Genomic DNA, 54888 nt, shown 5'->3' on the forward strand with positions numbered 1-54888 from the left:
CCGCGAGGCGGAATCGTTCGCCGCGATCGGTGAACTCGGTGTCTTCTATCGGCGCGGAGTGGCCACCTCGCTCACCCAGATCGGTGATGTCAGGCAATTGGATTTCATCCGCGCATTCGACCAGGTGATCGAGGAAACGGCGCAGGATCCGGCGGCCGATCTTCTTCTTCCCAAGGCCGTCCGTACCTATTGCGCGGTGATTTCCCATCACATCGGTTCGATCGAGCGATTCGAACCCGAGGTGGCGCGCCGGCTGAAGGCGATGAGCGCGGGCGCGCTGCGGCGGATGCCCCAGGGAGTCCTCGACGAGGCCCTGGGGGCGATGGGCGGGGACCGCGCGACGATGCTGCGCAAGCTGCGGCGCCGCCGCCCGGCACCACCGCCGGGACCGGGCACGGGCTCAGGTCCGGGCTCCGGCGGCTCGGGTACGGGCTCCCGCGACTCGGGTACGGGCTCCCGCCCGGGCACCGGCGCCACCTCCGCGACCGCCTCCGCCCCCGCCTCCTCGGAGGTGGCCGCGTGAGCCCCCGCCGCACCACCCAGATCTTCTGCGCCTCCACCCTCTACGGGGCCGTGACGCTCGCCGCCGCCCTGGACAGCGGCGCCTTCGGTCCCGCCGACCGCCGGATCCTGCTCGTCACCAACAACGCCGCCGTCCCGGAGACGACCCCCGCCCTGGACGAGGCCGAGGGCTTCGACCGGCTGCGCGGCCGCTTCGACTCCGTGCTGTCCTGGAACGAGACGATCTCCCCGCTCCACCCGGGCGGCTGGACCCCCCGGCCGAGCGACCTGCCGCTGCTCCAGCGTCATCTCCGCAAGCTGTGGAACCTCGGCGACGACCGCGTCGAACTCGCCCTGGAGTCGCTCCAGGTGACGCCCGCCCTCGCCATCGCCCAGCTGCTGCCCGACGCTCCGATCACCGCGTACGCGGACGGGCTCATGAGCTACGGGCCGACCCGGAACAAGATCGACCCCCTGATCGGCGGACGCGTCGCCCGGCTGCTCCACCTGGACCTCGTCCCCGGACTCGCGCCGCTGCTGCTCGCCGAGTTCGGGGCGGTGCCCGAGGCCGTACCGACCGAGGCGTTCACCCGGTGCGTCGAAGAACTGGCCGGGCCCGACGCGCCGGCGGGCGCGGAGGACGGGCCCGCGCTGCTCCTCGGCCAGTACCTGGCCGCGCTCGACCTGCTGACCGCGGCCGAGGAGGAGGAGCTGCACCTGCGGATGGTCCGGGGCGCGGTCGCCCACGGCCACCGGCGGCTCGTCTTCAAACCGCACCCGACGGCCCCCGACTCCTGGTCGAAGGCGCTGGCGCGCGAGGCGGAGGCCCTCGGTGCCGAACTGACCGTCGAGGACCGGCCCGTACTCGCCGAGGTGCTCTACCGCGAGCTGCGGCCCGCCCTGGTCGTCGGCTGCTTCTCGACGGCGCTGCTCACCGCCCGGACCTTCTACGGTCTGCCGATCGCCCGGGTCGGGACGCGCACCCTGCTGGAACGGCTCACCCCGTTCCAGAACAGCAACCGCATCCCGCTCACGGTCGTGGACGCGGTCGTCCCGCCCCTGGAGGACAGCGGGGAGGACGGCGGGCAGCACAGCGGCACGGTCGGTACGGCGGAGCTGAACGACCTCGTCGCGGCCGTCGGCTTCGCGATGCAGCCGAAGATCCGGCCGGAACTCCGCGAGCCGGCGGTACGGCACCTGTCGGGGCCGCTCGCCGAGCACACCCGGCACCACTTCACCCGCCGCCGCCTCACCGTCCTGAACCTGCCCGGCGGCATCCCGCTCCCCCGCCACCCGAGGGTCCGCCGCCTGGCGCGGCGCGCGCTGCGGCTGCGCAAGGCGCTGAAGAGGTAGCCGGAGGGGCGGTGGCGGTGGTGGCCGAAGAGGTGGCGGCCACCGAGAAACGGCGGGCCCGGACCCCGTGCGGGGGATCCGGGCCCGCGGCCGGCTCTCGCCACCTCGGCCGTCGGTCCTCAGGCCTCAGGCGGCCTCAGCCCTCAGCCCTCAGGCGCGGACGATGGCCTCCTGGATCTCCGTCACCCACCGCGAGCGGTCCTCGGGGCACTCCAGGTACAGCTCGCGCGCGAAGCTCCGCGACCGGTAGCCGTTGGCCTCGATCCAGAGGGCCAGGGTCTGCGCGGTCGGCAGGATGGTGTCCATCGAGCCCCGGTGGACGACGGTCGCCGCCTCCTCGATGCCGGGCAGCACGAGCACCTCGACGCCCTCCACGACCGTCCCCTCGGGCACCGTCATGGCGGCGTGCACGACGACCGAGCCGTCGCCCTTCTCCGCGTCCTCGTAGTACGCGATCCCCGGGCCGAAGCCGGTGACCCCGGCGGCTTCAAGCCGGCCGCACAGCTCGTCGTACAGGGGCCCGATGACCGGGCCGATGTCGTGCGGACCGAAGCTCGCGGCGGTCGCGCTCAGCTCGGCGACACGGACGGCGGGGATCTTCTTGACGACGACGTCCTGGGTGGACATACGTCCCTCGCTCTCGATGGCTCGGAGCCGCGCGCCGACCTGGGCGAGCCGGGCCCGCGCCTCCGCCAGGGCCGCTTCCAGCTCGGCCCGGCGCAGACGCAGCATGCCCCGCAGCTCGTCCGCGTCGAACTTCTCGTCGAGGATCGCCCCCACCTGTTCGAGCGTGAAGCCGAGGTCCTTGAGCGCGATGACACGGTTGAGCAGCGCGAGCTGGTCCGCCGCGTAGTAGCGGTAGCCCGTGTGCGGGTCGACCCGGGCCGGGCGCAGCAGTCCGATGGCGTCGTAGTGGCGCAGCATCCGGACCGACACCCGCCCGTGCCGGGCGAAGTCTCCGATGGTGAACATGACGACTCCTACGACACGGCCTCACACGGTGTGAGGGTCAAGCGGCGCTGCTGAGGGAGAGCTTCGCGGCGAAGCCGAGGAAGAGGGCGCCGGCGGCGGAGGTCGCGCCGGCCGAGAGGCGCCTGCGGCGGCGGAAGGCGGCGGCGAGGCGGGTGCCGCCGAAGATGAGCATGGTCAGGTAGAGGAAGCTGCTGATCTGGAGCAGTGTGCCGAGGACGAGGAAGGACAGCGCCGGGTAGGCGTAGCCCGGGTCCACGAACTGCACGAAGAAGGAGATCAGGAAGAGGATCGCCTTCGGGTTGAAGAGGCTGATGATCAGCGCCCGGCGGTAGGGGTGCTCCCCCGGTGCCGTCGGGGTCGCCGCGGTCTCCTCGGCGCGTTCCTCGCTCCGGTCGCGCCACATCGACCAGGCCGCCCGCAGCATCCCGTACGCCATCCAGGCCAGGTAGCCCGCGCCCGCGTACTTCACGACGGTGAAGAGCAGGGGGGTGGTCTGGAGGAGCGAGGCGGCGCCGAGCGCGGCCAGCGTCATCAGGACGGCGTCGCCGGTGAAGACGCCGGCGGCGGCCTTGTACCCGGTCCGGGTGCCCTTGCGGGCGGCGACGGACAGCACGTACAGCGAGTTCGGCCCCGGCAGGAGGATGATGAGGACGAGACCCACGAGATAGGTCGGAAGATCGGTGACACCCAGCATGAAGCGGAGTGTCGCACGTGGGTACGGACTTTCGCCCGGGTGTTTCGTATCGCGGAAGATCGGGAGGCCCGGGCGGGTCAGAACGCGTCGGTCGGGACGTAGGTGCCCCAGACCTCCCGCAGCGCGCCGCACACCTCGCCGACCGTGGCCCGGGCCCTGAGGGCGGCCTTCATCGGGTACAGGACGTTCGCCGTGCCCGCCGCCGCGGTCCTCAGCGCGGCGAGCGCCGCGTCGACGGCCGGCTGATCGCGTTCGGCCCGGAGCCTCGCGAGGCGGGCCGCCTGCCGGGCCTCGATCGCCGGGTCGACGCGGAGCGGCTCGTACGGTTCCTCGACGTCGATCGTGTAGCGGTTGACGCCGACGACGACCCGCTCGCCGCTGTCGGTCTCCTGCGCGATCCGGTAGGCGGAGCGCTCGATCTCGCCCTTCTGGAAGCCGCGCTCGATGGCCCCGACCGCCCCGCCCATGTCCTCGACCCGGGTCATCAGGGCCAGGGCGGCGGCCTCGACGTCGTCGGTCATGCTCTCGACGACGTACGAGCCGGCGAAGGGGTCGACGGTGGCGGTGACGTCCGTCTCGTACGCGAGGACCTGCTGGGTGCGCAGGGCGAGGCGGGCGGACGTGGCCGTCGGCAGGGCGATGGCCTCGTCGAAGGAGTTGGTGTGCAGCGACTGGGTGCCGCCGAGGACGGCGGCGAGGCCCTGCACGGCGACGCGCACCAGGTTGACCTCGGGCTGCTGGGCGGTGAGCTGGACGCCCGCGGTCTGGGTGTGGAAGCGGAGCATCAGCGACCTGGGGTTCCGCGCGCCGAACTCCTCCCTCATGACCCGGGCCCAGATCCGGCGGGCCGCCCGGAACTTGGCGACCTCCTCCAGGATCGTCGTACGGGCCACGAAGAAGAAGGAGAGGCGGGGCGCGAAGTCGTCGACGTCCATGCCGGCGGCGACGGCGGTCCGCACGTACTCGATGCCGTCGGCGAGGGTGAACGCGATCTCCTGCGCGGGCGAGGCACCGGCCTCGGCCATGTGGTAGCCGGAGATCGAGATGGTGTTCCACTTCGGGATCTCGGCCCCGCAGTACTTGAAGGTGTCCGCGATCAGCCGCAGCGAGGGCTTCGGCGGGAAGATGTACGTGCCGCGGGCGATGTACTCCTTCAGCACGTCGTTCTGGATCGTGCCGGTCAGCCGGTCGGCGGGGACGCCCTGCTCCTCGCCGACGAGCTGGTAGAGCAGCAGCAGGAGCGCGGCGGGGGCGTTGATGGTCATCGACGTGGAGACCTCGTCCAGCGGGATGCCGTCGAACAGGATCCGCATGTCGTCGATCGAGTCGACGGCGACGCCGACCTTGCCGACCTCGCCGGAGGCGATCGGCGCGTCCGAGTCGTGGCCCATCTGTGTCGGCAGGTCGAAGGCGACGGAGAGCCCGGTCGTGCCGTTGGCGATGAGCTGCTTGTAGCGGGCGTTGGACTCGACGGCGGTGCCGAAGCCCGCGTACTGCCGCATGGTCCAGGGCCGGCCGGTGTACATCGACGGGTACACGCCGCGGGTGAAGGGGTACGCGCCGGGCTCTCCCAGCTTCTCCCCGGGGTCCCACCCGTCCAGGGCGTCCGGTCCGTAGACCGGCTCGATGGGCAGTCCCGACTCAGACTCGCGTGCCATGCGTTGCGCCTCCCGGACGGCTCGTCACCCAGCGGTACGGCTCCTCGCGGCGGACGGTGTCGGCGGCATGTCCGGGCGGTGGGGCAGGCGCGCTGGGACCTTGCTCACAGCATGCGCGGTTCGCGTCCCACCTGCGCAACCACACACGCGCCAGAAGCATCCCTACGTACACACGACACGTCCCGGGGGGCAACGATGAAGCGGACTTCTTCCGTCATACGCAGAGCGGTACTGGCAGCGGCGGCGGTGGCACTCGCCGCCGGTTGTACGGCCCAGGCCGCCGACGGCGGAAACGGTTCTGCCGGTCCGACGGCAGCGCCGACGACGTCCGCTCCGGAGCCGAGCGGGCCCGCGACCGACGCTCCGACCGACGCTCCGACCGAGGCGCCGACCGAGGACACCGGGTCCCCGTCGCCCACCGCTCCGACGGAGACGCCCTCCGACGACGCCACCGGGAGCACGGGGCCCGAGGCCCTGATGGGCGACGGGGACGAGAGCGAGCAGGTCCGCGAGCTCCAGGCGCGGCTGCGGCAGCTGGATCACTTCGACCGGGCGCCCACCGGCTTCTACGGGACGATGACGGCCGGTTCGGTCACGGCCTTCCAGAAGAAGCAGGGCCTGCCGGGGACGGGTTCGGTCGACACGGCGACCTGGGAGCGGCTGCTCGGTGCGAGCCGCAAGCCGACCGCCGACGAGCTGAAGCCGTCGACCACCAACGAGCTGGACACGCCCGACGCGCGGTGCCTGACCGGCCGGGTGCTGTGCATCAGCAAGGAGAGCCGGACCCTCGCCTGGATGATCGACGGCAAGGTGGTCTCGTCGATGGACGTCCGCTTCGGCTCGGAGAACACCCCGACCCGTGAGGGCACGTTCACCGTCGAGCGCAAGGTCCGTCAGGACTGGTCGCGGCTCTACCACACGCCGATGCCGCTCTCGATGTACTTCAGCCGGGGCCAGGCGGTGCACTACTCGTCGGACTTCGCGGCCCGCGGCTACAACGGCGGCTCGCACGGCTGCGTCAACGTCCGGGACCGGGCCAAGCTCACGACCCTCTTCGACCAGGTGAAGGTCGGGGACAAGGTCGTCGTCCACTGGTGACCCGGCAGGCGGGGAGAGAGGGCGCGGGTGGGACCGGGGGAACGTGTCCCACCCGCGCCGGGTGCGCGGAGCCGTAGGTACGGGGGGAACCCCGGCTCACTGCGCGGCCGATGACCAGTCGGCTCACTCAGTACTGCGCCGACGGGTCGAGAAGTGTTACACCGGCAGCGGTACGCGGGCGGTGACGGCGATCACGGGCGGAGCGGCGGCGGCGAGCAGAACGGATTCTCCCGGCTCGGCGACGGACCGGGCCGCGCCGCGGCGGTCGTCGGTACGGCGGTCCTCGGCGTGGCGGTCGTCGGCGTGGCGGAGGCTCTCGCGGCGATCGCTCCCGCGGCGGTCCCCGGCTCCGGTGACACCCCGCCCGTCGCCGGGACGGCCGGCCCCGACCCGGCTGTTCCCGGTGCCGTCGCGCCGGTCGTCCCGGCTGTCGCCGGGCGCGTTCCCGTACCGGCCGTCGCTCCTGCCGTCGGAGTCGTCCTTCGCGCCGCCCGTGCCGTCGTCCTCGCCGTCGCCCTCGGACGGGCCCGTACCGCCGTCGAGGAGCCGGTCGCAGTAGCGGCGCAGCGTCTCGCCGTCGCGCAGGGTGCCCGTGAGCCGCTTGCGGCCGGTGGCGTCGAGCTTCCCCGACCGGTACTCCCGGCAGGCCTTGACGGCCATCTCCCGGAGCGTCATGGTGCCCGGCTTCCCCGTGGCGCCGGAGTCCTCCCCCGAACCGCCCGCCCCACCCGTGCCGCTGGGGCCCGGGCCCGTGGGCGTGCCCTCCGTGCTCCGGCCCGGCTCGGAGGTGCCCTGTCCCGGGGTGGCCGTGCCGGGTCCGTCGGTGCCTCCGGTGGCCGGTGCCGTGGTGCCGGTGCCGGCCGACGGGGACACGCCGGGCGCGGGGTCACCGCTGCCGCCCGGTTCCGCCGGCGGCGCCTCGGGGTCCTCGCGTATCCCGGGGTCCACCGAGACGAGCGGGTCGGCGGTCCCGCCCGCCGTGACGGAGCTGGCGGGGGCGGGGCCCACCATCGGCAGCACACCTGTTCCGGCGGCGACGGCGACCCCTCCGACGGTGACGGCGGCGACCGCGGCGGCGAGGCCGTACCGGACGGAGCGTCCCCAGCGGCGGCGGGGGGCCGCGACGGGGGCGAGCCGCACCCGGCCGAGGTCGGCGTGCGTGGTGTGTCCGGGGGCCGGCGCGGCCGTCACGTCGACGCGCGCGGCGGTGGCCTGCCGGAAGGCGGCGAGCGCGGCGGCCTCACCGGGCAGTTCGGTGCGCGCGGCCGGGGGGACGGCCGGGGTGCGGGCGGCGTCGAGGGCTTCGGCGAGTCGCTGGGCCCCGGAGCGCGCGCGGTCGTCGACGGCGTCGACGGGCTCGCCGCGGAGCAGCCGCTCCGCGGCCTCCTGGTCGAGCCACTGGTACCGCTCGTCGGCCATCACATGTCCTTCTGCGTACGCGGACGTGATTGCGTCACACCGCCGGGGGCCACGGACCCCGGCCCGCGCCCGCGTTGCGGAGGCACACCGTCCAGCGGGACGACGGCCTCTGCGGCCCCGTCCGGCCCGATGGTCTCGCCGTCGACGCCGAGGAGTTCGGCGAGCCTCTTGAGGCCGCGGTGGGCGGCGGTCCGTACGGCTCCGGGGCGTTTGCCCAGGGTGTCGGCGGCGCTCTTGGCGTCCAGGCCGACGACGACGCGCAGGACGACGGCCTCGGCCTGGTCCTGCGGAAGCTGGGCGATGAGCTGCATGGTGTGGCCGGTGGCCAGCGCCTCCAGGGCCTCGCCCGCCGTGTCGGAGGCGGCGGGCTTGTCGGTCAGTTCGGTCTCGTCGGCGCCGACGGCGGGCCGCCTGCCGCGCATCCGTATGTGGTCGAGGGCGCGGTTGCGGGCGATGCGGGCGGCCCAGCCGCGGAAGCGGTCCGCGTCGCCGTCGAAGCGGTCGAGGTCGCGGGCGATCTGGAGCCAGGCCTCCGAGGCGACGTCCTCGGCCTCGATGTCCCCGACCAGCGTGCGTATGTAGCCGAGCAACCGTGGATGCACGGCGCGATACACAGTACGGAAGGCGCTCTCGTCCCCGTCCTGCGCAGCGAGCACCGCGGCCGTCAGCTCCGCGTCGTCCCCCAGCACTCCCCAAACCCTGTTCGTCGGTCGCGTCGTCGCTTCGTCGCGGCTGGTCACCACCGCGACACTGCCTCGCGCACCTGCACGCTACGTCGTGTCGCGGCCGCGCGTCCACGCGGTCCGGGGTCTTTGTACAACTTGCAACCTTCGGGCGGCGGGGAGCGGCGCCCGGCCCGGGGGCCCTCCGGCTCGGCGCGGTGTGACAGAAAGCGCACCCTCGGCGCTGATAGGAGTACGGAGCCGTGCTGCGGCTCCGTGGACGGCGACCGGGGCCTCTCCTGTGGGGGGTGGCGGCCCCGGTCGTCTCCCTTTCCCCCTCCTCTTCCGCGCCTTCCTCTTCCTTCCGCGCGCCCTCTTTCTTCCGTGTTCCGCCTCGGCCAGGGGCGCGGTGCACCCTCACACTGTCAACTGACGGTTGACAGTGCAGGGGTGTCAACCTAGGGTTGCCTCATGACGAATCCAGCCGGTCCGAACGTCCCCGTCCGTCTCGACGAGCTCATCGAAGCGATCAAGAAGGTCCACACCGACGCCCTGGAGCAGCTCTCCGGTGCCGTCATCGCGGCGGACCACCTCGGCGATGTCGCCGACCACCTCATCGGCCACTTCGTGGACCAGGCCCGGCGCTCCGGCGCCTCCTGGACCGACATCGGCCGCAGCATGGGCGTCACCCGCCAGGCGGCCCAGAAGCGGTTCGTGCCCAAGGACCCGGACGCGGAGAAGATGGACCCGAGCGCGGGGTTCAACCGCTTCACCCCCCGGGCGCGGAACGTGGTGGTCGCCTCCCAGAACGAGGCCAAGGCCGCCGGGCACGACGAGATCCTCCCCGCCCACCTGGCGCTCGGGCTGCTCGCCGAGCCCGAGGGGCTCGCGGTGTTCTGGATGGGCACCCGGGGCGTGACCCCGGAGCGGATCCGCGAGGCCGTCACGGCGACCCTGCCGCCGGCCGCCGCCGAGGTGCCGGCGCTCGTCCCGTACGACGCGGCGGCGAAGAAGGTCCTGGAGCTGACGTTCCGCGAGGCCCTGCGCCTCGGCCACAACTACGTCGGCACCGAGCACATCCTGCTCGCCCTCCTGGAGCACGAGGACGGTACGGGCGTGCTGACCGGACTCGGCCTCGACAAGGCCGCGGCGGAGCGGGAGATCTCCGAGACGATCGCCTCGGTGGCGATCTCGGAGCCCGCCCCGGAGGAGCGGGCCTGAGGCCTCAGGCGGTGCGGGCCCGGCGCGAGACGACCGCGCGCAGCACCCGGCCGCCCTCGACGGAGAGTTCGCGGGCCCGGCGCAGACCGGTCGGGCCGTGGGCGGCCGATTCGAGGACGGCCTGCTGACGGCGGAGTTCCCCGGCGAGCAGCGGGCCCGCGCCCTCACCGTCCCCGGCCCGGCAGCACTCGACGAGACCGTCGGGCACCTCGGCCGCGTCGTACCGCCCGTGCAGGGCGAGGGCGGTGACGGAGCACGCGCCCGCCCAGGCGCGCAGGGCCCCGGCCGTCCAGACGGCCGGGGCCCCGGCCAGCATGCCGCGCACGGCCTCGGCGTCCGGCGAACCGCCGAGGTCGCTCCCGGCGTCCACGTCCAGTTCGACCCGGGCCTTGGCCACGGCCTCGCCCCAGGCCTGTCCGTCGCCGCGCGCGACGGCCGCCCAGACGGGCCGCAGGGCGTCGCCCCGGTCACCGGCGAGCAGCGGGAGACAGCGGTCGAGGCAGGCGAGGCCGGCCGCGGCCAGACCTCGCTCGTCGGCCCCGTCGATCAGTTCCAGCAGGCTCCGGCCCGTCACCGACGTCATGGACGCCTCCTCGCCACCCGATACGGACGCAGTACTTCCACTACTGCGCCGAGGGGCGCGATTTCGTCACTGCGCGGCCGGAATCATGCCATTGGCCCCGCGTCCTGCATAGGGTCCGCGCTCGGACCGGCGGAGCGCCTCGGCCGCACGGCACTCCGCCCGGCGGACGTGCTCACCGCACCCGCTGTGCCAGCGCCCGGAACTGGTCCCAGGTCGCCGTGGGCTTCCGTTCGTCCCACAGCTTCTGGGCCGTCGCCGTCAGCGGCATCCGGATCCCGTCGGCCACCTGCGCCGCGGTCTGCGACCGGGACAGGTCGCACCAGACGGCGAACCGGCCGCCCAGGATCTGGGAGTCGTACCGGGCCGGGACCGGGGTCGTGCCCCGGAGCACCAGCGGGGTCCACTGCTCGTAGATGCGGCGGCCGGTGGGGTACGTGAAGTCGTTCGGCTCGCCGAGCACGTAGTAGAGGAACTCGTCGTTGAGGTTCACGACCTTGCGGCCCTCGGCCAGGTACTCGGCCGGCGGCCGGGCCCCGATCTCCTTGCCGGTCCAGTACTCGACCTCGATGCCCTGGTCGGCCTGGACGACACCGCCCCGGAAGAAGCCGTCGTTCCAGGCCTTCGGCACCTTGCCGGTGCCGCGCACCACCGCGGCGCGGTCGTTCAGCCACCCCTCCGCCAGGTCCTGGACGCGCGCCTGCGCGCCGTACTTCTGGCGGGCCGCGGCGGCCAGCTGCGGGTAGGAGGCCTCGGGCGAGCGGACGGTCAGCGCCTGGTACTCGTCGGCGCCGACGTGGAACCAGCCGCCGGGGAAGAGCGCGGCGTACTCGCGCAGCAGCTCGTCGACGAGCTTCGCCGAGGCGGGCTTGGAGATGTCGATGGCGCCCTGCCTCGGAACGCCCTGGACGTTGAGCAGGCGCAGCTCCGGGTAGGCGCGCAGGACCGCGCCGAGGTGTCCGGGCGAGTCGATCTCGGGCACGACGGTGATGTGCAGGGTCTGCGCGAGGGCGAGGATCCGACGCACCTCGGCCTTGGTGAGGTGCTGGGCCGAGACGATCTCGGGGTGGGTGTCCGAGGCGATCCGGAAGCCCTGGTCGTCGGAGAAGTGCAGTCCGAACTGGTTGAGCTTGAGGTCGGCCATCCCCCGGAGCCGGGCCTCGATCCACTCCGCGGTGAAGAACTTGCGGGCGATGTCGAGGTTCAGTCCGCGCTGGGGCTTGGCGGGGGCGTCGGTGACCGTGCCCTCGGGCATCGCGCCCGAGCCCTTCACCGACTGCTTGAGGGTGCGGGTCCCGTAGAAGACGCCCGCCTGGTCGGGGCCGGTGATCCTGACCCGGTCGTCGCGGGTGGTCAGCGTGTACGACTCGGGGGCGCCCTTGCCGCCGAGGGCCAGCTCGACGTCGCCCGCGCGGGCGGCGACGGCGCCCCGGTAGGCGATCTTGAGCTCGCCCGCGAGGAGCTTCGCCTCGTCGGCCAGCCCCTCGCTGCCCGCGGCGATGACGATCCCGGCGGTGGGCACGGGCTTCCAGCCCGGTCCGCGCGCGGCCTCGTGGGCGCCGACGGCGGGGACGGTGAGGGGTGCGGTGGAGAGCGGGTAGGTCCTGGTCGGTGTCGGACTGGGCGGCGGCGCGCTGGTGGGCGAGGCGCTCGCGGACGTACCGGACGGAGAGGAGGCGGACGGGCCGGACCCGGACGGAGAACCGCCGGAACAGGCCGCCACGGTGGCCAGTGCCACCGCGGTCGCCAGAAGTGCGGAGCCCCGGCGGGGCCCCCGTATGGAGTACCGCATCATTCGGAATCCTCCCTCATGGCGGGCGGGCGGGCCAATCGGGGGACGGCGCGCCCCGGGGAGGGGACGGACCGGAACCCCTTCGTCCATCATCTGTTCCGAAACTCTCCCTTCCGGGTGAAATTCGCGCATCCGTCGGACACTTCCCTCGTCCCGTCGATAACGTTGCGTCACACCCACCCCATCGCGCCCCACGGATCGCGCCCGTCCCCGCGCGACCCGCCCCACCCGTCCCGGAGTACCGGAGCCCACGCTGACCAGCGACATCCATGTCCCCTGCCGTACGCCGGGCTCCACGGACGCGTCTGCCATACCCGCCCAGAACCAGGGCCCGTCCCCGCGCGGGCTCGCGGGTTTCAACGCCGCCACGCCCGCCGAGGCCGAGGCCGTGCTGCTCTCCTGCTGCCACAGCCGCCGCTGGGCCGAACGGGTGGCGGCACACCGCCCCTACCCCACCGTGGACGCCCTGCTCGCCGCCGCCGACGAGGCCGGGTACGACCTGTCCCGCGCGGACCTCGACGAGGCCCTGGCCGCCGAGTCCTCGGCCCTGCCGCACCCCGACGCGCCGCCCGCGGCGCGCACCGCGCTGCGGGCCGCCCACGCCGCGTACGAGAGCAGCTTCGGACACGCGTTCGTGATCAGCCTCGACGGCGTGCGCCCCGGGGAGCGGCTCGACCAGGTTCTGGCGGGCATCCGGTCACGTCTCGGCAACGAAGCGGAGGAGGAACGGGTGGTCGCCGCCGACGAACTGAGGCGGCTCGCCCGCGCCCGGCTCGCGTTCCGGCTCGCCGAGTCCCTCACGCCCCGACACTCCGCACCGTGATTCCGTCCGGAATGCGGCGATTCCGGCCTGTGTCATAGGCCGTCCGTGCCTGTTTGATCACACCTATGGACCCCGCGCAAACGAACCGACAAGTCGTCGCTACGATGACCGGGGCCGGTGGACCGTACCCGGCCGGGTCAGACCGACACTGAAGCCGGCCGACCCTGATCCCCGCTCCCGGAGGGTTTTTCCGTGCCGGCTGGAACGCTGTACCGCGGCCGGGAAGGAATGTGGAGCTGGGTGGCTCATCGAGTCACCGGCGTCCTCATCTTCTTCTTCCTGTTCGTACACGTGCTGGACACCGCTCTCGTCCGCGTCTCCCCCGAGGCGTACGACGAGGTCGTCGCGACCTACAAGACGCCGATCGTCGCTCTCCTTGAGTACGGCCTCGTCGCCGCCATCCTCTTCCACGCGCTGAACGGCCTCAGGGTCATCGCCGTGGACTTCTGGTCCAAGGGCCCGCGCTACCAGAAGCAGATGCTCTGGACCGTCGTGGGCATCTGGGTCGTGCTGATGGCGGGCTCGCTGTACCCCATCCTTGGTCACGCCGCACGTGAACTGTTCGGGAGCTGACGCCAGACATGTCTGCTGACACCACCTCCGCCACCATCGGCCCCGTCGAGGGTGGCGCCGCCTACGACGTGGAGAACCCCGCGCCGTACATCGAGGCCCCCCGCAAGCGCACCGGCAAGACCCCGCGCGCGACCCGCGGCAACTTCGAGATGGCCGCATGGCTCTTCATGCGCCTCTCGGGCGTGGTCCTCGTCGTCCTGGTCCTCGGTCACCTGCTGATCCAGCTCTTCCTGGACGGCGGCGTCTCCAAGATCGGCTTCGCCTTCGTGGCCGGCCGCTGGGCGTCCCCGTTCTGGCAGGTCTGGGACCTGCTGATGCTCTGGCTGGCCATGCTGCACGGCGCCAACGGCCTCCGTACCGTCATCAACGACTACGCGGAGCGGGCCAACACGCGCCTGTGGCTCAAGGGCCTGCTGTACACCGCCACGGTGTTCACCATCCTTCTGGGCACGCTGGTGATCTTCACCTTCGACCCGAACATCCGCTAGGCACGGGGCTGAGGTAATCCACGTCATGAAGATCCACAAGTACGACACCGTCATCGTCGGCGCCGGTGGCGCGGGCATGCGCGCCGCCATCGAGTCGACGAAGCGCAGCCGCACCGCCGTCCTGACGAAGCTCTACCCCACCCGCTCCCACACGGGCGCGGCGCAGGGCGGCATGGCCGCCGCGCTCGCCAACGTGGAGGAGGACAACTGGGAGTGGCACACCTTCGACACGGTCAAGGGCGGTGACTACCTGGTCGACCAGGACGCCGCCGAGATCCTGGCGAAGGAGGCCATCGACGCCGTCCTCGACCTGGAGAAGATGGGCCTGCCGTTCAACCGCACCCCGAACGGCACCATCGACCAGCGCCGCTTCGGCGGCCACTCCCGCAACCACGGCGAGGCCCCGGTCCGCCGGTCCTGCTACGCCGCGGACCGCACCGGCCACATGATCCTCCAGACGCTGTACCAGAACTGCGTCAAGGAGGGTGTGGAGTTCTTCAACGAGTTCTACGTCCTGGACCAGCTCATCGTCGAGGTCGACGGTGTGAAGCACTCCGCGGGCGTCGTCGCCTACGAGCTGGCCACCGGCGAGATCCACATCTTCCAGGCCAAGGCCGTGATCTACGCGTCCGGCGGCACCGGCAAGTTCTTCAAGGTGACCTCCAACGCGCACACCCTGACCGGTGACGGCCAGGCCGCCTGCTACCGCCGCGGCCTGCCCCTGGAGGACATGGAGTTCTTCCAGTTCCACCCGACGGGCATCTGGCGCATGGGCATCCTGCTGACGGAGGGCGCCCGCGGTGAGGGCGGCATCCTCCGCAACAAGGACGGCGAGCGCTTCATGGAGAAGTACGCGCCGGTCATGAAGGACCTCGCGTCCCGTGACGTCGTCTCCCGCTCCATCTACACGGAGATCCGCGAGGGCCGCGGCTGCGGTCCCGAGGGCGACCACGTCTACCTGGACCTGACGCACCTTCCGCCGGAGCAGCTGGACGCCAAGCTCCCGGACATCACCGAGTTCGCCCGTACGTACCTCGGCATCGAGCCGTACACGGACCCGATCCCGATCCAGCCCACCGCGCACTACGCCATGGGCGGCATCCCGACCAACGTCGAGGGTGAGGTCCTCTCGGACAACACCACCGTCGTCCCGGGTCTGTACGCGGCCGGCGAGGTCGCCTGCGTGTCGGTGCACGGCGCCAACCGCCTCGGCACCAACTCGCTGCTCGACATCAACGTCTTCGGCAAGCGCTCCGGCATCGCCGCGGCCGAGTACTCCGCCAAGCACGACTACGTCGAGCTGCCGGAGAACCCGGAGTCCCTCGTCGTCTCGACGATCGAGAAGCTGCGCAACTCCACCGGTCACGAGCGGGTCGCGGACATCCGTCGCGAACTGCAGGAGACCATGGACGCCAACGTCATGGTGTTCCGCACCGAGCAGACGATCAAGACGGCCGTCGAGAAGATCGCCGAGCTGCGCGAGCGCTACGAGAACGTGTCCATCCAGGACAAGGGCAAGCGCTTCAACACGGACCTCCTGGAGGCCATCGAGCTGGGCAACCTGCTCGAACTGGCCGAGGTCATGGCCGTCTCGGCCCTGGCGCGCAAGGAGTCCCGCGGCGGTCACTACCGCGAGGACTACCCCAACCGCGACGACGTCAACTTCATGCGCCACACGATGGCGTACCGCGAGGTCGGCGAGGACGGCTCCGAGACCGTGCGTCTCGACTACAAGCCGGTCGTCACGACCCGCTACCAGCCGATGGAGCGTAAGTACTGATGGCTACCCCCGTACTGGACAAGGTCGAGGCGGAGTCCGCCGCCTCCCCGTACATCACGGTCACGATGCGGATCCGCCGCTTCAACCCCGAGGTGTCGGACGCGTCGGTCTGGGAGGACTTCCAGATCGAGATCGACCCGAAGGAGCGTGTGCTCGACGCCCTCCACAAGATCAAGTGGGACGTCGACGGCACGCTGACCTTCCGTCGCTCGTGCGCGCACGGCATCTGCGGCTCTGACGCGATGCGGATCAACGGCAAGAACAGGCTCGCCTGCAAGACGCTGATCAAGGACCTCAACCCCGACAAGCCGATCACCGTCGAGGCCATCAAGGGCCTCACGGTGCTGAAGGACCTTGTCGTCGACATGGAGCCCTTCTTCCAGGCGTACCGGGACGTCATGCCGTTCCTGGTCACCAAGGGCAACGAGCCGACGCGCGAGCGCCTGCAGTCCGCCGAGGACCGCGAGCGCTTCGACGACACCACCAAGTGCATCCTGTGCGCCGCGTGCACGTCGTCCTGCCCGGTCTTCTGGAACGACGGCCAGTACTTCGGTCCGGCCGCGATCGTCAACGCGCACCGCTTCATCTTCGACTCGCGTGACGAGGCGGGCGAGCAGCGCCTGGAGATCCTGAACGACAAGGACGGCGTGTGGCGTTGCCGCACGACGTTCAACTGCACGGACGCCTGCCCGCGTGGCATCGAGGTCACGAAGGCGATCCAGGAGGTCAAGCGCGCGCTGATCACGCGTCGCTTCTGACCGGACGGTTCGGTGCTTCGGCCCGCTTCTGTACGCTGCGGCGTGCAGGAGCGGGCTTTTTTCTACTGAGGACGGGGACTGATGAGCGAGCCGAATCCTTACAGGCCGGAGGAGTACGAGTGGGGTCCCGGGCAGCAGCAGCCGGGGACGCCGGCCTACGGGTACCCGTACCCGCAGTCCCCGTCGTACCAGCCGACCCTGCCGGAAGGCGTGCCCGTTCCGCCGCAGCACGCCCCGGTGCCGCAGGGCATCGCGGGCGCGGGAACCCCGGTGCTGAGCCTGGGTGACATCACCGTGGTGGGCGACCAGATCATCACGCCCGCCGGGCCGATGCCCCTGAAGGGCGCCGTGTGGAACGCGATGGACATGTCGCGGACCGAGGAGAAGATGCCCACGGTCGCGATCGTGCTCGCGGTCGTCTTCTTCATCTTCTGCCTGCTGGGTCTGTTGTTCCTGCTGATGAAGGAGAAGCAGACGACCGGCTTCATCCAGGTCACGGTGACCAGCGGCGGCAAGCACCACTCGACGATGATCCCGGCGCGCGGCCCGGACACCATCCACTGGGTGATGGGCCAGCTCAACTACGCGCGGTCGCTGAGCATGTGACCGGCCGCCGCCCCGGGGGACCCCGAGGCCTCGCCTCCGGGTCCCTCAGCCGTGCCAGGGGCGGGGCGTCTCCGTCGCCTCCGCCTCGACCATGACGCGGCGGAGCATGGCGTTGAGGAGGGTGCGTTCCTCGGGGGTGAGGACGCCGAGGAGGCGGTACTCCTCGTGGCCGAGGACGTCCATCGCGCCGAGCCAGGTCTCATGGCCGGCGGCGGTCAGCTCGACGACGACCCGGCGGCGGTCGACGGTGGACTGGGTGCGGCGGACGAAGCCGCGCTTCTCCAGGGCGTCGAGGCGGCCGGAGACGGAGGCCGGGGCCAGGTCGAGGTCCTGGGCGAGCTCGGAGGGGGCGGCGCTGCCGCCGCGGCCGGCGATCTTGTGCAGGGTGTCGAACTCGTGCCGCTCCAGGTCGAAGTCGACGAGCGACTGTTCTCTGACCCGGCGGAAGTGGACGGAGAGCTTCTTCATCCGGGTGACGGCGCCCTCGACGACGGGGTCGAGGCCGGGCAGGACGGGCTGCCAGCGGGCGACGTGCTCGTCGGTCCAGTCGCGGGGACCGCTCGGGGTGCGCGGCTCGCCGGGCGTGCCCCGTCCACCGGGCGGGTGCCGCTCGCTCGGGGTACGCGGTTCCTCGGAGTGCGCCATGGGGTGATCGTACGTCGGCCGGCGGGCAGGCTCAGGAGAAGTATTTCGTTGACGAATTATTCGATACCGAAATACTCTTCGGGTCATGACCGCTGCCACCGGTACGACGCTCCCGCCTGCCCCGCCGCCCGTCCCGCACCCGCTGCGCACCCGCCCCTTCCGGCTGCTCCTCGCCGGCCGCACCCTCTCCCTCCTGGGTGACGCCGCGATCCCCGCCGCCCTCGCCCTGGCCGTCCTGGAGGCCACCGGCTCCACGTCGGCGCTCGCCCTGGTCCTCGCCTGCGCCATGGTCCCCAAGCTGCTCCTGCTGCCCCTGGGCGGCGTCGTCGGCGACCGCTTCGACGCCCGCACGGTCGCGCTCACCACGGATCTCGTCCGCTGCGCCACCCAGCTCGTCGTCGCCGTCCAGCTCCTCGGCGGCACCCCCAGCCTCGCCGTCCTCGCCGTCGCCGAGGCGCTCGGCGGCGCGGCCGGCGCCTTCGCCATGCCGACCGGTTCCCCCCTGGTGAAGGGAACGGTCGCGCCCGAGGCCCTGCACCGCGCCAACGCCGCCCTGGGCATCGCCAAGAGCGCCACCCGCCTCGGCGGCCCGGCCCTCGCGGGCGCCCTGGTCCTGACCGTGGGGCCGGGCTGGGCGTTCGTCCTGGACGCGGCCACCTTCGCCCTCAGCGCCCTGCTCCTGGCGGCGGTGCGGGTGGAGCGGGTACGGATCCCCCGCCGCTCGCTCCGCGCCGACCTCGCCGAGGGCTGGCAGGAGGTCCGCACCCGCGACTGGTACTGGACCAGCCTGATCGGCCACAGCGCCTGGAACGGCGCCGCGGCCGTCCTGATGACCCTCGGCCCCGCCGTCGCCGTGCAGCGGCTCGGCGGCGGCGCCACCTGGGTCCTCCTGCTCCAGGTCGGCGCCGTCGGATTCCTCCTCGGCGCGCTGCTGGCCGGCCGGGCCCGCCCCCGGCGCCCGGTCCTGGCGGCCAACCTCGGGCTCGCCACGTACGCACTGCCGCTGGTCCTGCTCGCGGTCGCCGCGCCCGCGCCGCTGACGATCGCCGCCTACGGGCTCGCGCAGGCGGGGCTCGGCTTCCTCTCCCCCGTCTGGGAGACCGCCGTCCAGCGGGCGGTTCCCGCCCACGCGCTGGCCCGCGTCACCTCGTACGACTGGCTCCTCTCCCTGGCCGCGATGCCCCTCGGGTACGCCCTGGCCCCGCTCGCGGCCGCCGCCTGGGGGCCCGAGGTGCCGCTGCTCGCCGCCGCGGTGGTGGTCGGCGGCTGCTGCCTGGGCACCGCGTTCGTCCCCGGGGTACGGAGGTTCAAGGCGGGGAACTGAGGCCACGGGGGCACCGGTGGGCGCACACGGAAGCGGGCCCTAGGGGGCCGCGGTCTCCGCGAGGAAGGCGGTGAGCAGGCGGGCCGTCTCGGCCGGGCGCTCCAGGGCGGGGAGGTGGCCGGCCCAGTCGAGGTCGACGCGGCGGGCGCCGGGCAGGAGGCGGGTGAGTTCGTCGGCGACCGCCCGGAAGTCGGGTACGTCATGGGCCCCGGCGACCACGAGGGCGGGGACCTTGATGCCGGCGAGGTCGTCCCGGGTGACGTCGAGCCGGACCGGGGAGAACTCGTCGGGGACGGCGAGCTGGACCTCGAAGGCGTGCCGCTGCATCTCCCGGACGAGGGCGCGGACCTCGGGCCCGGCCTCGGGGCCGAGCCAGGTCTCGACGTTGAGCTCGACGGCGGCGTCGAGGTCGCCCGCCTCGATCAGCTCGTCCTCACGGTCGCCCCAGGCGGCCAGCTCCTCGCTGGGCTGGAAGCCGGGTATCCCGGAGTTGAGCAGGGCGAGGGCGGAGACGTGGCCGGGGTGGCGGACGGCGAACTCCAGGGCGACCCCGCCGCCGAAGGAGGAGCCGACGACGGCGGCACGGTCGATCCCGAGGTGGTCGAGGAGGTCGCGCACGTCGTCGGCGTGGGTGTGGGCGGCTTCGACGGGGGTCTCCCCGAAGCCGCGGAAGTCGCAGCGGACGACGCGGTGGCCCGCCTCGGCGAGCGCGTGGAACTGCCCCTCCCACATCCGGCGGTCACAGACCCCGGAGTGCAGCAGGAGGACGGTCGAGGGGCCTTGTCCGGCCAGGTCATGAGAGAGCGTCACCCGGGTGACCCTAGGGGGTGGCACCGGTGCGGTCCAGCAGGTTTCCCCTCCCCACTTGAACACGTTCAAAGAGAGGTCTACAGTCATGTCTGCCAGCTTTTGAACGCGTTCAAGGGAGCGTGGGGCATGGACCTCACTGTCGTCGCGTACATCGCCTACCTGCTGATCAGCGTGGCCCTGACCATCTGGGTCGCGCGCACGCTCAGCCGCAACGGAAGGATCTTCCTCGCGGACGTCCTGCACGGGAACGAGAAGCTCGCCGAGGCGGTCAACCACCTCCTCGTGGTCGGCTTCTACCTCGTCAACTTCGGCTTCGTCGCCCTCTACCTGAGCCAGGACGACGCCGTCCTCGACGCCCGCGCGCTCTTCGAGGCGCTCTCCGTGAAGCTCGGGGTCGTCCTGCTCGTCCTCGGCGTGATGCACCTCGGGAACGTGTACGTCCTCAACAAGATCCGGCGCCGCGGGGTCATGGAGCGCGAGCAGGTGCCCCCGGTCGGACCGCAGGGGTGGACCCACGCGCCCAAGGCAGGTCCGTGGACCCCGCCGGCACCCCAGGGCTGAACCGCCGTGCCGACCCCCGTGGGACGCCTGACCGTGCTGTACGACGCCGAGTGCCCGCTCTGCGTGCACCTCAGGCACTGGCTGCTGCGCCAGCGCCGGCTCGTCCCGCTCGACCTCGTGCCGGCCGGGTCGCAGGAGGCCCGGCGCCGGTTCCCGGAGCTCGACCACGCCGCCACCCTGCGGGAGATCACCGTCGTCGGGGACCGGGGCCAGGTCTACCGGGAGACCTCCGCCTGGATCGTCTGCCTCTGGGCCCTGGCCGAGTACCGGCCCAAGGCCCACTGGCTCGCCACCCCCGCCGGGCAGCCCTTCGCCCGGATGACCGTGCTCGCGGCGGCGAAGTGGCGGGCGGCCCTCAAAGGGCCCGGCGGCGGGGGCGGAGCCTGCGGGGACGGGCACTGCGAGGTGCCCGGTCCGCCCGGCTAGGCTCGGCCCTGTGAACGACGCGAAGGAAGAGAAGAAGGCCCCGAAGAGCGAGCAGACCCGCACGCTCATCCTCGAAACCGCGCTCCGGCTGTTCCGGGAGCGCGGTTACGACAAGACGACGATGCGGGCCATCGCCCAGGAGGCCGGGGTCTCCGTCGGGAACGCGTACTACTACTTCTCCTCCAAGGAACACCTCGTCCAGGGGTTCTACGACCGGATCGCCGAGGAGCACCAGGCGGCCGTCGAGCCCATCCTGACCGGCGGCGAGAAGGACCTGACGGCCCGGATCCGGGGGGTCTACCTCGGCTGGCTGGACATCGCGGAGCCGTACCACGAGTTCGCGGCCCAGTTCTTCAAGAACGCCGCCGACCCCGACAGCCCGCTCAGCCCCTTCTCCCCCGAGTCGGAGGGCCCGCGCGAGGCGGCCATCGAGGTCCACCGGCGGGTCATCTCCGGCGCCTCGGTGAAGGTCGACCCCGAACTGGCCGAGGCCCTGCCGCAGTTGCTGTGGCTCCAGCAGATGGGCCTGGTGCTCTTCTGGGTGTACGACCGCTCGGAGGGCGCCGCGAACAGCCGCCGCCTGGTGGAGCGGCTCGCGCCGGTCACGGCCCGCGCGATCTCGCTCTCCCGGTTCCGGATCCTGCGTCCGCTCGTCAAGGAGACGCACGAGCTGCTCGCCGACTTCATGCCGACGGCAGCGGGAATGGCGGCCTCGGGCAAGCCCAAGAAGCGGGCCGTCCCGAAGCCGCCGGAGACCTCGTGAGGGACGGGGCCCGCCTCGTGGCGAGGACCGGGCCCCGGTCCGGCAGGGCCCGTCCGACCCTTGGCGCCGGATCAGGCCGGGTCGTTCGGTGCGTGCGATCGCCGTGCGGCCGGGACGCCCTCGTAGCGGAGCTACTTGGGCGTTTCGGCCGTGCGGCGAGCGGGCGTGCCGGGCGGCCCGGACCCGGCGGGAAGGGTCGGACGGGCCCTAGATCCAGCTGAGCTCCCACAGACGCCAGATGCCCGTACCGTCCGTCAGGTACTGGGAGCCGGCGACCCCCTCCGTGGAGAGGACGTAGTCCTTCTTCTGCCACAGCGGGACGAGCGGGACGTCGGTCGCGACCTCGTCCTGGATCTGCCGGAAGTCGGAGGTCGCCCGGGAGCGGTCGCTGAACTGCTGCGTCGAGGAGATCAGGGTGTCGATCCGCTTGCTGGAGAACCCGTTGTGCAGGGTGTTCCCGGTGCCGACGAGCGGCGCCGTGAAGCTGTCGGAGTCGGGGAAGTCGGGGAGCCAGCCGACGGTGTACGCGTCGTAGGTTCCCTTCGCGTACGCCTTCTGGAACTCCGTCCACTTGACCTCGACGGCCTCGACCTCGAAGAGGCCGGTCTCCTCCAGCTGCCGCTTGATCTCGGCGGTCTCGGCGCCGTAGGTGGCGTCCTTGCGGTAACCGAAGGTGAACTTCACCGGGGTCTTCACGCCGGCGTCCTTCAGGAGCTCCCTGGCCTTCTTGGCGCTCGGCTCCGGCGTGATGTCGTAGAAGGCGGTGCTGTGCCCGACGAAGCCCTGCGGGATGAGGGAGTACAGCGGCTCGACCGTGCCCTTGTAGGCGCCGGTGGTGATCGCCGGACGGTCGAGGACGGCGGCGACCGCCTGCCGTACGGCCTTGTCCGCCATGGGCGAGCCGGGCCGGACGTTGAAGTTGAGGTTGCGGATCTCGGCGCTCTCCGCCTCGGTGACCCGCGTCCCGTCCTTGGTGTCCAGGGTCGAGATGAAGTCCGGCGGGAGCTGCCGGTGCGTCACCTGGACGTCCTTCGCCTTCCAGGCGGTGGCGAGTTCCTCGGACTGGCCGAAGTACCGGACGAGGACCGGGCCGCCGCTCTTGGTGATGGCTCCCCGGTAGTTCGGGTTCGGCTCCAGGAGCGCGGACTCGCCCTCCTTGTACTCCTTGAGGACGTACGGCCCCGAGCCGTCGACCCCGGAACCGGTCCGCAGCTTGTCCGCCGGGTACTGGTCCTTGTCGACGATCGAGCCGGCCCCCGTGGCCACCTTCAGCGGGAACGTGGCGTCCCGGCCGCTCAGGTGGAAGGTGACGTCACGACCCTCGGACGTGACGCTCTTCAGGGTCGGGAAGAGGGCCTGAGGGCCGACGTCCGTCTTGATCCGCAGCATCCGCTCGAAGGAGTACGTGACGTCCTCGGCCGTGATCTTCCGCCCGTTGGCGAAGGAGAGGTCGTCGCGGAGCGTGCACCGGTACGTCGTGAGCTTGGTGTCCGAGAACTTGCAGCTCTCCGCCGCGTCCGGGACGGGGGTCGTGAACCCCGGCTTGAACGTCAGCAACGACTGGAAGACGTTGCTGTAGAGGGCCCAGGAACCGGCGTCGTACGCGCCGGCCGGGTCCAGTGAAGTGATCGCGTCGGTTGTGCCGACGCTGATGGGATCGGTTCGACCGCCGTCGGAGGGCAGGAGTTGCCAGCCCCCCACTCCGGCGGCCACCAGTACTCCACAAGTGATGAGGATCCGCAGACGGACCGTCGACCGCATTGCCGTGCTTCCTTTTTTCGTCCACCCCAGCTGCGACGACCCCCCGGAAACGTCGCGATGGCGTCATCCCATCACACGGAATTCACAAGCGGAAGAGGAAACTTGCACACCACAGGTATATGTCCGGGAAATGCGAATTTAAGTCGATGAGCAGCACGTATCGCTCTCGGAGCAGGGAGTCACCCCGCCCCGATTACGCCTGTTTCGAGGCGAGTTCGACGATCGTGATGTCGGACGGCGCCCCGACCCGGACCGGCGGCCCCCACGCGCCCGCGCCCCGCGAGACGTACAGCTGGGTGTCCCCGTACCTCTCCAGCCCGGCGACGGTCGGGTTGGCCAGTTCGGCGAGGTGGTTGCCGGGCCAGAGCTGGCCGCCGTGGGTGTGGCCGGAGAGCTGGAGGTCCACGCCGTGGCGTACGGCGTCGTGGATGACGACCGGCTGGTGCGCCATGAGGACCGCGGCCCGGGCCCGGTCGCGGTCGCCGAGGGCGCGGACGAAGTCGGGGCCCTGGCCCTCGCTCTCGCCCGCGACGTCGTCGACGCCGGCGAGGTCGAAGCCGGCCGCGATCTCCACGCGGTCGTTGCGCAGCGGGCGCAGGCCGAGTTCGCGGACGTGGTCGACCCAGGCGTCGGCGCCCGAGAAGTACTCGTGGTTGCCGGTCACGAAGAAGGAGCCGTGCCGGGCGCGGAGCCGGGCGAGCGGCTCGGCGGCGGGGCCCAGGTTCTCGACGGTGCCGTCGACGAGGTCGCCGACGACCGCGACCAGGTCGGGCTGGGCGGAGTTGATCGTGTCCACGATCCGCTGGGTGTGGGCGCGGCCCAGGATCGGTCCGATGTGGATGTCGGAGACGACGGCGATCCGGTAGCCGTGCGCGGCGCGCGGGAGCCTGGCGAGCGGGACGGTGACCCGCTTGATCCGGGGGCCGCGCAGCACGCCGTACGCGCCGAGTCCGACGGTCCCGACCGCGGCGGCGGCCGCGGCGCCGCCGACGACCCGGGAGACGAACAGCCGGCGGGAGACCTCGGCGGGGGACGCGGGGTCCGACGGCCGGTCGGCCGTCGGGGCGGGCTCCTTGGGCTCCACGGTCTCGGCGGTCGCGGCGGTCTCGGCGGGGGAGGCGGGGGAGGCGGGGGAGGCCGATTCCGCCGGGGTGGCGCGGGTGACCGGTGTCTTCGGTGCCGCTTGCGCCGCTGGTGCCGACGGTGCCGCTGGTGCCGCTGGTGCCGACGGTGCCGCTGGTGCCGACGGCGTGGCCGGGCCCGTCGTCTCCGCCGGGTTCTCCGCGTTCGCCGGTACGGGCTCGGGGGCCGGGACCGGGAGGGCGACGGGCTCCGGGGCCGCCGCCTTCGCACGGCGGCTGAGCCACGCGTACAGGACCGGCCGGACGGCCTCGCCGACGACCAGGGCGAGGACCACGTACAGGAGCAGCGCGAGCCACAGGAAGCCCGGCCAGGCGACCACCTGCTGGAGCACGAACGGGGCTCCGGCGCGGGAGGAGCCCAGGGCGGCGAACGAGAGCAGCGGCAGCACCACGACGGCGGCCGTGCCCAGGCGGCGCGGCAGGCTCCCGCGCGTCGTGACGTCGCGCACGAGGCGCCGCCACACGTACCAGTGGACCGCGCCGAGCAGCGCCAGGACCACGACCAGAACCAGCAGGAAGACGACCACGCCCCGGAACCCCTCTTCTACGTACCGCTCGCGCCACTACCGACCGCTAGCCGCGGATCTCACCGTTCTCGCGGATCCGATCGTCCTCGCGGACCCCGCCGTCCTCGCGGATCCCGCCGTTCCCGGCGCGCGCGGCGCGCACCCCACGCAACCCGAGCACCCCGATCACCGTCCCCAGGACAAAGGACGTGACGGCAAGCAGCAGATGAACCCAGAAGTAGGCCGTCGGGTCGCCCGCGTCGTCGAAGGCGAGGCCGCTCCCGTCGTTCCACAGGTTCTTGACGAAAGTGATCCAGATGAACCAGCTCCACACCCCGAACGCGAGCAGGAACCAGGAGACGCGGCGGCTGAGCTTCATGTCCCCAGTATCACCGCCCGTCCCCGGGGCCCCGCGTCCGGGTGGACGAGCCCGACCGAAGCGCCAGCCGGGGTTCGGATCCTTCTTCCGTACCTGTACGTTCACGACCGTGTCTGCTTCGAAGAAGACCGCTTGGGCGGTCACCGCTGCTGTGCTCCTGCCGCTCCTCACCGCCGTGCCCGCCCACGCGGAGCCGAAGGACGACAAGGACAAGCAGCCCAAGCCCCCCAACGCGATGTCCTCGCTCGGCGGACCGCTGCTCGGCAACCCCGGAACGCAGGTGAAGCTGGGACCCGGCGCCCCCGTACTGCCGAAGGAGCTGTCCGGCCGTTCCTGGATCGTCGCGGACGCGGAGAACGGCGAGATCCTCGCCTCGCACAACGCGCACTGGCCGCTCGCCCCCGCGTCCACCCTCAAGATGCTCTTCGCGGACACCCTGCTGCCGAAGTTCGACAAGAAGATGAACCACCTGGTCACCACGGCGGACCTGGCCGGGATAGGAGCGGGCTCCAGCCTGGTCGGCATCAAGGAGAAGCAGACCTACAGCGTCCACGACCTGTGGCTCGGCGTCTTCCTCCGCTCCGGCAACGACGCCGTGCACGTCCTCACCCAGATGAACAACGGCCTCCCCCAGACCGTGAAGGACATGAACGACCGCGCGGCCGAACTGCAGGCGCTCGACACCTACGTGGTCTCCCCGGACGGCTACGACGCCCCGGGCCAGGTCTCCTCCGCGTACGACCTGACACTCATCGCCCGCAGCGGCATGCAGAACCCCGACTTCCGCGAGTACGCCGCCACGCCCCGCGCCGCCTTCCCCGGCGAGACCAAGCCGGGCAAGAAGCGCGAGAGCTTCGAGATCCAGAACACCAACCGGCTGCTCACGGGCGACCTCGGCGTCGCCCCGTACCAGGGCATCGCGGGGGTCAAGAACGGCAACACCACGCACGCGGGTGCCACCTTCACCGGGGTCGCCGAGCGCAACGGCAAGGTCCTCCTCGTCACCGTGATGAACCCCTCCTCGAAGGAACAGCACGCGGTCTACCGCGAGACCGCCCGGCTGCTCGACTGGGGCTTCGCCGCGGCCGGCAAGGTGACCCCGGTCGGCGAACTGGTGCCGCCGAGGTCCGCCCGTACCGAGACGTCCGCCCCCGGGGACGACTCGCGGCCCGCCCCCGGCAGGAACGCCACGGACGGCACCGTCCGGGCGGCCACCGACGAGAGGTCCGGCGGCGTCGGCATCGCGCTCGGTGTGACGGGCGGCGCGCTCGTGCTCCTCGCCGGCGCCGTCTTCCTCGTCAACCGCCGTTGGCCACTGGCCTCGGCGGCGGCACGCCGTCGTCGCTCGCGGCAGGATCCCGACGTGAACCCGTAGCCGTCCACGCGGCGCAGTACAGCAGCAGCTTCGCGGTGAAGTTGATCCACAGCAGCAGGGCGACCGGCACGCCGAACGCCCCGTACATCGACTTCGCCGCGACGCCCCGCATGTAGCCGCCGAGCAGCAGTTTCAGCAGCTCGAAGCCGACCGCGCCCATGAGCGCCGCCACGACGAGCCGGCGGCGCGGCGGCTGCACGCCGGGCAGCAGCGTCAGGACGTACAGCAGGATCAGGAAGTCGGCGACGACCGCCACCAGGACGGCCGCGGTCTGGAGGAGGTAGCCGCCCGCCCCCTCGCCCGAGATGCCGAGCCGGTCGGCGGACCAGCCCACGGCGGTGGAGCCGAGCCAGGACGCGGCGAGCGAGGCGAGGGCGACGCCGCCGAGGCCGATGAGGATGAGCCCGTCCTTGCCCTTGAGCAGGACCGGGTTGCCCTCGATGTCGTCGAGCCCCCACACCGCGCGCAGACAGTCCCGCATCGAGCCGACCCAGCTGATGCCGGTGACGAGCAGCAGCGCGCCGGCGACGAGCCCGACGGTGCCGGCGTTGTCGACGAGCCCGCTGATGTTGAGCTGGTCGGAGATGCCGGGCACCTGGTCGCTGATCTTCTCCTCGATCCGGTCCAGCTGGTCCTTGCTGAGGAGCGCCGCCCCCACCGCCGCGGCGACGGTGATCAGCGGGAACAGCGCCAGGAACGAGACGAAGGTGATCGCGGCGGCGAGCCGGGTCCAGTGGGCCTCGTCGAGGGTCTCGTACGAGCGCCAGGCATGCGTCCGCATGAGCCGGACGACCCATGGGCCGATGACGGGGAGTTTGGTCAGCCAGTCCATGTCGTACGCCTACCCCTCGATCCGTGCGGTGCGCGCCGCGCGCAGTACGAGAATCCCCCGGCGGGGCCCCGGGAGCCGCGAGCGACATCCCGCGCGCCGCCAATACCGGCATAAGCCGCGGAGGCGGCTATACGGTCCCTCCATGGCTGTCGAGACCCGCGCCCCGGACGACCCGCTCGCCGGGGGCGCCGCCACCGGCCGCGCCGTCCCCACGCGCGGCGACCGCGCCCCGTACGGCGCACCGCCCCGCCGTGGCGCCTGCCGGGCGGTCCCCTCGGCCGCCGGCCCGCATCCGCCCCGGGCCCGTCTCCGCCTCAGGCCCGTCCCGATCTCCAGGAGTTCACATTGAAGGACGCCTTCGGTGCCCCCCGGTCCCTGCTCGTCCTCGGCGGCACCTCCGAGATCGGGCTCGCCACCGCCCGCCGGCTGATCGCCCGCCGCACCCGTACCGTCTGGCTGGCCGGGCGCCCCTCCCCCGCGCTCGCGGCCGCCGCCGACTCGCTGCGCGCGCTCGGCGCGGACGTGCGCACCGTCCCGTTCGACGCGCTCGACACCGAGTCCCACGAGGAACGCCTCGGCAAGATCTTCACCGAGGGCGACATCGACCTGGTCCTCCTCGCCTTCGGGGTCCTCGGCGACCAGGCGCGCGACGAGTCCGACCCGGTCGCCGCCGTCCGCGTCGCGCAGACCAACTACATCGGCGCCGTCTCGGCCGGTCTGGTGTGCGCGGGCGCGCTCCAGGCGCAGGGCCACGGCTCGCTCGTGGTGCTCTCCTCGGTGGCGGGCGAGCGGGCCCGGCGCGCCGACTTCATCTACGGCTCCTCGAAGGCGGGGCTCGACGCCTTCGCCCAGGGGCTCGGGGACGCGCTGCACGGAACCGGGGCGCACGTGATGGTCGTACGGCCCGGGTTCGTCCGCTCGAAGATGACGGCCGGGCGCGCGGAGGCACCGCTCGCGACCACGCCGGAGGCGGTCGCGAGCGCGATCGAACTCGGGCTGCGGCGCCGCTCGGAGACGGTGTGGGTGCCGGGGGCGCTGCGGATGGTGATGGCGGCGGTACGGCACGTCCCGCGGCCGCTGTTCCGGCGCCTGCCGGTGTGACACGGGGTGCGGGGCGCGGGGCTCCGGGCTCCGTCGGCCTGACGGCTCGGCCGGGCCCGCCGAGGCGGCCGTCGGCCGGTCGGGGCCGTCAGCCGGTCGGCGTGCCCGTCGGGGTGTCGACCGGGCTGCCGCCCTGCGCCGGGACGGCCGAGATCGGGCGGCCGCTGCCGAACTCGTAGTCGTACAGCTTCCGCCACACCCCGTCCGGGCCCTGCTCGTACAGGGCGAAGGAACGGCACGTCCAGGCCGCCTCGTACCCGGCGAGCTCCTCGTACGCCCGGTCCATCCCCTCCTCGGAGATGGCGTGCGCCACGGTGACGTGCGGGTGGTACGGGAACTGCAGCTCGCGGGCGAGCGGACCCGTCTCGTCGCGGATCTGGTGCTGGAGCCGGTTGCAGAGGGGCACGCCCTCCCGCAGCTTCACGAAGACCACCGGCGAGAGCGGGCGGAAGGTCCCGGTGCCCTTCAGGCGGACGGGGAAGGGCTGGTAGTCGGCGGCGACGCCCGCGAGGTGCGCCTCGATCTCCGGCAGCCGCTCCTCCGGGACCTCCGTCGGCGGGACGAGCGTGACGTGCGTGGGGATGCCGTGTGCGGCCGGGTCCCCGAAGCCGGCGCGCCGCTCCTGGAGCAGGCTGCCGTAGGGCTCCGGGACCGCGATCGAAACGCCGAGCGTTACGGTCCCCACGTCGTTCTCCTCCGTCGTCGGTCGACTTGTGTGCGGTGGTGGTGCAGCCGCCAGTGTGCGGCCTGCACCACCCTTTGGGCCAGGGTCCTTGGACTCAGTGCTTGGCGGGCAGGAAGCCGATGCGCTCGTACGTCTGCGCCAGCGTCTCGGCGGCGACGGCGCGGGCCTTCTCCGCTCCCTTGGCCAGGATCGAGTCCAGCGTCTCCGGGTCGTCCAGGTATTCCTGGGTGCGGGTCCGGAACGGCGTGACGAAGTCCACCATGACCTCGGCGAGATCCGTCTTCAGCGCGCCGTACATCTTGCCCTCGTAGCTCTTCTCCAGGTCGGCGACGGACGTGGAGGTGAGCGTGGACATGATCGTGAGCAGATTGGAGACGCCGGCCTTGTTCACCGGGTCGAAACGGATCACCGTGTCGGTGTCGGTGACCGCGCTCTTGACCTTCTTCGCGCTGGTCTTCGGGTCGTCCAGGAGGTTGATGAGCCCCTTCGGCGTCGACGCCGACTTGCTCATCTTGATCGCCGGGTCCTGGAGGTCGTAGATCTTGCCCGTCTCCTTGAGGATGTACGGCGCGGGGATCGTGAACGTCTCGCCGAAGCGGCCGTTGAAACGCTCCGCGAGGTCGCGGGTCAGCTCGATGTGCTGACGCTGGTCCTCGCCGACCGGGACCTGGTCGGCCTGGTAGAGCAGGATGTCCGCGACCTGGAGGATCGGGTACGTGAAGAGGCCGACGGTGGCGCGGTCGGCGCCCTGCTTGGCGGACTTGTCCTTGAACTGGGTCATGCGGGAGGCCTCGCCGAAGCCGGTGAGGCAGTTCATGACCCAGCCGAGCTGGGCGTGCTCGGGGACGTGGCTCTGGACGAAGAGGGTGCAGCGCTCCGGGTCGAGACCGGCGGCGAGCAGCTGGGCCGCGGCGAGCCGGGTGTTGGCGCGCAGCTCGGCGGGGTCCTGCGGGACCGTGATCGCGTGCAGGTCGACGACCATGTAGAAGGCGTCGTGGGTCTCCTGGAGGGCGACCCACTGGCGGACGGCGCCGAGGTAGTTGCCGAGGTGGAACGAGCCTGCCGTGGGCTGGATTCCGGAGAGCACGCGGGGAACGTCAGAGGCCATGCACATCATTCTCTCAGGTGTGGGAACCGATCCCGGACTGCCGGTGTATCAAGAGTGTGAGGACGCGGGAGGGGGGCCTGGTCGACGACGAGGCCGCGGTGATCGCACGTGTACGCGCCGGGGAGCCGGAGGCGTACGCGGAGCTGGTGCGCGCGCACACGGCGGTCGCGCTGAGAGCGGCGGTGGCGTGCGGCGCGGGCGCGGAGGCCGAGGACGTGGTGCAGCAGGCCTTCTTCAAGGCGTACCGCTCGCTCGGCCGCTTCCAGGAGGGCGCGGCGTTCCGGCCGTGGCTGCTGCGGATCGTCGTCAATGAGACCAGGAACACAGTGCGCTCGGCGGGTCGGCAGCGGGCCGTCGCCGATCGGGAGGCGGACCTGCTCGGGGGCGAGCCGCGGATACCCGAGTCGGCGGACCCGGCGGTCGCGGCCGAGGCGCGGGAGCGGAGCCGGCGGCTGTTCGACGCGCTCGACGGTCTCACCGAGGACCACCGGCAGGTGGTGATCCACCGCTATCTGCTGGAGCTGGACGAGACGGAGACCGCACAGGCGCTGGGCTGGCCGAAGGGGACGGTGAAGTCCCGGCTGAGCCGGGCTCTGAAGAAGCTGGGACGCGTGCTGGGAGAGGGCCTGGAGGGAGGTGGGGAGCGTGGCTGACGAGGGTCTGCCGGACGAGCTGAGGGAGCTGGGGCGGCGCCTGCGGGTGCCGGACGTGGACGGCGGGTCGATGGCCGAGCGGGTCCTGGCGCAGCTCCTCGCCGAGCAGGTGCCGACCCCGGTGCCCGAGCCGCCGCCGGCGGGGCGCCGGTGGTGGGCTTCGGTGCGGGGCCGGGCGCGCGCGCGGTGGCGGGCGCTGGTGGCGGGGCTCACCGGGGTGCTGATCGTGCTCGTGCTCACTCCGCCGGTGCGGGCGGCGGTGGCGGAGTGGTTCGGCTTCGGCGGGGTCTCCGTGCGGTACGTCCCCGACGGGCGCCCCGTTCCGGACGGTGGCGCGGTGCCGGGGTGCCCTGAGCCGGTGCCGCCGGCGGAGGCCGGGCGTCTGGCGGGCTTCGAGCCGCTGATACCGCGGGCGCTGGGCGCGCCGGACGCGGTCGCGGTGACGGGGTCGGCGGAGCGGGGACGGGCGGTGATCAGCCTGTGCTGGCGGGACGGGGAGCGGACGGTCCGGCTCGACGAGTTCCCGGCCCGCCTGGACATCGGCTTCGCCAAGCAGGTCAGGACACAGCCGCAGTGGGTCGACCTGCCGGACGGCGCGCAGGGCTACTGGTTCGCGGCCCCGCACCTGCTGACCTTCCCGATGACGGACGGGACGGGCGCGTCCTGGACCCACGAGGTGCGTACGGCGGGCCCCACGCTCCTCTGGACGAGGAACGGGGGCGCGCTCACCTTCCGGCTGGAGGGCATACCGGACCGCGAGGAGGCCCGGAGAGCCGCGGAGTCCACGGGCTGACGCCCGGGGCGGCTTGCGGGGTCGGCGTGCAAGGGCGGCGTGCGGGGGCGCGCCCACCCACCCCGGCCGGCCCCCGGGGCTGGACGGGGCGAGGCGGGGGCGGGGCTGGGCGGCGCCGTCCGGGCCGGCCGCCGGGTCGCAGGGTCAGACCGGGAGGCCCGGGGCCGGGTGGGTGGACATCAGGTCGGCCACCTCGGCGCGGATCGCCCGGAGTGCCTCCTCGTCGCCCGTGCCGGCGGCCGCGACACCGCGGTCGATCCACTCGGCGACCTGCGTCATGTGCGCCGCGGTGAGGCCGCGGGAGGTGAGGGAGGGGGTGCCGATGCGGATGCCGGAGGGGTCGAAGGGCTTCCGGGGGTCGTAGGGGACGGTGTTGTAGTTGACGACGATGCCCGCCCGGTCGAGGGCCTTCGCGGCGATCTTGCCGGGGACCTGCTTGGGGGTGAGGTCCATCAGGATCAGGTGGTTGTCGGTGCCGCCGGAGACCAGGTCGAAGCCGCGGGCGAGGAGCGCCTCGGCGAGGGCCTTGGCGTTGGCGACGACGGCGTGCGCGTAGTCACGGAAGGAGGGCAGGGACGCCTCGCGGAGGGCGACGGCGATGGCGGCGGTGGTCTGGTTGTGCGGGCCGCCCTGGAGGCCGGGGAAGACGGCCTTGTCGAGGGCCTTGGCGTGCTCCTCGCGGGACATGAGCATGGCGCCGCGCGGGCCGCGCAGGGTCTTGTGGGTGGTCGTGGAGATCACGTCCACGTGCGGGACCGGGGACGGGTGGGCGCCGCCCGCGATGAGGCCGGCGATGTGGGCGACGTCGGCGACGAGCACGGCGCCGGACTCGCGGGCGATCTCGCCGAAGGCGGCGAAGTCGATCGTGCGGGGCAGCGCGGTGCCGCCGCAGAAGATCACCTTCGGGCGCTCCTTGAGGGCGAGGTCCCGGACCTCGTCGAAGTCGACGAGGCCGGTGTCGTGGCGGACGCCGTACTGGACGCCCCGGAACCACTTGCCGGTGGCGGAGACGCCCCAGCCGTGGGTGAGGTGGCCGCCCATGGGCAGGGCCATGCCCATCACGGTGTCGCCGGGTTCGGCGAAGGCGAGGTAGACGGCGAGGTTGGCCGGGGAGCCGGAGTAGGGCTGGACGTTGGCGTGGTCGACGCCGAAGACGGCCTTGGCGCGCTCGACGGCGAGGGTCTCGACCTGGTCGATGTTCTGCTGGCCCTCGTAGTAGCGGCGGCCGGGGTAGCCCTCGCTGTACTTGTTCTGGAGGACGGTGCCGGAGGCCTCCAGGACGGCGGCGGAGACGTAGTTCTCGCTGGGGATGAGGCGCAGGGTCTCCGCCTGGAGGCTCTCCTCGGCTCCGACGAGGGCGGCGAGCTCGGGATCGGCGGCGGCGAGTGCGGGGTGCTGCGGTGCGGTCATGGTGGTGTCCTCCGGGCGTCGGCGGGTCCCGGGGCACTGCGTGAGAGGCGCGGCGCCACGCGGGACTCTGGTCCCGTGACGCCCAGGCGGGCGGCGTCTCGTGTGGTCTGCCGCGCACGGCTCCCCCGGGGTCGCTTCCCCGTTCGCCAGTCGCCGTGCGTGTTCTCAGCGTAGCGGGTGGCCTGTCGGTCGGGGCCCGACCGGGGAGAGGGGCCGACCGGGGAGAGGGGGCCGACCGGCGGGACACCGGCGAAGGGCGCGCCGTGCGCGAGGTTTCCCCGCCCGGCATCCGAGCGACGATAGAAACAGGGGCCACACCCCCTCGTCGGGGTCACCCCCCGAGCCGCAGGACGAACGGAGATCCCGTGTCGAGCACACAAGACGCGATCGCTTCGGCGGAGGCGCACAGCGCTCACAACTACCACCCCCTGCCGGTCGTCGTCGCCTCGGCGGACGGCGCCTGGATGACCGATGTCGAGGGGCGCCGCTACCTCGACATGCTCGCCGGGTACTCGGCGCTCAACTTCGGGCACGGCAACCGGCGTCTGATCGACGCGGCGAAGGCCCAGCTGGAGCGGGTGACGCTGACCTCGCGCGCCTTCCACCACGACCGGTTCGCCGAGTTCTGCGCACAGCTCGCGGAGCTGTGCGGCAAGGAGGCGGTGCTGCCGATGAACACCGGCGCGGAGGCGGTCGAGACGGCCGTGAAGACCGCCCGGAAGTGGGGGTACGAGGTGAAGGGCGTGCCGGACGGGCACGCGAAGATCGTGGTCGCGGCGAACAACTTCCACGGCAGGACGACGACGATCGTCAGCTTCTCCACGGACCACGAGGCGCGGGACCACTTCGGTCCGTACACGCCGGGGTTCGAGATCGTGCCGTACGGGGACCTGACGGCGATGGAGGCGGCGGTCACCGAGAACACGGTGGCGGTGCTGATCGAACCGATCCAGGGCGAGGCGGGGGTCCTGGTGCCGCCGGCCGGATATCTGGCGGGGGTGCGGGAGCTGACACTCCGGCGGAACGTGCTGTTCATGGCGGACGAGATCCAGTCGGGTCTGGGCCGGACGGGCCGGACGTTCGCGTGCGAGCACGAGGGTGTGGTGCCGGACGTGTACATCCTGGGGAAGGCGCTGGGCGGCGGGGTGGTCCCGGTGTCGGCGGTGGTCGCCGACCGTTCGGTGCTCGGGGTGTTCCGGCCGGGTGAGCACGGCTCGACGTTCGGCGGGAACCCGCTGGCCTGCGCGGTGGCCCTCGAAGTGGTCGCGATGCTGCGGACGGGCGAGTACCAGGAGCGGGCGGCGGAGCTGGGCGAGCACCTCCACGCGGAACTGGGGCTCCTCGTCGGCGGTGGGGCGGTGGAGGCGGTGCGCGGGCGCGGCCTGTGGGCCGGCGTGGACATCGCGCCCTCGCGCGGCACGGGCCGGGAGATCTCGGAGAAGCTGATGGAGCGGGGTGTCCTGGTGAAGGACACGCACGGTTCGACGATCCGGATCGCACCGCCGCTGGTCATCTCGAAGGAGGACCTGGACTGGGGTCTGGAGCAGCTGCGGGGGGTGCTGTCGGCGGAGTGAGGAACTCCGTTCCCGGGTGCGGCGGACGCGGGCCGGTGCGGGGCAACTCGGACCATTGACACGGCAGTTGGTCTAGGCCAATGATGCGGCCATGCCGAGACTCCGTCTGCGTCACGCCGTGCGTGCCGCGCTCGCCGCCCTCGTCCCGCTCGCGCTCCTCGGCGCGGTCACGGGACCCGCGCACGCCGCCCCGAAGGCGGCCTGGCCCGAGCCCGTCCCGGTGGTCTCGCACGTCGAGACCACCGACCCGGTCGTCTTCATCACCATCGACGACGGCTGGTTCCACGACCCCGCCGCGGCGAAACTGCTGCTCGACCGCCGGGTGCCCGCCTCGCTCTTCCTGCTGCCCGGCGCCTACTCGTACGACTCCGGCTACTTCCACACCCTGCTGAACCAGGGGCGTTCCCGCGTCGAGAACCACACCGTCAACCACCCAGACCTGACCACCCTCGACGCCGCCGGCCAGAAGGCGGAGGTGTGCGGGGCGCGCGACCGGCACCTCGCCCAGTTCGGGGACGGCCCGCGGCTGCTGCGTCCGCCGTACGGGGTGTACGACGCGACCACCCGTACCGCGGCCCGCGCCTGCGGGGCGAAGGCGCTGGTGACGTGGACGTACGACCTCACCACCTGGGGCCAGTGGTCCCCGCCGACGCCGACCCTCAAGGCCGGCGACATCATCCTGCTGCACTTCAACGAGACCCTGGAGCAGGACCTGCTGCGGGCCCTCGACGCGGCCGAGGCGGCCGGCCTGAAGCCCGCGCCGCTGCGGGAGTACGTCGCGGAGTAGCCTCCCGGGGCTTCCGCGGGTCCGTCGTGGAAGGTCCCCGGGGGCGCTACAGGATGACGTGCGGGAGGAAGCGGGCGTACTCGTCGGTGACGGGACCCGCCGACTCCCGTATCCCGAGCCCCGCGGCCTCGTCCTCGACGACCCACGCGCCGAGCACCACCCGGTTGCCGTCGAAGTCGGGCAGTGGGGACAGCTCCTGGTAGCAGCAGGGCTCCCCGTCCCGGACGAACGGCTCCGTGCCGGCCTCGTGCAGGGTGACCCCCGCGCCCTCCCGCCCGAGCAGCGGCTTGGCGACCCAGCCGGTGGTCGAGGCGAGTTCGCGCGGCCCGTCGAGGTGGGCGGCGAGCAGGTTGGGGTGACCGGGGTAGAGCTCCCACAGGATCGCGAGGAGCGCCTTGTTGGAGAGCAGCATCTTCCAGGCGGGCTCGATCCAGCAGGTGGTGCCGGTGCCGCCGCCGTTGTCGAGGGTCTCCAGGACGTGCCGGCCGAAGCGGTCGGTGGTGAGCCACTCCCACGGGTAGAGCTTGAAGCAGCTGCGGATGAAGCGGAGCCGGTCGTCGACGAAGCGGCGCGAGAGCCGGTCCCAGCCGATCCGTTCGACGGAGAGCGCCTCGGTGTCGAGTCCGGCCTGCTGGGCGGTCTCGCGCAGGTACGCGACCGTCATCAGGTCCTCGCCGAGTTCGTCGCCGTCGGAGTGCGCGAAGTGGAGGGGTCCCGGGGGCAGCAGGTGGGCCTGCCGCTTCCAGGCGTCGACGAGCCGTTCGTGGAGGGAGTTCCACTGGTCGGCGCCGGGGAACCGGTCCTCCATCCAGAACCACTGCGGGCTCGCGGCCTCCACGAGGGAGGTGGGGGTGTCGGCGTTGTACTCCAGCATCTTGGCCGGGCCCGTGCCGTCGTAGCGGAGGTCGAACCGCCCGTAGAGGGAGGGGAGTTCGGCACGGCGCCGCCAGGACTCGGCGACCAGGGAGACGAGCTTCGGATCGGTGATCCCGAGCTCGGCGAACCGGTCGTGCTCGACGATGTGCGCGGCCGCCGCCAGGCACATCGTGTGCAGCTCCTCGACGACCTCCTCCAGGGCCTCGACCTCGGGCAGGGTGAAGGAGTAGTACGCGCTCTCGTCCCAGTACGGACGGAGCGAACCGTCCGGGTGGCGGGTCAGCGGGTAGACGAGCCCCTGCTCCTCCACCGTCTCCTGCCAGCCGGGCCGGGGCTCGATCGTGTGGCGTCGCATGTGCCGGGCCCCTCTCAGCCGCCGCCGGAACCGGAGCAGCCGAAGCCCCCGGTGTCGACGGCCTTCTTGTCGAAGCTGCCGCCGCTCACCTTGCTGTCCCGCAGGGAACCGCCGTAGTAGTACGAGCCCCGGGTGGTGGAGCCGTTGTCGTCGTCGTCATCGCCACCGCCGCTCTCGCACCGGTAGCTCGGCAGCTCCTCGCGGGTCAGCGGGTCCACACACCGCCTGTCCGGCTCGGAACCGCACGCGGTGATCGTCGCCGCGAGCACACCCATCCCGCCGAGCACCACCGTGCTCGACCTCAGCCTCCGCATGTCCGTCGCCCTCCCCTTCGCGGTCGCGACCGCCGCGATCACAACTGATCGCGTCCGCTCGGTCACGTGCACGCTTGTCGCGTTCACGTCTGTCGCGACCGCACAGTGTAGGCCGGTCGTTTCGGCCGTCACCCCCTAGAGTCGTTTCGTGCTCCTCGGGATGATTTGTGCGCTCGCCTCGTCCGTCTGCTTCGGCGCGGCCTCGGTCTTCCAGGCGATGGCGGCCCGCGCCGCGACACCCGGGACCGGCGGTGGCGTCGACGTCGCGCTGATGTGGCGGGCGCTGCGGCAGTGGCGGTACATCGCCGGGCTCGCGATGGACGGGACGGGCTTCGTCCTGCAGATCGTCGCCCTGCGGACGCTGCCCATCTACGTGGTGGGCGCGGCCCTCGCCGCGAGCCTGGCGGTCACCGCCGTCATCGCCTCGCGGGTGCTGCGGGTGAGGCTGCGCCGGGTGGAGTGGACGGCCGTGGCCGTGGTCTGCGCGGGGCTCGCCCTGCTCGCCCTGACCTCCGGGAAGGAGGGCCACCGGAGCGGCCCGGAGTGGCTGCCCTGGGCGCTGCTCGCCGCCGCCTTCGGCGTCCTGCTGCTCGGCGTGGTGGGCGGCCGGCTGCCGGAGAAGCCCCGCGCCCTCGTCCTCGGCCTCGGCGCGGGCTTCGGCTTCGGGGTGGTGGAGGTGGCGGTCCGGCTGATCGACGGCATCGACTTCACCGACCCGTCCTGGTACGCGCTGCTGGTCGGCGGCGGGGCCGCGTTCCTCCTCCTGACCTCGGCGCTCCAGCGGGGCTCGGTGACCACGGCGACGGCGGGCTCGGTGCTCGGCGAGACGATCGGGCCGGCGATCGTCGGGGTGGTCTGGCTCGGGGACCGTACGAGGGAGGGGTACGGATGGCTCGCCGTCCTCGGCTTCGCGGTGGCGGTGGCGGGCTCGCTGACCCTGGCCCGCTTCGGCGAACCCCCGGAGCCGGACGACGCCGGTGCCGCGGCGAGCCCGGCCCGACCGTCGGAACCCGGTCCGGCCCGAGAGCCCTAGGGCAGCACCCGGCACAAGGTCCGGAGGGCGCCCTGCCAGGCGCTGTCCGGTGGCGTCGCGTAGCCGACGACCAGCCCGTCCAGGGTCGCAGGGACCGTGGGGCGGCGGAACTGGTTGACGCCCTGGACGGCCAGGCCGTTCCAGGCGGCGGCCCGCAGGACGGCCTGTTCCGTGCCGGGCGGGAGGGCCAGGACGGCGTGGAGGCCGGCCGCGATGCCGCTGACCCGGGTCTCCGGCGAGTGCGCGGCCACCGCCGCCACCAGCTGGTCGCGGCGCCGCCGGTAGCGCAGCCGCATCGCCCGTACGTGCCGGTCGTACGCCCCCGAGCCCAGGAACTCCGCGAACGCCAGCTGGTCCGGCGTGCCCGTCGCCCACTCCGCGGCGCCCTTCGCCGCCACGACCTCGCCGACCAGGCTCTCCGGCAGCACCATCCAGCCGATCCGCAGCCCCGGGGCCAGGGACTTGCTCGCGGTGCCGAGGTAGACGACCCGCTCGGGGTCGAGTCCCTGGAGCGCCCCGACCGGCTGCCGGTCGTACCGGAACTCCCCGTCGTAGTCGTCCTCCAGGACGAAGCCGCCCGAGGCGCGCGCCCAGTCGACGGCCGCCGCCCGCCGGTCCGGGGGCAGCGCGCCGCCCAGCGGGAACTGGTGCGCGGGTGTCATCAGGACCGCCCCGGCCGTGGCGAGCGACCCGCCCTCCGCGGGCTCCGACAACGCCTCGACCCTCGTGCCCCGTTCGTCGAAGGGCAGGGCCGGGGTGCCGAGGCCCGCCCCGGTGAGCAGGCCCGCGTGGAGGCCGAGGCCGTACGACTCGACCGCCACGTCCCGGACGCCCCGGTTCCGCAGGACCTCTCCGATCAGCATCAGGCCGTGCACGAACCCCGCGCAGATCACGATCCGCTCGGGCCGGGCGTACACGCCCCGCGCGCGGGCGAGGTACTCGGCGAGGACCGCGCGGAGTTCGGGCCGGCCGCGCGCGTCGCCGTATCCGAAGGCCTCGTTCGGCGCGGTCATGAGCGCCCGCCGGTACGCCTTGAGCCACTCCGCGCGCGGGAAGGACGCCAGGTCGGGGGTGCCCGCCTTCAGGTCGTGCGCCGGTCTGGCGGGCCGGGGCAGGGCGGGCACGGGGCTCGCGGCGAGGGCCGGCCACGCCGCGGGGCGGGGGTCGGCGCGACGGGCGACCCGGGTGCCCGAACCCTGCCGGGCGGTGAGCCACCCCTCGGCGACGAGTTCCGCGTAGGCGTCGGCGACGGTGTTGCGGGCCATGCCCAGGTCGGCGGCGAGCGAACGGGAGGACGGCAGCCGGGTGCCGGCCTCCAGACGCCCGCTGCGCACCGCCTCCCGCAGGGCGTCCATGAGGCCGGCCCGCAGACGCGGACCACGCAGTTCCAGATGGAGGTCGGCCCCGAAAGTGGCCCACTCGTTCGCCATGCCAATGGACCATACTCCTGCGCCACCTGGCTCGTACGGTGAAGGCATGACCACGCACACGCACACCCCCGCGACCACCGCCTACGCCGACGAGCACGCCCCGCGACTCCCCCTCGCCGAACGCGTCCCCGACTTCTACCGGGCGATGCTCCGCCTGGAGACGGCGGCGGCGAAGGACATCGACCCGACCCTCTACCACCTGATCAAGATCCGGGCCTCCCAGGTCAACCACTGCGCGTTCTGCATCGACATGCACACCAAGGACGCGCTCGCGGAGGGCGAGACCGTCGAGCGGATCGTGCAGCTCTCCGCCTGGCAGGAGTCCCGGCACTTCTACACCGAGCGGGAGCTGGCCGCCCTCGAACTCACCGAGTCCGTCACCGTCCTCACCGACGGCTTCGTGCCCGACGAGGTGTACGCCCGCGCCGCCGCGCACTTCGACGAGACCGAGCTCGCCCGGGTCATCTCCGCGATCGTCGTCATCAACGCCTGGAACCGGATCGCCGTCACCACCCGGATGACGCCCGGCCACTACACCCCGCGCTCCGCGTGAGCGAGGGCGGGGACGGGAGCGGGGAGGTCGGCAGGGCCGGAGCCGGGACGGGAGCCGCGGGCCGGGCCGGTCAGTACGCGCCCGGCCGGAAGAACTCCAGGGCCACCCGGAGCACCTCGCGCTGCTTCGGCCAGTCCGTCACCGGACCGGCGGCCAGGATCGCGTAGTGGTTGCCGTCCGGGGCCGTGAACGCCCGGTCGACGACCTTGCGGCGGCCTTCCTCGCGCGAGTAGTGGTAGACCAGTTCGGCGGCGTCGGCCGGGGCGCCCGGGTCCCCGGCGACCCTTTCGAGGCTGAGCTCCTCGTAGCCGGGCTTGTTGGCCCGCCCGTCCTCGGAGACCGCGCGCAGGGCCTCGTACGGCGTCATGCCGGCCTCGGTGACGACGAAGACCTGGAGGAGGCTCCGGCCGTCCGGCGCGTTGAAGAAGACGCCGCCCTCGTCGGACTCGGTGCGGTTCCACCCCTCGGGTGCGGCGATCGTGAAGCCCCTGAGGTCCTTCTGGACCCGGTAGCCGGCCGGGGGCGCGCCGGCCGTGGGGGTGGCCGACGAACCGGAGGGCGTCGGCGAGCCGGAGGTCGGGGCGGTGGTGCCGGTGGGCCCGCCGCTGTCCGTCGGATCGCCCGAGCCGTTCGTGTCGGTGGTCTCGGGCGCGCCCGACACGGAGACCGCTGGACCGCCGCCCGCCACCGGGGTCCCGCCGTCCCCGCCCCAGAGCAGCCAGCCGCCCACGGAGCCGGCGGCGAGGACGGCCGCGGCGACCCCCGCCGCGACGGCCGCCCGCGCGCGCGGCCGGCCATCCGTCGCGGGGGCGCTGCCGGGCACCGGGTACTGCCGGCCGACGGTCTCCGGCACGTACGCGGGCGCGTGCCCCGGCACGGCGTACTCGGGGGCGTACCCGGGTGCCGGCTCCGGCGTGTACCGCGGCGGAGGCGGCGGAGGTACGACGGGGCCGCCCCCGACTCCCCCGGCGGGGCCGGGCGCTGCCCCGCCGGACTCCCAGCTCTGTGTCTCGTCGTTCCAGCGTGCCCCGCCGCCGCCCCCGTGACCGCTCATCTCACCCTCCGAGCAGGGTGCCGACGGCCTGGCCGACGGCCACGCCCGAGGCGAGGATGCCGGTCACCGCGCCCGCGTCCGTGAGGGCCTGGCGCAGCCGGGCCAGCCGGCCGGCGCCCGCCCGGCCCGTGCCCTCGATCTCGTCCTCGGCGTCGGAGAGTTCGGCGTCCAGGGCGGTCGTCCGCTCGGAGGGCACGACGCCGCCGAGGTCGGCGCGGAGCCGGCGGATGGCCTGGAGCAGCGCCTCCTGCTGCGGGTCGCGGCTCGGCCCGGTGCCGTTCACCGTGCTGGTGACGGTGTTGTGGTCGCCGATGGTGACGTTGCCGGAGGTGTTGGTGACGTTGATGCCGCTCCGGGCGGTCAGGTCGTCGGCGGCGCCGTTCGCGGTGGTGTTGCCGGTCTCAGCCACGGTTGCCTCCGGTGGTCGCGGTGGTGAAGTTCTTGCTGGTGACGGTGTTGTTGTTGCCGAGGGTGACGTTGCCCCGGGTGTTCTCGATGAACGTGCCGCCCTCGGCGACATGAACGATCTTCTGCTCGAACTCGGCGGTCTCGTAACCCGCTTCGCGGAGCGCGGCCGTCACGCCGTTGGCGACCCGGTCCTGCACGCTCTTCAGGTAGCGGCTGATGTCCATCTCCTGGAAGAGCGAGGCCTCGTCGTCGGAGCCGAGCTCACGGACCGAGACCGCGGGCCCCTCGGGCAGCGCGTGGGCGTGGCCCGCGGTGAGCAGCCGCCAGCCGTGGCCGAGCGAGCGCCCGAGCGTGACGAGGGCCTGTCCGGCGGAGCGCGGGGTCTGGCCGAGCGCCCAGACGGCCTTGCCGAAGTGGTGGTTGTGGCGGTAGCGGTGGGCGATCCGGTCGGCGTACCGGTAGAGCGGCTTCACCGGACGCAGGACGTGCGGTGCGACCTCCAGCATCAGCATGCCGCCCTGCGTGTGGACGCGGACGAAGACGGTGGTGACGATCTCCTCGCCCCAGCCGCCGACCCTGATGCGCAGGAAGTGGCGCCGGGTCTCGCCGCCCTCCTCGATGGAGCCCGACCGGTGCGCCTCGAAGCCCTCGGGGCTGTAGGGGGCGGCGGTGCGGGCCGGCAGCCCGTCGACCGGCAGGAACACGACCTCGTCGATCTCCAGTTCGCGCAGCCGGTCCCGTACGGCGGCCTGGAGCTGCGGCGAACCGTGCGGGGAGGGCACGCGGAGCGCCTCCACGAGCGGGACGACGTGCCGCATGACGGCGCTGTTGTCGAGCGGTTCGGGCGCCTTGCCGTCGAGGTTCTTGCGGGGGCGCAGTTCGACGGAGAGCGACCAGGGCTCGTACGGCTCGCCGGCACCGCAGAACGGGTCGTCGGCCCCGTACATGACCAGCCGGGCGTGCTGTTCGACCCGGATCCGGTCGCGCAGGCGGCGGGAGCGGGCGCCCTCGGCCAGCTCGGCCGGGTCGGAGCGCTGGTCGGCGAAGCGCTCGCGGGACAGCTCCTGGGTGAGCGCGCGGGCGAACTGGCCGCGCTGGGTGGCCACCGCCCAGGCCACCAGGAGCGGCACGGCGATGGTGATCCACACCTCCAGCTTGCCGATGCCCCACATCTCCTGGGCCGCGAGGCTCACCGCGAGGTCGAGGAACTCGCCCGTGTCGGAGACGTCGCCGAGGAACTCCCCGCCGGACTCGTCGTCACCGACGGCGAGGAAGAAGAGCAGCAGGGCGGACTGGAGCAGCATGAGCCGCCCGTACCAGCGCACCACGAAGGCGGCGACGACGCGGTAGACCGGGGCGGCGGCCGAACGGCCGCGGATCCAGCGGGCGAGGCCGAGGACGAGGAAGGGCACGATCAGCAGGGCGACCAGGCCCTTGGTGAGCGGGATCGCGATGATCCAGAGCGCGAGGATGCCGGCGGCCCAGCCGAGCTCGACGCGGCGGGCGCGGAGCGCGTGGGCGAGGACGCGGCTCGCGTCGTGGCCGAGGGAGGGGGCGGCGAAGCGCTCCTCGTGGACGTACAGCTCGTCGATGACCGCGTCACGGAAGCCGTCGTCGAGGTACGTGCCGGCGCAGAGCAGCCGGGTCGCCTCGCTGGAGGCGGGTGACCGGCGCGGGTCGACGGCCGGTGGCACGTGCGCCGGGACGTCCGGTGGCGCGCTCGGTGGTGTGCTCGGCGGCGTGTGGGGTGGCCCGTCGGGCTGCTGTGGAATGGACGACTGCGACAAGACTCCCCCGATGGTGTGCAACTTCCCGCGTTCACGGCTCACTTGACCGCGAACCGGTGGGTCAGCATAGGGGAGGTGGGGGTTCCGTGTCGGCAGAAAAAACGGCGCCCCCGGGCCGTACGGTCGGTCGTACGGTCCGGGGGCGCCGGGAATGTGGAGACGGGGGCCCTGAGGGCTCCCGACTCGGTGTGGCGGGGCTCCGGAGAGCCCTGCCGGGACTCGGACGAGCCCTGTGCCGGGGCTCCGGAGAGCCCTGGCGGGGTGGAGCCGGGACTCGGGAGAGCCCGGACCCGGTGGAGCCGGGACTCAGATGAGGCCGAGCTCGCGGACCGCGTCGCGCTCCTCGGCGAGCTCCGCCACGGAGGCGTCGATGCGGCCGCGCGAGAACTCGTTGATCTCCAGGCCCTGGACGATCTCGTACGCGCCGTCCTTGGTGGTGACGGGGAAGGAGGAGATGAGGCCCTCGGGGACGCCGTAGGAGCCGTCCGACGGGATGCCCATGGAGGTCCAGTCGCCCGCGGCGGTGCCGTTGACCCAGGTGTGGACGTGGTCGATGGCGGCGTTCGCGGCCGAGGCGGCGGAGGACGCGCCACGGGCCTCGATGATCGCGGCGCCGCGCTTGGCGACGGTCGGGATGAAGGTGTCGGCCAGCCACACCTGGTCGTCGACGAGCTCGGCGGCGTTCTTGCCGGCGATCTCCGCGTGGAAGATGTCCGGGTACTGGGTCGCCGAGTGGTTGCCCCAGATGGTGAGGCGCTTGATGTCCTCGACCGAGGAGCCGGTCTTGGCGGCGAGCTGCGACAGCGCGCGGTTGTGGTCCAGGCGGGTCATCGCGGTGAAGCGCTCGGCCGGCACGTCCGGGGCGGCGGCCTGGGCGATCAGGGCGTTGGTGTTGGCCGGGTTGCCGACGACGAGGACCTTGATGTCGTCCGCGGCGTGGTCGTTGATGGCCTTGCCCTGCGGCTTGAAGATGCCGCCGTTGGCGGCGAGCAGGTCACCGCGCTCCATGCCCTTGGTACGCGGGCGGGCGCCGACGAGCAGCGCGACGTTCGCACCCTCGAAGCCCTGGCTCGGGTCGTCGAAGATGTCGATGCCCTTGAGCAGCGGGAAGGCGCAGTCGTCGAGCTCCATGGCGGTGCCCTCGGCGGCCTTCACGCCCTGCGGGATCTCGAGGAGGCGCAGCTTGACCGGCACGTCCGCGCCGAGCAGGTGGCCGGAGGCGATGCGGAAGAGCAGCGCGTAGCCGATCTGGCCGGCCGCGCCGGTCACGGTGACATTCACGGGAGTGCGGGTCATGGCGATCTCCGTAAGACAGCTGGCGGTGGGGGTCCCTGCCCCTGGTGCGGGATAGCTCTCTTGATCGATCGGTGTCTCGACATGAAGAGATATCCAGCGGTCAGGCTATCCGACCCGGGCCCCGGTGAATCCCCAACCCCTTGTGGTCCGGCTCACTGCCGCCCGTCCGTGTCCCGTCGACCGCCCGTCCGTGTCCTGTTCCGCGGGCCGGCCGCCCGGACCCACCGACCCCCGGCCGCCCGGACCCATCGACCGCCGACCGCCGGTCCGCGGTCGCCCCGTCGGCCGATGGACCGATGGACCGACCGCGGACCGGCGCTACGGATTCGCGGTGCAGCCGTCGTCGCCGTTCGCGAGCAGGCCGCAGGCCTTCGCGGCCGCGCCGGAGTCGACGGCGACCATCGACGTGTACGCGTCGGTCTCCGCCGTCGTGTCGGCGTCCGGGGCGACGGTGGCGCGCCGCACCGTCTCCCCGGCCTCCACGGTCACGGTGTCCCCGGGGGCCGCGCCGGTGATCCGGGCCCAGGCGGCCGCACAGGTGTCGCTGTAGCGGACCTCGACCCGGGCGGTGCCCACGCGGGCGAGGGCGACGGTGGTCGCGAGGGCGCCGCCGCACCCCATCGCCTCCGGGTCCTGGCCTGCGCAGTCGGCCCCCGCGCATTTCACCCCGGCGGGAAGGCTGGTGCGCGGCGTGGAGGGCGGGGCGGCGGTGGTGGGCGGGGCGGCCACGGGGTCGCCCCCACCGTCCGAGCCGCCCAGATCGACCAGGAGCAGGGCGGCGGTGACGACGAGCAGGGCGCCGAGGACGCCGGCGGCGTAGAGCAGAACCGATGTGCGGCGCGAGCCGGGGGCCCGGGACGGGGACTCGGCGGAGGTACGGGGCGGGGCGGGGGTACGGGGCGCGGGTACGGCGGAGTCGGAGGCCGGAGGCACCTCCGGGCGGGGCCGGTCGAGGCGCCGGATCTCCATGGTGCGGTCGTCACCGGGACCGGGACCGGTACCGGAACCGGAACCGAGGGCGGGACCGGAACCGAGGGCGGGAGCGGGAGTGCCGCCCTCCCCCCAGGCGGTGGGACCCTCCCCCGAGGCGGCGGCGCCCTTGCCAGGAGCGGTGGAGCCCTTCCCCGGCGCGGCGTCACCCCCCGCCCCCTGCGCCGGCGCGGTGGAGCGGGCCCAGGCGCGCTCCGCGCGCTCCCAGTCGGTCGCGAGGACGGCGGGGTCGCTTCCGGTCACCTCCGCGAGGGCGACGACGGCGCCCCGGGGCGCGGGGAGGCGCGCGTTCAGATACCGGTCCCACGCGGCCCGTTCGTGTCCGGTGCGTTCGGCGACGGCCGTGACACCGAGGCCGCTGCGGTCGACGAGACGACGGAGGCGCTCCGTGAACGCGCGGACGTCCGGGTCGAGTTCGTCCGGCAGCGCCTTCCAGCCAGGCATGTGCGGCCCCCTTGTCCCCTGCCTCCCGCGGCGCCCGTGTCTCCCGCGGATCCCCTGCTTCCCCGAAGGATGGCAGGTCCGGGGGCGATACGCGCCCCGGATGCGGAGCCGAGGTACCGGAATGGTCACTTCCGTGCCACAGCGCGCTGACGGACCTTGTCCCCGCATTGGCACGTACATGACCCTTGATCGCAGCGGCGCCCGCCCTCCCACGGGGGAGAGGGCGGGCGTCGCGCCTCGTGCGAGGCCTGTCCGGCCATGGGCGCCGGACCCGGCGGGAATGGCCGGACAGGCCCTAGGTCACCGTGAGGTGGAGGACGTCCTCCAGGAACGGGATCTTCAGCCAGGGGTCCGGCTGCACCATGAGCGCGAGCAGCACGATCAGGCCACCCATGACCCCGTACGTGATCATGTCCGTGAAGCGGGAGCGGACGGCCAGCATGCCCACGGAGGGCAGCACCCGGCGCATCACGGCCCCCACGAGGAGCGCGATCCCGACCAGGACGACCCCGATCCGGAAGGCCTGTGGGAACGGATCCGTCCCCACCACGAGCAGGCCGAGCCCGGCGAGTCCGAGCACGGTGAGCAGCGGCCACTGGCGGGCGGGCGCGGGGGCGTCACCGGGGGCCGCCCGGCCGCCGCCCTCGGGGCGCGCGGTGCTGGTCGTGACGGTGGGCGGCCGGCGCCGGGGACCGCCGACCGAGGTACCGGTGGAGCCGTCGGCGGCACCGGCCGAGGTCGCCGCAGCGGCGTCCGCGGACTCCGCGTTCCCGGCGGCCACCGCGTTCCCGGCGGCCTCGGCGTTCTCGACGGTCTCGGCGGCCTCGGCGTTCTTCGTCCCCGTCACGTCCACCCCATCCTTGACGTCCGTCACGTCCTTCACGTCCGTCACATCGGTCCTCTCCGCCCCGTCCGACCCTCCGAACCTCCCAGGGGTCCCGGGGGCCCCGGAGGCCTCAGGGGTCCCGGAGGTCACGTCAGAGCGCCGCGGCCGCGCGCTCGGCGGCCTCGACGACGTTGACGAGGAGCTGGGCGCGGGTCATCGGGCCGACGCCGCCGGGGTTCGGGGAGATCCAGCCGGCCACCTCGGCGACACCGGGGTGCACGTCGCCGACGATCTTGCCCTCGCCGTTGCGCGAGACGCCGACGTCGAGAACGGCCGCGCCCGGCTTCACGTCCTCGGGCTTGATCAGGTGCGGCACACCGGCCGCCGCGACGATGATGTCGGCGTTGCGCAGGTGGGCGGAGAGGTCGCGGGTGCCGGTGTGGCACTGGGTCACGGTGGCGTTCTCGGAGCGGCGGGTGAGCAGCAGCGGCATCGTGCGCCCGATGGTGACACCGCGTCCGACGACCACGACCTCGGCGCCGTTGATCTCGACGCCGTGACGGCGGAGCAGCGTGATGACGCCGTTCGGCGTGCAGGGCAGCGGGGCGGGCTCGTTCAGGACGAGCCGGCCGAGGTTGGTCGGGTGCAGACCGTCCGCGTCCTTGGCCGGGTCCATCAGCTCCAGGATGCGGTTCTCGTCGATGCCCTTGGGCAGCGGGAGCTGGACGATGTACCCGGTGCAGGCGGGGTCCTCGTTGAGCTCCCGTACGACCGCCTCGATCTCCTCCTGGGTGGCGGTGGCGGGCAGCGTGCGCTGGATCGAGGCGAGGCCGACCTCCGCGCAGTCGCGGTGCTTGCCGGCCACGTACTTCTGGCTGGCCGGGTCCTCGCCGACCAGGAGGGTGCCGAGTCCGGGCGTGACGCCCCGCTCCTTGAGGGCCGCCACACGGACGGTCAGATCGGACTTGATCGCGGCTGCGGTGGCCTTGCCATCGAGAATCTGGGCGCTCATGGAGACATCCTCCCGGATGACCCCCGCCTTGTTCCAATTCGCTCGTGCCGGGCGGCCGATCGCACCGAACAACAGGTTGCACTTGCACAACTCCGATGCGTATCGACTGGACAAAAAGTCGACGTTGCGACCACGATGATCGGCGAAGTACCGCGGAAAGTGCCGGGGGGAGTCCGCTCATTCACCGTGAAGAGTCCTCCGCGCGGGCCGCGTCGTCCCCGCACAGAGAAATTCACGGAGGAAACCCGCGATGAGCTTCGGTGACCCGAACAACCCCTACGGCCAGCCGCAGGGGCAGGGCCAGGGCCAGCAGCCCGGTTACGGCTACCCGCAGCAGGCCCCCCAGGGCGTGCCGCCGCAGCAGGGCTACGGCTACCCGGCGGCTCCGCCGGTCTCGCCGTACGGCGGGGGCGGCTACCCGGGCGTGGCCATGGAGATGCCCGGTGGGGTGAAGGCCGCGCGCGTGATGCTGTGGATCAGCGCCGCGTTCAACGTCATCGGCGGCCTCGCCGTGATCGGCATGTCCTTCGCGATCGACAGCGAGCTGGAGAAGTCCGGCGCCTCGTCCGCCGATGTCGACGCCTTCGCCGACCTGGGCCAGGGCATCCTGATCGGCCTCGGCATCTTCTCGCTGATCTTCGCCGCCGTCGGCATGTTCCTCGCCGCCAAGTTCCGCTCCGGCGGCAACGGCATCCGGGTCGGCACCATCGTCTACTCCTCGATCAGCGTGCTGTTCAGCCTCTTCTCGCTGCCCCTCGGCATCGTGGGCCTCGCCCTGGCCGTCCTGGTCATCGTCTTCGTGGCGAAGTCGGACGGCTCGGCCTGGTTCAACCGCAACAAGCAGCAGTACTGATCCACGCACGGCGACGGGCCCGGCTCCAGGGGGAGCCGGGCCCTTCGCCGTGCGCGCCGCGTCACACCCGCTTGAGGACGGCGAACCCCTCCGAGCGGTGGGTGATCTCGTACCGCGCCTCCGGATGCAGTTGCGAAGCCAGCTGCGCCGGGTCCGTGACCTGCTGCGACCAGCCGCGCAGGTCGAAGGCGAGGTAGTCCGGGGTGGCGCCCTTCGACGTGCCCACCCAGTAGACCCGGTGGTCCGCCGTGAGGTGGGCGAGGAGCGAGACGTCCGCCTCCACGCTGACGCCCTCCGGCACCGCGTCCACCGCCGCCCGCGCCTGCTCGGTCCGGGCGTCCGTCCGGTACGTCTCCGGCTTCGTCAGCTCCCGCAGCGGCAGGTTCGCGGCGAGGACCAGCGCGACCGCCGTCGCGACCGGCACGACGACCTTCCCGTACGAGGCGAGCCAGGCCTGCGGCGAGGTGCGCACGGCGCGGACGCCGTCCACGAGCGCGAGGAAGACCACCGGCATCAGGATCGCGCTGTAGTGCCAGTGCATGCCCCAGTGGTTGGGGTCCTGGGAGAGGAAGCGCCAGCCGAGGGTGGGCAGGACGAGCAGGATCAGCGGGGAGCGCAGGGCGAGGAAGCCGGTGACGGCGAGCAGGTAGAACACCATCTCCCACCGCTCGCCCGAGGCGAGGGCGTCGCCGATGACCTGCCCGAAGGAGGTCTCGGCGCCCTGGCCGGTCTTCTCGATCTTGGACCAGTAGTCGTACTGGCCGACCCGGCTCGCCGCCGGGATCAGGACGAGGACCGTCAGGGCGAAGGCCGCCGCGCCGAAGGCGGCCAGGGCGGCGCCGAGCCGCTTCTGGCCCTTCAGGAAGAGGACCACGCCGACCATGGAGACGGTCAGGCCCATGTCCTCCTTGACCAGGACGAGCGGGGCGGACCAGGCGACGGCCGCCGTCCAGCGTCCGAGGAGGAGGGCCCGGCAGGTCAGGGCGAGCAGCGGGACGGCGAAGGCGATCTCGTGGAAGTCGGACTTGACCGCCTCCTGGAGCCCCCAGGAGAGCCCGTACGCGACGGCGAGACCGAGGCCGGCGGCCCGGCTGCCGAGGATCTGCTGGGTGGTGCGGCCGACGACGACGGCGCCGGAGGCGAAGAGCGCGGCCTGGGCGAAGAGCAGGGAGACCGGCGAGGACCAGATCCAGTACAGCGGCGCGAGGAGCGCGGTCACCGGGCTGAAGTGGTCGCCGAGTATGTGGAAGCCGGGGCCCTTGATGTCGACGACGGGGGCCCGGAACTCCGCGTACGCCCTGACCGACTGCCCGAAGATCCCGAGGTCCCAGGACGGGGTGCGGAACTGGCTGTACTGCACCCAGGAGTAGAGGAAGTACAGGCCGCACAGGACGGCGGCGAGGATCAGGTACGGGCGGAGCGGGGCCGGCGGGAGACCGTCCGGCGCCTCGGTGCCGGCCGCGCCCGGAGCGCCGGTGACGGCCTCCTCGGCGGACCGGTTCTGTACGTCCAACACCACGCCCCCACTACCAGTGGTCGACAAAAGAGCAACCCATTAGACCAGAGACCACCCGATCGGCGGATCGATCACGGAGCGGCGCCCTGCGGCCCCCGGAGCGGGACGGGGCAGGGAAAAGGGGCGGCCCGCCGCTCCTGGCGGGCCGCCCCCTGTTCACACCGCTCAGTGGAAGAAGTGGCGCGTCCCCGTGAAGTACATCGTGACGCCCGCGTTCTTCGCGGCCTCGACCACCAGCTCGTCACGCATCGAGCCGCCCGGCTGCACGACCGCCTTCACACCGGCCGCGGTGAGGATCTCCAGGCCGTCCGGGAAGGGGAAGAAGGCGTCCGAGGCCGCGTAGGCGCCGCGCGCCCGCTCCTCGCCCGCCCGCTCGACGGCGAGCTTCGCGGAGTCGACGCGGTTGACCTGGCCCATGCCGACGCCGACCGAGGCGCCGTCCTTGGAGAGCAGGATCGCGTTGGACTTGACCGCGCGGCAGGCCTTCCAGGCGAAGGCGAGCTCGGCGAGCTCCTCCGCGGACAGGGCGTCACCGGTCGCCAGGGTCCAGTTCGCCGGGTCGTCGCCCTCGGCCTGGAGGCGGTCGGTGACCTGGAGGAGCGCTCCGCCGTCGATCGGCTTGACCTCGACCGGGTTGGCCGGGGCGCCCTCGGCGCGCAGGACGCGGATGTTCTTCTTCTTGGCGAGGACCTCGACGGCGCCGTCCTCGTACGCCGGGGCGACGATGACCTCGGTGAAGATCTCCGCGACCTGCTCGGCCAGCTCGACCGAGACCGGGCGGTTGACGGCGATGACGCCGCCGAACGCGGACAGCGGGTCGCAGGCGTGGGCCTTGCGGTGGGCCTCGGCGACGTCGGCGCCGATCGCGATGCCGCACGGGTTGGCGTGCTTGATGATCGCGACGCAGGGCTCGGTGTGGTCGTACGCGGCCCGGCGCGCGGCGTCGGTGTCCGTGTAGTTGTTGTACGACATCTCCTTGCCGTGCAGCTGCTCGGCCTCGGCGAGGCCGCCCGTGCCGTCGACGTACAGCGCGGCACCCTGGTGGGGGTTCTCGCCGTAGCGCAGGACGTTGTTCCGCTCGTACGTGGCGCCCAGGAAGTCCGGGAAGCCGCTGTCGTCGGCGGCGGCGTAGTCGTCGGCGAACCAGGAGGCCACGGCCACGTCGTACGCGGCGGTGTGCTGGAAGGCCTCGGCGGCGAGCCGCTTGCGGGCGGTCAGGTCGAAGCCGCCGGCCTGGACGGCGGCGAGCACGTCGGCGTACCGCTCGGGGCTGGTGACGATCGCCACGGACGGGTGGTTCTTGGCGGCGGCGCGGACCATCGACGGGCCGCCGATGTCGATCTGCTCGACGCACTCGTCCGGGGTGGCCCCCGAGGCGACCGTCTCGCGGAACGGGTAGAGGTTCACGACGACCAGGTCGAAGGGCTCCACGCCCAGCTCGGCGAGCTGCTCGCGGTGCGACTCCAGGCGCAGGTCGGCGAGGATGCCGGCGTGCACGCGCGGGTGAAGGGTCTTGACCCGGCCGTCCAGGCACTCGGGGAAGCCGGTCAGCTCCTCGACCTTGGTGACCGGCACCCCGGCGGCGGCGATCCTCCCGGCCGTGGAGCCGGTGGAGACGAGCTCGACACCGGCCTCGTGCAGACCGCGGGCCAGCTCCTCCAGACCCGTCTTGTCGTAGACGCTGACCAGCGCGCGGCGGATGGGCTTAACGGTGTCCGTGTTCACCGACATGAACCTTTCGTCCCTCAATGCGATAGCCGTGCCGGGCGAGGCGCCCCACGACGTCGACGAGCAGCGAGCGCTCGACTTCCTTGATGCGCTCGTGGAGAGCGGCTTCATCGTCCTCGTCCCGCACCTCGACCACGCCCTGGGCGATGATCGGGCCGGTGTCGACACCGTCGTCGACGAAGTGGACGGTGCACCCGGTGACCTTCGCGCCGTAGGCGAGGGCGTCACGCACCCCGTGGGCACCGGGAAAACTGGGCAGCAGCGCCGGGTGGGTGTTGACGACCCGGCCGCCGAAGCGGGCGAGGAACTCCTTGCCGACGATCTTCATGAAACCGGCCGAGACGACGAGGTCCGGCTCGTAGGCGGCGGTGGCCCCGGCCAGCGCGCGGTCCCACTCCTCGCGGCTCGCGTGGTCCTTCACCCTGCACACGAAGGTCGGCAGCCCGGCGCGCTCGGCGCGCTCCAGACCGGCGATCCCGTCGCGGTCGGCGCCGACCGCGACGATCTCCGCGCCGTACCCCTCGGGGTCCGCGGCGATACCGTCGAGGAGGGCCTGCAGGTTGGTACCGGAACCGGAGACCAGGACGACGAGGCGGGCGGCAGCCACTGGGTCACTCTTTCCGTGGTGTTTGTACGGTCGTACGAACGAATCGTGCCGCTCGATACGGGGAACCCTACGAATGGCTCGACCGTCAGCAACGATACCGGCACACCGGACGGCCCCCACGGGACGGGGGCGGAGCAGGGCGGTAGCGTCAGGGTCCGACGCCTGACGATCAGCAGACGATCAGCGACAGCGGCGGACGAGACAGCAGCGGAGACCACGGGTGCGGCCGTGGTCGTGACGACAGAGGGAAGACGTTCAGCAGATGCCGGAACGCCAGTCCACGGACGACAACAACCCGTTCGCGCCGCCGCCCGAGGGCAGGCCGGACCAGCCGTGGCAGCCGCGGCGACCGGAGGGCTCGGACGACGAACCGTCCGGGACCCCGGACTCGTCCGACGGCCGCTGGAGCCCACGCCAGCCGGGCCCCTCGAACGACGGCTTCGGCCGGGGGCCCGAGCGCCAGGGCAAGCCGGAGGGCGGCGGCGGCCAGGGCGGCGGCGGCCGCCAGGGGCTCCGCTGGGACCCGACGGACCCGGCGCAGCGGCGGGCGCGGTACGCGATCCTCGCGGGCATGTGGGCCTTCTTCTTCGCCATCTTCGAGATCCCGGAACTGGCGCTGCTGCTCGGCGCCCTGGGCCTCTACTGGGCGATCAGCTCGCTGCGCGCCAAGCCGAAGGCCGCGGCGGAGCTGTCGTCGACATCACAGCCGGAGACCCCGGCGGCGTCTCAGCCCTCGGGACAGCCCGCCGGACAGCCCACGGGCCGGCCGTCGGGTCAGGGTGCCACGGCGGCCCCGCTCCGCTCGATGCGGACGGCCGCCATCAGCGGTCTGGTCGCGGCGAGCGTCGCCCTGCTGATCGTCGCGGTGGGCTTCACCATGCAGCTCGTCTACAGCGACTTCTACGAGTGCCGCGACGACGCCCTCACCCACGCGGGCCAGCTGGCCTGCAACGACCTGCTGCCGAAGCCGCTCCGCGCGGGGTTCGGGGTCCGGGAGTAGCGGCGCCCGCGGGCCCTAGTCGCGGGGAGGCGGCTGCGGCTCCCAGGCGGCCGGGAGGTAGTCGTACGGCTCGAAGGCGGAGTCGCCGAACGGGTCGCCGGACATCGGCTCCCCGGGCGCCGAGACGTCCGGGGAGGACGGGGCGACGAGCCCGGACGGCGCCGGGGCATCGGGGCCCGACGGGGCGACGGACCCGGTCGCGGGTGCGGCACCGGCCCCGGGCGCGGGTCCCGAGGCGGGTGCGCGTCCCGAGGCGGGTGCGCGTCCCGGGGTGGCGCCGGCCCCCTGCACCGCCGTCAGCCCGGCCCTCGGTCCCGTCCCGGCCCTCGGTCCCGTCCCGGCCCTCGATCCCGTCCCGGGCGTCGGCCCGGCCCCGGGCGCGAACGCCGAGCCCTTGCGGGAGGCGGCCCCGGCCGCCGGCACCCGCTTCGAGCGAGGGACCCGCCGACCCCAGGCCCGTACACCCAGGGACACCGGCACCCCGACACACACGCCCCACAGGACCGTCGCCGCGCCCGCCTGCCACCACACCGGGCCGAACGCGGAGAGCCGGCCGGTGCCGAGCGGACCGCCCGCCGCGCCCGCGAGGACGGCGACGGCCGCCCCGCACCCCCAGGCCGCGCCGAGCGCCGTGAGCGCCGTGTCCCGGGCCGCCCAGGTCCGCGCCGAGCGGCCCACCCGCCCTCCCTGGAGCACGGCGGCGGCCAGCGGGACCGCCACGACCGCCCAGTGGACCCAGGTGCCGCGCCCTTCGCCGGGCAGCGCGGCGAGCAGCGGGAAGTGCGGCACGGCCGGGTCACCGGCGAGGCCGAGGGGTGTCGCGAGCGCGCCCGTACCGAGGGTGAAGCCCGGTCCCAGCCCGTACGCCGCTCCCCAGACGGCCGCGTTCGGCAGCAGGGCCAGGACGAGGAGCAGCACCGTCACCCGTCCGGACCACTCCCCCGCGAGACCCGTGTACGCGGACTGCGCCTCGGCCGCGTGCCAGGCCAGCGAGACCGCCGCGGCGACCGCGCCGCCGCCGAGCAGCGTGACGAGGCCCAGCCCCGCCGCGCGCAGGGCGGCGACCGCCTGGCGCTGTCCGGGCAGCGGGCGGCCGAGCGCCGTCCAGACCCCTGCCCCGGCCGCGCCCACGACCACGGCGGGCAGCCAGAGTCCGGCGGCGAGGAGGTCGGCGGGCAGCGGGCCGCTCCGGC

The 54888-nt window shown here is 72.8% G+C and carries 55 protein-coding genes and 1 riboswitch (2 of these 56 only partly in view); of the genes, 25 read left to right on the forward strand and 30 right to left on the reverse strand.

All coding sequences use genetic code 11. The features are described 5' to 3' along the window. Both ABT129_RS17285 and ABT129_RS17290 read left to right on the forward strand, forming a co-directional pair. On the forward strand, positions 1-523 hold the 3' portion of the coding sequence (locus ABT129_RS17285; RefSeq protein WP_351901687.1) for a glycosyltransferase family 2 protein. Its footprint begins 584 nt before the window's first position; 523 of the gene's 1107 nt are visible here — the last part of the coding sequence; its start codon lies beyond the left edge, outside the window; the stop codon is at positions 521-523. After that, positions 520-1854 (forward strand): polysialyltransferase family glycosyltransferase, encoded by a 1335-nt coding sequence (locus ABT129_RS17290; RefSeq protein ID WP_502981791.1) that lies wholly within the window; start codon positions 520-522, stop codon positions 1852-1854. Before ABT129_RS17285 ends, ABT129_RS17290 begins: the two co-directional genes overlap by 4 nt. 150 nt (positions 1855-2004) lie before the next feature. On the opposite strand, the gene ABT129_RS17295 is transcribed toward ABT129_RS17290, so the two are convergent. From ABT129_RS17295 to ABT129_RS17305, 3 genes are all read right to left on the reverse strand, one after another. Continuing rightward, positions 2005-2826 (reverse strand): MerR family transcriptional regulator, encoded by an 822-nt coding sequence (locus ABT129_RS17295; protein ID WP_351901689.1) that lies wholly within the window; start codon positions 2824-2826, stop codon positions 2005-2007. A gap of 37 nt (positions 2827-2863) precedes the next feature. Further along, positions 2864-3520, reverse strand: a complete 657-nt coding sequence (gene leuE, locus ABT129_RS17300; protein WP_351901691.1) for a leucine efflux protein LeuE — start codon at positions 3518-3520, stop codon at positions 2864-2866. Between the two features lie 77 nt (positions 3521-3597). Continuing rightward, a complete protein-coding gene (locus tag ABT129_RS17305) occupies positions 3598-5178 on the reverse strand; it encodes an acyl-CoA mutase large subunit family protein (protein WP_351901693.1) in 1581 nt (526 codons plus the stop codon). A 195-nt stretch (positions 5179-5373) separates the two neighbouring features. On the opposite strand from ABT129_RS17305, the gene ABT129_RS17310 reads away from it, so the two are divergent. Further along, positions 5374-6276: a L,D-transpeptidase family protein gene (locus tag ABT129_RS17310; RefSeq protein WP_351901695.1), complete on the forward strand. Its 903-nt coding sequence runs from the start codon at positions 5374-5376 to the stop codon at positions 6274-6276. A 156-nt stretch (positions 6277-6432) separates the two neighbouring features. Here the strand turns inward: ABT129_RS17310 and ABT129_RS17315 are convergent, their stop codons facing one another. Beyond that, entirely contained in the window at positions 6433-7695 is a 1263-nt protein-coding gene (locus tag ABT129_RS17315; protein WP_351901697.1) for a hypothetical protein, read from the reverse strand. After that, positions 7695-8384: an RNA polymerase sigma factor gene (locus ABT129_RS17320; protein ID WP_351901699.1), complete on the reverse strand. Its 690-nt coding sequence runs from the start codon at positions 8382-8384 to the stop codon at positions 7695-7697. The genes ABT129_RS17315 and ABT129_RS17320 overlap by 1 nt, the downstream gene beginning before the upstream one ends. A 444-nt stretch (positions 8385-8828) precedes the next feature. On the opposite strand from ABT129_RS17320, the gene ABT129_RS17325 reads away from it, so the two are divergent. Continuing rightward, the gene (locus ABT129_RS17325; RefSeq protein WP_351901701.1) at positions 8829-9578 is read left to right on the forward strand and encodes a Clp protease N-terminal domain-containing protein; all 750 of its coding nucleotides are present in this window, start codon (positions 8829-8831) and stop codon (positions 9576-9578) included. A gap of 4 nt (positions 9579-9582) precedes the next feature. Here the strand turns inward: ABT129_RS17325 and ABT129_RS17330 are convergent, their stop codons facing one another. After that, positions 9583-10161: a hypothetical protein gene (locus ABT129_RS17330; protein ID WP_351901703.1), complete on the reverse strand. Its 579-nt coding sequence runs from the start codon at positions 10159-10161 to the stop codon at positions 9583-9585. Between the two features lie 172 nt (positions 10162-10333). After that, complete coding sequence (locus ABT129_RS17335; protein ID WP_351901705.1) at positions 10334-11953, reverse strand: beta-N-acetylhexosaminidase; 1620 nt, start codon at positions 11951-11953, stop codon at positions 10334-10336. 262 nt (positions 11954-12215) lie between these two features. Between ABT129_RS17335 and ABT129_RS17340 the strand changes: the two genes are divergently transcribed. From ABT129_RS17340 to ABT129_RS17365, 6 genes are all read left to right on the forward strand, one after another. Then, positions 12216-12773: a 2-oxo-4-hydroxy-4-carboxy-5-ureidoimidazoline decarboxylase gene (locus ABT129_RS17340; protein ID WP_502981799.1), complete on the forward strand. Its 558-nt coding sequence runs from the start codon at positions 12216-12218 to the stop codon at positions 12771-12773. 192 nt (positions 12774-12965) lie between these two features. Then, entirely contained in the window at positions 12966-13346 is a 381-nt protein-coding gene (gene sdhC / locus ABT129_RS17345) for a succinate dehydrogenase, cytochrome b556 subunit (protein WP_073809812.1), read from the forward strand. Between the two features lie 8 nt (positions 13347-13354). Further along, positions 13355-13834, forward strand: coding sequence for a succinate dehydrogenase hydrophobic membrane anchor subunit (locus tag ABT129_RS17350; RefSeq protein WP_351901709.1), 480 nt, complete (start codon positions 13355-13357; stop codon positions 13832-13834). 25 nt (positions 13835-13859) lie between these two features. Further along, complete coding sequence (gene sdhA / locus ABT129_RS17355) at positions 13860-15614, forward strand: succinate dehydrogenase flavoprotein subunit (RefSeq protein ID WP_351901711.1); 1755 nt, start codon at positions 13860-13862, stop codon at positions 15612-15614. Then, complete coding sequence (locus ABT129_RS17360; RefSeq protein ID WP_351901713.1) at positions 15614-16372, forward strand: succinate dehydrogenase iron-sulfur subunit; 759 nt, start codon at positions 15614-15616, stop codon at positions 16370-16372. Before sdhA ends, ABT129_RS17360 begins: the two co-directional genes overlap by 1 nt. An 81-nt stretch (positions 16373-16453) precedes the next feature. Continuing rightward, positions 16454-16978: a hypothetical protein gene (locus ABT129_RS17365; protein ID WP_351901715.1), complete on the forward strand. Its 525-nt coding sequence runs from the start codon at positions 16454-16456 to the stop codon at positions 16976-16978. 45 nt (positions 16979-17023) lie between these two features. On the opposite strand, the gene ABT129_RS17370 is transcribed toward ABT129_RS17365, so the two are convergent. Then, positions 17024-17623 (reverse strand): MarR family winged helix-turn-helix transcriptional regulator, encoded by a 600-nt coding sequence (locus tag ABT129_RS17370; protein WP_351901717.1) that lies wholly within the window; start codon positions 17621-17623, stop codon positions 17024-17026. A gap of 85 nt (positions 17624-17708) precedes the next feature. Between ABT129_RS17370 and ABT129_RS17375 the strand changes: the two genes are divergently transcribed. Further along, positions 17709-18947, forward strand: coding sequence for an MFS transporter (locus ABT129_RS17375; protein ID WP_351901719.1), 1239 nt, complete (start codon positions 17709-17711; stop codon positions 18945-18947). Between the two features lie 39 nt (positions 18948-18986). Here ABT129_RS17375 and ABT129_RS17380 read toward each other — a convergent pair whose 3' ends face one another. Next, positions 18987-19757, reverse strand: coding sequence for an alpha/beta fold hydrolase (locus ABT129_RS17380; RefSeq protein WP_351901721.1), 771 nt, complete (start codon positions 19755-19757; stop codon positions 18987-18989). A gap of 126 nt (positions 19758-19883) precedes the next feature. On the opposite strand from ABT129_RS17380, the gene ABT129_RS17385 reads away from it, so the two are divergent. From ABT129_RS17385 to ABT129_RS17395, 3 genes are read left to right on the forward strand one after another with little or no spacing between them, the layout of a single operon-like run. After that, positions 19884-20318, forward strand: a complete 435-nt coding sequence (locus ABT129_RS17385; RefSeq protein ID WP_351901723.1) for a hypothetical protein — start codon at positions 19884-19886, stop codon at positions 20316-20318. A gap of 6 nt (positions 20319-20324) precedes the next feature. Beyond that, entirely contained in the window at positions 20325-20744 is a 420-nt protein-coding gene (locus ABT129_RS17390; RefSeq protein ID WP_351901725.1) for a thiol-disulfide oxidoreductase DCC family protein, read from the forward strand. Positions 20745-20754: 10 nt separating this feature from the next. Beyond that, positions 20755-21507 carry a TetR/AcrR family transcriptional regulator gene (locus ABT129_RS17395; RefSeq protein WP_351901727.1) on the forward strand — a complete coding sequence of 251 codons (753 nt, stop codon included), beginning with the start codon at positions 20755-20757 and terminating at the stop codon, positions 21505-21507. Positions 21508-21714: 207 nt separating this feature from the next. Here the strand turns inward: ABT129_RS17395 and ABT129_RS17400 are convergent, their stop codons facing one another. The 3 genes from ABT129_RS17400 to ABT129_RS17410 form a co-directional block, all read right to left on the reverse strand. Beyond that, positions 21715-23268 carry an ABC transporter substrate-binding protein gene (locus ABT129_RS17400; protein WP_351901729.1) on the reverse strand — a complete coding sequence of 518 codons (1554 nt, stop codon included), beginning with the start codon at positions 23266-23268 and terminating at the stop codon, positions 21715-21717. A 193-nt stretch (positions 23269-23461) separates the two neighbouring features. Further along, positions 23462-24937 (reverse strand): metallophosphoesterase, encoded by a 1476-nt coding sequence (locus ABT129_RS17405; RefSeq protein WP_351901731.1) that lies wholly within the window; start codon positions 24935-24937, stop codon positions 23462-23464. A gap of 46 nt (positions 24938-24983) precedes the next feature. Further along, on the reverse strand, positions 24984-25295 hold the full coding sequence (locus ABT129_RS17410) for an SCO4848 family membrane protein (protein ID WP_351901733.1): 312 nt from the start codon (positions 25293-25295) through the stop codon (positions 24984-24986). A 109-nt stretch (positions 25296-25404) separates the two neighbouring features. Here ABT129_RS17410 and ABT129_RS17415 point away from each other — a divergent pair, with 109 nt between their 5' ends. Continuing rightward, on the forward strand, positions 25405-26670 hold the full coding sequence (locus ABT129_RS17415) for a D-alanyl-D-alanine carboxypeptidase family protein (RefSeq protein WP_351901734.1): 1266 nt from the start codon (positions 25405-25407) through the stop codon (positions 26668-26670). Here the strand turns inward: ABT129_RS17415 and ABT129_RS17420 are convergent. Further along, positions 26594-27502, reverse strand: a complete 909-nt coding sequence (locus ABT129_RS17420; RefSeq protein ID WP_351901735.1) for a YihY/virulence factor BrkB family protein — start codon at positions 27500-27502, stop codon at positions 26594-26596. The two genes, ABT129_RS17415 and ABT129_RS17420, sit on opposite strands and share 77 nt — an antisense overlap. Before the next feature lie 142 nt (positions 27503-27644). Between ABT129_RS17420 and ABT129_RS17425 the strand changes: the two genes are divergently transcribed. Continuing rightward, positions 27645-27851 (forward strand): hypothetical protein, encoded by a 207-nt coding sequence (locus ABT129_RS17425; RefSeq protein ID WP_351901737.1) that lies wholly within the window; start codon positions 27645-27647, stop codon positions 27849-27851. Then, a complete protein-coding gene (gene dprE2, locus ABT129_RS17430; protein ID WP_351901739.1) occupies positions 27848-28603 on the forward strand; it encodes a decaprenylphospho-beta-D-erythro-pentofuranosid-2-ulose 2-reductase in 756 nt (251 codons plus the stop codon). The genes ABT129_RS17425 and dprE2 overlap by 4 nt, the downstream gene beginning before the upstream one ends. 88 nt (positions 28604-28691) lie before the next feature. On the opposite strand, the gene ABT129_RS17435 is transcribed toward dprE2, so the two are convergent. Together ABT129_RS17435 and trpS are read right to left on the reverse strand one after the other, a co-directional pair. Continuing rightward, positions 28692-29288 carry a 2'-5' RNA ligase family protein gene (locus tag ABT129_RS17435; RefSeq protein ID WP_351901741.1) on the reverse strand — a complete coding sequence of 199 codons (597 nt, stop codon included), beginning with the start codon at positions 29286-29288 and terminating at the stop codon, positions 28692-28694. A gap of 94 nt (positions 29289-29382) precedes the next feature. Further along, on the reverse strand, positions 29383-30396 hold the full coding sequence (gene trpS / locus ABT129_RS17440; protein ID WP_351901743.1) for a tryptophan--tRNA ligase: 1014 nt from the start codon (positions 30394-30396) through the stop codon (positions 29383-29385). A gap of 56 nt (positions 30397-30452) precedes the next feature. On the opposite strand from trpS, the gene ABT129_RS17445 reads away from it, so the two are divergent. Both ABT129_RS17445 and ABT129_RS17450 read left to right on the forward strand, forming a co-directional pair. Beyond that, complete coding sequence (locus ABT129_RS17445) at positions 30453-31049, forward strand: RNA polymerase sigma factor (RefSeq protein ID WP_351901745.1); 597 nt, start codon at positions 30453-30455, stop codon at positions 31047-31049. Next, complete coding sequence (locus ABT129_RS17450; RefSeq protein WP_351901747.1) at positions 31042-31842, forward strand: hypothetical protein; 801 nt, start codon at positions 31042-31044, stop codon at positions 31840-31842. The genes ABT129_RS17445 and ABT129_RS17450 overlap by 8 nt, the downstream gene beginning before the upstream one ends. A gap of 144 nt (positions 31843-31986) precedes the next feature. Here ABT129_RS17450 and glyA read toward each other — a convergent pair whose 3' ends face one another. Further along, positions 31987-33252: a serine hydroxymethyltransferase gene (glyA, locus tag ABT129_RS17455; RefSeq protein ID WP_351901749.1), complete on the reverse strand. Its 1266-nt coding sequence runs from the start codon at positions 33250-33252 to the stop codon at positions 31987-31989. Between the two features lie 73 nt (positions 33253-33325). Beyond that, positions 33326-33416: riboswitch (ZMP/ZTP riboswitch) on the reverse strand. Positions 33417-33617: 201 nt separating this feature from the next. Between glyA and rocD the strand changes: the two genes are divergently transcribed. Continuing rightward, the gene (gene rocD, locus ABT129_RS17460; protein ID WP_351901751.1) at positions 33618-34826 is read left to right on the forward strand and encodes an ornithine--oxo-acid transaminase; all 1209 of its coding nucleotides are present in this window, start codon (positions 33618-33620) and stop codon (positions 34824-34826) included. 91 nt (positions 34827-34917) lie between these two features. Then, complete coding sequence (locus tag ABT129_RS17465; RefSeq protein WP_351901753.1) at positions 34918-35613, forward strand: polysaccharide deacetylase family protein; 696 nt, start codon at positions 34918-34920, stop codon at positions 35611-35613. Positions 35614-35659: 46 nt separating this feature from the next. On the opposite strand, the gene ABT129_RS17470 is transcribed toward ABT129_RS17465, so the two are convergent. Both ABT129_RS17470 and ABT129_RS17475 read right to left on the reverse strand, forming a co-directional pair. Then, entirely contained in the window at positions 35660-36844 is a 1185-nt protein-coding gene (locus ABT129_RS17470) for a glutathionylspermidine synthase family protein (RefSeq protein ID WP_351901755.1), read from the reverse strand. Between the two features lie 14 nt (positions 36845-36858). Continuing rightward, positions 36859-37158, reverse strand: coding sequence for a hypothetical protein (locus ABT129_RS17475; protein ID WP_351901757.1), 300 nt, complete (start codon positions 37156-37158; stop codon positions 36859-36861). Positions 37159-37318: 160 nt separating this feature from the next. On the opposite strand from ABT129_RS17475, the gene ABT129_RS17480 reads away from it, so the two are divergent. Next, complete coding sequence (locus tag ABT129_RS17480; RefSeq protein ID WP_351901759.1) at positions 37319-38191, forward strand: DMT family transporter; 873 nt, start codon at positions 37319-37321, stop codon at positions 38189-38191. On the opposite strand, the gene pdxR is transcribed toward ABT129_RS17480, so the two are convergent. Continuing rightward, a complete protein-coding gene (gene pdxR / locus ABT129_RS17485) occupies positions 38188-39621 on the reverse strand; it encodes a MocR-like pyridoxine biosynthesis transcription factor PdxR (protein ID WP_351901761.1) in 1434 nt (477 codons plus the stop codon). The genes ABT129_RS17480 and pdxR overlap by 4 nt on opposite strands. A gap of 46 nt (positions 39622-39667) precedes the next feature. Between pdxR and ABT129_RS17490 the strand changes: the two genes are divergently transcribed. Next, a complete protein-coding gene (locus ABT129_RS17490) occupies positions 39668-40174 on the forward strand; it encodes a carboxymuconolactone decarboxylase family protein (protein WP_351901763.1) in 507 nt (168 codons plus the stop codon). A gap of 70 nt (positions 40175-40244) precedes the next feature. Here the strand turns inward: ABT129_RS17490 and ABT129_RS17495 are convergent, their stop codons facing one another. The 7 genes from ABT129_RS17495 to ABT129_RS17525 all read right to left on the reverse strand — a co-directional run bounded on the left by ABT129_RS17495 (position 40245) and on the right by ABT129_RS17525 (position 47991). Beyond that, positions 40245-41228 carry a serine/threonine kinase C-terminal domain-containing protein gene (locus ABT129_RS17495; protein WP_351901765.1) on the reverse strand — a complete coding sequence of 328 codons (984 nt, stop codon included), beginning with the start codon at positions 41226-41228 and terminating at the stop codon, positions 40245-40247. Between the two features lies 1 nt (position 41229). Then, the gene (locus tag ABT129_RS17500) at positions 41230-41637 is read right to left on the reverse strand and encodes a hypothetical protein (protein ID WP_351901767.1); all 408 of its coding nucleotides are present in this window, start codon (positions 41635-41637) and stop codon (positions 41230-41232) included. After that, positions 41630-43423: an AbeC-like domain-containing protein gene (locus ABT129_RS17505; protein ID WP_351901769.1), complete on the reverse strand. Its 1794-nt coding sequence runs from the start codon at positions 43421-43423 to the stop codon at positions 41630-41632. Before ABT129_RS17505 ends, ABT129_RS17500 begins: the two co-directional genes overlap by 8 nt. A 306-nt stretch (positions 43424-43729) precedes the next feature. Continuing rightward, positions 43730-44719, reverse strand: coding sequence for a malate dehydrogenase (locus ABT129_RS17510; RefSeq protein WP_351901771.1), 990 nt, complete (start codon positions 44717-44719; stop codon positions 43730-43732). Between the two features lie 318 nt (positions 44720-45037). Beyond that, positions 45038-46153: a helix-turn-helix domain-containing protein gene (locus tag ABT129_RS17515; RefSeq protein WP_351901773.1), complete on the reverse strand. Its 1116-nt coding sequence runs from the start codon at positions 46151-46153 to the stop codon at positions 45038-45040. 295 nt (positions 46154-46448) lie between these two features. Next, positions 46449-47045, reverse strand: a complete 597-nt coding sequence (locus ABT129_RS17520) for a DUF3017 domain-containing protein (RefSeq protein WP_351901775.1) — start codon at positions 47043-47045, stop codon at positions 46449-46451. Positions 47046-47130: 85 nt separating this feature from the next. Further along, on the reverse strand, positions 47131-47991 hold the full coding sequence (locus tag ABT129_RS17525; protein WP_351901777.1) for a bifunctional methylenetetrahydrofolate dehydrogenase/methenyltetrahydrofolate cyclohydrolase: 861 nt from the start codon (positions 47989-47991) through the stop codon (positions 47131-47133). 250 nt (positions 47992-48241) lie between these two features. On the opposite strand from ABT129_RS17525, the gene ABT129_RS17530 reads away from it, so the two are divergent. Then, positions 48242-48844 (forward strand): hypothetical protein, encoded by a 603-nt coding sequence (locus tag ABT129_RS17530; RefSeq protein ID WP_351901779.1) that lies wholly within the window; start codon positions 48242-48244, stop codon positions 48842-48844. A 61-nt stretch (positions 48845-48905) separates the two neighbouring features. Here the strand turns inward: ABT129_RS17530 and ABT129_RS17535 are convergent, their stop codons facing one another. The 3 genes from ABT129_RS17535 to purN all read right to left on the reverse strand — a co-directional run bounded on the left by ABT129_RS17535 (position 48906) and on the right by purN (position 52695). Then, the gene (locus tag ABT129_RS17535; RefSeq protein ID WP_351901805.1) at positions 48906-50360 is read right to left on the reverse strand and encodes a DUF2079 domain-containing protein; all 1455 of its coding nucleotides are present in this window, start codon (positions 50358-50360) and stop codon (positions 48906-48908) included. A 165-nt stretch (positions 50361-50525) separates the two neighbouring features. After that, positions 50526-52091: a bifunctional phosphoribosylaminoimidazolecarboxamide formyltransferase/IMP cyclohydrolase gene (gene purH / locus ABT129_RS17540; RefSeq protein WP_351901781.1), complete on the reverse strand. Its 1566-nt coding sequence runs from the start codon at positions 52089-52091 to the stop codon at positions 50526-50528. Continuing rightward, the gene (purN, locus tag ABT129_RS17545) at positions 52066-52695 is read right to left on the reverse strand and encodes a phosphoribosylglycinamide formyltransferase (RefSeq protein WP_351901783.1); all 630 of its coding nucleotides are present in this window, start codon (positions 52693-52695) and stop codon (positions 52066-52068) included. The genes purH and purN overlap by 26 nt, the downstream gene beginning before the upstream one ends. 262 nt (positions 52696-52957) lie before the next feature. Between purN and ABT129_RS17550 the strand changes: the two genes are divergently transcribed. Beyond that, positions 52958-53695, forward strand: coding sequence for a hypothetical protein (locus ABT129_RS17550; protein WP_351901785.1), 738 nt, complete (start codon positions 52958-52960; stop codon positions 53693-53695). 15 nt (positions 53696-53710) lie between these two features. Here ABT129_RS17550 and ABT129_RS17555 read toward each other — a convergent pair whose 3' ends face one another. Beyond that, positions 53711-54888, reverse strand: partial view of a cell division protein PerM gene (locus ABT129_RS17555; RefSeq protein ID WP_351901787.1) — the 3' portion only. Its footprint extends 430 nt past the window's final position; only the last 1178 of its 1608 coding nucleotides appear in the window; the start codon falls outside the window, past its right edge — the gene reads right to left on this strand; the stop codon is at positions 53711-53713.

This window comes from Streptomyces sp. NPDC002057, assembly GCF_040296665.1.
Classification (GTDB): domain Bacteria; phylum Actinomycetota; class Actinomycetes; order Streptomycetales; family Streptomycetaceae; genus Streptomyces.

Coding starts and splice junctions, on each gene's coding strand:
- ABT129_RS17375 (WP_351901719.1), top strand. CDS start 17,709: ATGACCGCTGCCACCGGTACGACGCTCCCGCCTGCCCCGCCGCCCGTC.
- ABT129_RS17350 (WP_351901709.1), top strand. CDS start 13,355: ATGTCTGCTGACACCACCTCCGCCACCATCGGCCCCGTCGAGGGTGGC.
- leuE (WP_351901691.1), bottom strand. CDS start 3,520: ATGCTGGGTGTCACCGATCTTCCGACCTATCTCGTGGGTCTCGTCCTC.
- ABT129_RS17310 (WP_351901695.1), top strand. CDS start 5,374: ATGAAGCGGACTTCTTCCGTCATACGCAGAGCGGTACTGGCAGCGGCG.
- ABT129_RS17480 (WP_351901759.1), top strand. CDS start 37,319: ATGATTTGTGCGCTCGCCTCGTCCGTCTGCTTCGGCGCGGCCTCGGTC.
- ABT129_RS17425 (WP_351901737.1), top strand. CDS start 27,645: ATGGCTGTCGAGACCCGCGCCCCGGACGACCCGCTCGCCGGGGGCGCC.
- pdxR (WP_351901761.1), bottom strand. CDS start 39,621: ATGGCGAACGAGTGGGCCACTTTCGGGGCCGACCTCCATCTGGAACTG.
- ABT129_RS17490 (WP_351901763.1), top strand. CDS start 39,668: ATGACCACGCACACGCACACCCCCGCGACCACCGCCTACGCCGACGAG.
- ABT129_RS17410 (WP_351901733.1), bottom strand. CDS start 25,295: ATGAAGCTCAGCCGCCGCGTCTCCTGGTTCCTGCTCGCGTTCGGGGTG.
- ABT129_RS17305 (WP_351901693.1), bottom strand. CDS start 5,178: ATGGCACGCGAGTCTGAGTCGGGACTGCCCATCGAGCCGGTCTACGGA.
- ABT129_RS17525 (WP_351901777.1), bottom strand. CDS start 47,991: ATGAGCGCCCAGATTCTCGATGGCAAGGCCACCGCAGCCGCGATCAAG.
- ABT129_RS17360 (WP_351901713.1), top strand. CDS start 15,614: ATGGCTACCCCCGTACTGGACAAGGTCGAGGCGGAGTCCGCCGCCTCC.
- ABT129_RS17370 (WP_351901717.1), bottom strand. CDS start 17,623: ATGGCGCACTCCGAGGAACCGCGTACCCCGAGCGAGCGGCACCCGCCC.
- ABT129_RS17470 (WP_351901755.1), bottom strand. CDS start 36,844: ATGCGACGCCACACGATCGAGCCCCGGCCCGGCTGGCAGGAGACGGTG.
- ABT129_RS17325 (WP_351901701.1), top strand. CDS start 8,829: ATGACGAATCCAGCCGGTCCGAACGTCCCCGTCCGTCTCGACGAGCTC.
- ABT129_RS17295 (WP_351901689.1), bottom strand. CDS start 2,826: ATGTTCACCATCGGAGACTTCGCCCGGCACGGGCGGGTGTCGGTCCGG.
- ABT129_RS17510 (WP_351901771.1), bottom strand. CDS start 44,719: ATGACCCGCACTCCCGTGAATGTCACCGTGACCGGCGCGGCCGGCCAG.
- ABT129_RS17515 (WP_351901773.1), bottom strand. CDS start 46,153: ATGCCTGGCTGGAAGGCGCTGCCGGACGAACTCGACCCGGACGTCCGC.
- glyA (WP_351901749.1), bottom strand. CDS start 33,252: ATGACCGCACCGCAGCACCCCGCACTCGCCGCCGCCGATCCCGAGCTC.
- ABT129_RS17335 (WP_351901705.1), bottom strand. CDS start 11,953: ATGATGCGGTACTCCATACGGGGGCCCCGCCGGGGCTCCGCACTTCTG.
- ABT129_RS17475 (WP_351901757.1), bottom strand. CDS start 37,158: ATGCGGAGGCTGAGGTCGAGCACGGTGGTGCTCGGCGGGATGGGTGTG.
- ABT129_RS17330 (WP_351901703.1), bottom strand. CDS start 10,161: ATGACGTCGGTGACGGGCCGGAGCCTGCTGGAACTGATCGACGGGGCC.
- ABT129_RS17465 (WP_351901753.1), top strand. CDS start 34,918: ATGCCGAGACTCCGTCTGCGTCACGCCGTGCGTGCCGCGCTCGCCGCC.
- purH (WP_351901781.1), bottom strand. CDS start 52,091: ATGTCGGTGAACACGGACACCGTTAAGCCCATCCGCCGCGCGCTGGTC.
- trpS (WP_351901743.1), bottom strand. CDS start 30,396: ATGGCCTCTGACGTTCCCCGCGTGCTCTCCGGAATCCAGCCCACGGCA.
- ABT129_RS17385 (WP_351901723.1), top strand. CDS start 19,884: ATGGACCTCACTGTCGTCGCGTACATCGCCTACCTGCTGATCAGCGTG.
- ABT129_RS17365 (WP_351901715.1), top strand. CDS start 16,454: ATGAGCGAGCCGAATCCTTACAGGCCGGAGGAGTACGAGTGGGGTCCC.
- ABT129_RS17530 (WP_351901779.1), top strand. CDS start 48,242: ATGAGCTTCGGTGACCCGAACAACCCCTACGGCCAGCCGCAGGGGCAG.
- ABT129_RS17400 (WP_351901729.1), bottom strand. CDS start 23,268: ATGCGGTCGACGGTCCGTCTGCGGATCCTCATCACTTGTGGAGTACTG.
- ABT129_RS17550 (WP_351901785.1), top strand. CDS start 52,958: ATGCCGGAACGCCAGTCCACGGACGACAACAACCCGTTCGCGCCGCCG.
- sdhA (WP_351901711.1), top strand. CDS start 13,860: ATGAAGATCCACAAGTACGACACCGTCATCGTCGGCGCCGGTGGCGCG.
- ABT129_RS17420 (WP_351901735.1), bottom strand. CDS start 27,502: ATGGACTGGCTGACCAAACTCCCCGTCATCGGCCCATGGGTCGTCCGG.
- ABT129_RS17315 (WP_351901697.1), bottom strand. CDS start 7,695: ATGGCCGACGAGCGGTACCAGTGGCTCGACCAGGAGGCCGCGGAGCGG.
- ABT129_RS17495 (WP_351901765.1), bottom strand. CDS start 41,228: ATGAGCGGTCACGGGGGCGGCGGCGGGGCACGCTGGAACGACGAGACA.